The sequence below is a fragment of the Bradyrhizobium sp. CCBAU 051011 genome, assembly GCF_009930815.1.
Taxonomy (GTDB): domain Bacteria; phylum Pseudomonadota; class Alphaproteobacteria; order Rhizobiales; family Xanthobacteraceae; genus Bradyrhizobium.
On the sequence record NZ_CP022222.1, the window covers coordinates 1,659,046 to 1,714,043 of the forward strand.

A 54,998-nucleotide genomic window follows, 5' to 3' on the forward strand; every position below is an offset into this window, starting at 1 on the left:
GCCGCTTTTGACCTCGCCGTCGTCGATGCCGACTTCCATGAAGCAGGAAGCGGTGACCTCCGACCAATGCGTGCCGAACGGAATCTGGTAGTAGCGGTCGCTCCTGCCCGGCACCACGAAGGTCAGATGGTTGAAGATGCCTTCGGAAAATCCCTGGATGAAGGCCAGCCGGTGCGCGGCCGCGAGATCGACCCGCGCCTGCCATTCCTCGGCGCTGTACTCGCTGAGCGACTTCGGCGAAACCCTGAATTGCATGAGCGTTCTCCCTGATTCCGTGTGGTGCCCGCCCCTCGGCGGAGGCTTTGGACGGCTGTTATTCAGGGCATTGTAGCGCAATCCGGCGCGGCCATCGCTGAAATTGCGGCGGACCTGCCATCCCGGTTTGCGGGGCAGGCAGGCTGTCATTGCCGGGCTTGACCCGGCAATCCATCGATCGAGAGCGTCTTGCGAAGCAAGATGGATGCGCGGGTCAAGCCCGCGCATGACGACTTTGGGTGTGGCGCCCTACGCACTCCTTGCCAGCGCACCGTCGATCATGTTGACCGCATTCGTCACGCCATACACCGCGACGAACGAGCCGAAGCGCGGGCCCTTCTCCTGTCCGAGCAACACCTGGTAGAGCATGTTGAACCAGTCGAGCGAGACGCCCGGCCGGCCGTCCTTGCCCTTCTTGACCTGGTCCAGGAACGGCTCGCGGCGGCCGATTTCGTAGACCACGTTCTGGATGTCTTCGGCGCTCGACCCCGCCGGCAATTGCGACAGCGCATCGCGCAGATCCTGCAGCGCGGCGCGCTCGCTGTCGGTCGGCTCGCGGAACTGCTTCGTCGGCGCCACGAAGTCGCGGTAGTAGTTGATGGCGTAGCCGACCATCGCGTCGAGCTTCGGATGCGACTGCGCCGTCACGCCCGGACGATAGCGGCCGATGAAGCCCCATAGCGTTTCAGCGTTTTCCGCATTCGACGACGACACCAGCGTCAGCAACAACTGGAACGTGACGGGCATGTCGGCCTTCGGCGGCTTGCCGGAATGGATGTGCCAGACCGGATTGGCGAGCTGCTGCTTGGCATCCTGCCGCGTGAATCCATCGAGGAATTGCTGGTAGTCGTCGACATTGCGCGGGATCACGTCGAAATACAGCCGCTTCGCCGCCTTCGGCTCGCGGTACATGAACAGCGACAGCGATTCCGGCGAGGCGTAGCGCAGCCATTCGTCGATGGTAAGCCCGTTGCCCTTCGACTTCGAAATCTTCTGGCCCTTCTCGTCAAGGAACAGTTCGTAATTGAACCCCTCGGGCGGCGTGCCGCCGAGCGCTGAACAGATCTTGCCGGACAGCTTGACCGAATCGATCAGGTCCTTGCCGGCCATTTCATAGTCGACGCCGAGCGCGAACCAGCGCATCGCCCAGTCCGGCTTCCATTGCAGCTTGCAATGGCCGCCGGTGACCGGAACGGTGACGCGCTCCTTCGTCTCGGGATCGTCGTAAGAGACGGTTCCGGCCTTCACGTCATGCTCCGTTATCGGCACGTAAAGCACCATGCCGGTACGCGGACAGATCGGGAGGAACGGCGAATAGCTTGCAGCGCGTTCCTCGCGAAGCGACGGCAACATGATCTTCATCACCGCGTCCAGCCGCTCCAGCATGCGCAGCAGCGCGGCATCGAACTTGCCCGAGGCGTAGTAGTCGGTCGAGCTCGCAAATTCGTAGTCGAAGCCGAACTGGTCGAGGAAGGCGCGCAGCCGTGCATTGTTGTGCTGGCCAAAGCTCGGATGGGTGCCGAAGGGATCGGGCACCTTGGTCAGCGGCTTGCCGAGATGCTGCTCCAAGAGCTCCTTGTTCGGCACGTTGTCCGGCACCTTGCGCAGGCCATCCATGTCGTCGGAGAAGGCGAGCAGCCGCGTCTTGATCTTGTCCTCGGTCAGCACGCGGAAGGCGTGGCGCACCATCGTGGTGCGTGCGACCTCGCCGAAGGTACCGATATGCGGCAGGCCCGACGGACCGTAGCCGGTCTCGAACAGCACCTCGTCCTTCGGACTTTTCTTCAGCCGCGCGACAATGGCCTTGGCCTGCTCGAACGGCCAGGCGTTGGATTGTTCGGCGAGCGCGCGCAAATCGCTCGGGCTAAAGGCAAGGTCGATGGTGGACATTTTAAAGAGGCTCTCCAGGGCCATGAAACCGGCCGGTTATAGCCGTCATTGCGAGCGAAGCGAAGCAATCCATTTCACGGTTTGCCGAGGCATGGATTGCTTCGTCGCTCCGCTCCTCGCAATGACGGGGGCGGAGCCGTCAGAACGGACTGATGGAAAAATACCGCAGCCACAAATCCGTAAAGCGGCCTTTTTCCCAGATCCGGAACAGCGCCCAGTTCAGCGACGTCCGCAGGAGATCATTGCCCTTGCGCACGGCGATGCCGATGCCCTCGCCGAAATAGCGGCTTTCGACAAAGGGTCCGCCCGAGAACGCGCAGCAATCGGCGGAATCGGTGCCATTGATCCAGAACGCCAATGAGATCGCGTCGCCGAAGATAAAATCGACTTCGCTTCGTCTGAGTGCGAGGCGCAGCGCATCGTCATTCGGGTAGGATTTGATCTCCGCGTCGGTGAACATCGCCTTCAGATAGGCCTCGTGCGAGGTGCCGCCGATGACGCCGACCTTCTTGCCTTCGAGATATTCGGGCCGGACCTCCGGCATGACGGCGTCGCGCCGCGACACGAAGCGCGCCGGGGCACGGTAATACGGATCGGTGAAATCGAGCCGGGCGCGCAGGGCCGGCGTCACCGCCATGGAGGCGATGATGGCGTCACCGCGGTTGCTGGTGATGGCGTCGACCAGCGTCTCGAACCGGCGCATCTGGATGGTGCAGGAAATCTTGATTTCGTCGCACAGCGCGCGCGCCAGATCGACATTGAAGCCGGCGGGATTGCCATCGGGGCCGGTGAAGTTGAACGGGGGGTAATCGGTCTCGGTCAGGAAGCGGATCACGGTGAGGCGCGACATGTCCGGCCGGTCCGGGCGCCGCCGCGGGTCCCAGAAACCGGGCACCGCTTGCGGGGCTGCCTCCACCGCCGGGCGGGGCTGGGTTTGGGCGTAAGCCGCGCTGCCGCTGACAGCCGTCAGCGCAGCCGCAATAGACAGCCCGACCAGCCAGACGCTGACGGTTCGATGCAGACTTGCATTGGTTAACGGGACAGTAAGACTTGGCATCTTCGGCAATGGCTTCGCGGAATTTCCGGCCTTATAGACCATCCGGCCGGCGATGCGAGGGCCGTTTTGGCCCTTTCGGCCAGGCATGCCGCTCAGAGATAGCGCTTGAGGTCCTTGGCGGCTTCCTCCGGCGTCCGTTTCAGGTTGAAGGGCGCTACGAAATTGCCGTCGCGGTCCATCAGATAGACCAGCGCGGTGTGGTCCATGGTGTAATCGCCGTCCTTGAGCGGGACTTTCCTTGCATAGACCCGGTAGGACGAGATCACCTTGGCCACCGCCTCGGGCGCGCCGGTCAGCCCCTTCAGATGCGGATCGAAGCTGGAGAGATAGTCCTTCATCGCGGTTGCCGTGTCGCGCTCGGGATCGACGGAGACGAACCAGGCGTTGACGCGGTCGGCGTCCTTGCCCATTGCCTTCAGCACTTCCGAAATCTCAAACAGCGAGGTCGGGCAGACATCCGGACAATGGGTGAAGCCGAAGAAGATCAGCGTCGGCTTGCCCTTCAAATTCTGTTCGGTGACGGTCTGGCCGGCCTGGTCGGTCAGTTGGAACGGCCCGCCGATCGCAGCCGGCGCCGTGACGGTGCGCAGGCCGCCGAGCGCCCACAGCATGATCACAAGACCGAGCGCGAGGCTGGCGGCAAAGGCAGCGACGATCACCAGCGGGCGGATGGTCCGGTCCATGGGATGAAATTCCTTGTTGCCCGATCAGAAGCAGGCCGAGATGCCAGCGGCGATCATTTCGAAAAACACCGCGGTGCCGTAATGGAACCACAATGCGGCCGCGCCGAGCACGGCCAGCGTGCCGAGGCCGGCAGCACCCCAGACGATCATGGACGCCACCCGGCCCTGCGGCCGGGCCGCCGCCATCATGCCCTGCTGGGTGGAAATCGGCTGAACCATTGGTTTGAGATAGGGCCAGTTCCCCGGGCAGGCAAGCGGAATGGCCGCCGGGGAAATCACGTCATGCGGAGGGAGAATGGCTGCGCACAAGTGAGGGCAGCGCTTCCAAACGGTCCGTCATGCCCGGGCATAAGCGCGAAGCGCGTCGACGTCCCTGGCATCCACGTCCTAACAGACCATCAGCAGGAAAGACGTGGATGGCCGGGACAAGCCCGGCCATGACGGAGAAGGAGAAAGAGTCTCAATTCAAACGTGGGATGGCGGGAGCAGTTCGCCCGGCTTAGCGCGCTGCGGGCTTGTTGCTGGAGGCCTGGGCGTCGAGGTAGCAGGGCTTGTACATCGCCTGCAATTGCTTGCCGCGCAGGAAGATCATGCGCTGGGTCAGGCCGCCACGGGCCGCAATCCACTTCCGCACTGGTATCGGATACATCGAATACAACATCTGGGTTGCTTCGGCGTTGGTGACGGCGCGGCCATTGGCGCCGAAATCCCAGGCGGCGTGGAAGCCGAGATTGGCGTGCGAGGTGACGCAGATCCGGTCATGGGGAACCGCGCCGAGCACGATAGTGCAGGCCGAGGCGCACAGGCCATCGATGATGACGGTTTCGCCCGAGGTGCGCAGACCCTGGTACTTGTCGACATAGGTGCCGATCCGGCCGCCGCGATCGTCGGCTATCCGCACCACAGCCTGGCTCGCCCCCACTCCCGCCAGCAGCAGCACCGCGGCAAGCAACCCCGTCACCAGCTTCATATCCCAGCCCCAGTCGAAGAAATGTCGAAACCGAATCTGCTTGTCTTAGTGATGCAAGACAGGATGTAGCGTCGTTGGAGATCGTGATTTTGTCTAGGCAACGAAGGTCGCTCAAAACAAATTCAAATTAAGTGTTGCCGGGCCGCTGCACCCTCCGCGCGAAAAGGTCCCAAACTGGAACAAACGACTCGTTGCGTGGATGGCGACGCGGTCACAAGGCAAGAAGGCGTTTGCCGTTGACCGCACGCGACGACGCGGGCTTGAATCATAAATGGCACGGGGGAGGAAACGATGACTGAGGTCACAGACGTAATCGTGGTCGGCGCTGGACTGGCGGGACTGGTCGCGGCAACCGAGATCGCAGACGCCGGCAAGCGCGTCATCGTCGTCGACCAGGAAGGCGAACAAAGCCTTGGCGGACAAGCCTTTTGGTCGTTCGGCGGATTGTTTCTGGTCGATACTCCCGAACAGCGCCGGCTCGGCATCAAGGACTCCTACGATCTCGCACTGCAAGACTGGATGGGGACCGCGGGCTTCGATCGCGACGACGACCATTGGCCGAAGCGATGGGCGGAAGCCTATGTCGCCTTTGCCGCCGGCGACAAGCGCGACTGGCTGCGCGCGATGGGTCACCGTATTTTTCCGGTGGTCGGCTGGGCCGAGCGCGGCGGCTATGACGCGATGGGCCACGGCAATTCGGTGCCGCGCTTTCACGTCACCTGGGGCACCGGTCCGGGCATCGTCGAGCCGTTCGAGCGCCGTGCGCGCGAAGCGCAACAAAAAGGCCGGCTAACGTTCAAGTTTCGCCACCGCGTCGACACACTCATGATGACGAACGGCGCGGTCGAGGGCGTCAGCGGTTCGGTGCTCGAACCTGACAGCGTCGAGCGCGGCAAAAGCTCATCGCGGAAAGTGATCGGCGATTTTACGCTGCGCGCGCAGGCGGTGGTGGTCGCCTCCGGCGGCATCGGGGGCAATCACGAGCTGGTTCGGCAGAACTGGCCGAAGCGTCTCGGCGAGCCGCCGAAATTCATGATCTCCGGCGTGCCCGAACATGTCGACGGCCGCATGATCGGCATTACAGAGGCCGCCGGCGCGCGGCTGATCAATCGCGACCGGATGTGGCATTACGTCGAGGGCATCCGAAACTGGAACCCGATCTGGCCGCGCCACGGCATCCGCATCCTGCCCGGCCCGTCCTCGATGTGGTTCGACGCCACGGGCAAGCGCCTGCCCGCGCCGCTGTTTCCCGGCTCCGACACGCTCGGCCAACTGCAATACATCATGTCGACCGGCCACGATTACTCCTGGTTCATCCTGACCCAGAGCATCATCAAGAAGGAGTTCGCGCTCTCCGGCTCCGAGCAGAATCCCGACCTCACGGGAAAAAGCTGGCGCATGACGATCAAGCGCGCCACCAACAAGGGCGCGCCGGCTCCAGTGGAAGCGTTCAAGCAGAACGGCGCCGACTTCATCGTGCGCGACAATCTCGCCGACCTCGTCAGCGCGATGAACGCGCTCGCAGGCAGCGACCTGCTCAAGCACGATCAGATCAAGGCGCAGATCGAAGCGCGCGACCGCGAGATCACCAACCCCTACGTGAAGGACGCGCAGGTGATGAACCTGCACAATGCGCGCCGCTACATCGGCGACAAACTGATCCGCACCGCAAAACCGCACAAAATTCTCGACCCCGAACACGGCCCGCTGATCGCGGTGAAGCTAAACATCCTGACGCGCAAGACGCTGGGCGGCTTCGAGACCGATCTCGACTCGCGCGTGTTCGGCACGGACCGCCAGATCATCCCAGGACTTTATGCCGCGGGCGAAGCCGCCGGCTTCGGCGGCGGCGGCGTGCACGGTTATCGTTCGCTGGAGGGCACGTTCCTGGGCGGCTGCCTGTTCTCGGGACGGAATGCGGGACGCGCCGCGGCGACGGCTGCGGGCTAGGCGACTTATCAATGCAAATAACGCAGTAGCCGTGGGGACGCGAGCGCGCTAAGAAGCCGCCGCCCCCTATCAGGAGAACAATATGACCATCCAGCGCTTCGAAACCGGACCTCGCATGAGCCAGGTCGTCGTCCACGGCAACACCGTCTATCTCGCCGGCGTCGTCGCCGGCACCGCGGCTGGCAAGAGCGTGACCGAGCAGACGCAGGACATTCTGTCCATCATCGACGGCCATCTCGCCAAGGCCGGCACCGACAAGTCGAAGCTGTTGTCAGCCACGATCTACATCACCGACATGAAGACGTTCCCTGAGATGAACGCGGTGTGGGACGGCTGGGTCTCGGCCGGCAACACGCCGGCGCGCGCCACCGTCGAGGCCAAGCTGGCGGCGCCGCAGTACAATGTCGAGATCATGGTGGTCGCGGCGAAGTAAGATCAACTCACCGCCAACCGTCTTGCTGCCCCGGATTGCAGACGCGATCCGGGGCATTTTCATCTGCATCTCATGCGCTAATCCGTGCGCCCGCGACATCGCCGATGTCGGCCTGAAGCCAGCGGGCGATCCGGCGCCAGGAATGGCTCAGGGTCTTGCTTCCCATGAACAGGCCGAGGTGACCACACGGCTCGCAGGCCTGTTTCAGCAATGCGGGTCGCGTGCCGAGCAGCCGAGCGGTCGCGAGCGCCTGATCGCGCGGGACCACGATGTCGCTCTCTCCCGCCAGCAGGAAGACCGGCAGGCGCACCTCGGCGAGATCGATCCTGCGGCCGAGCGCGACGAAGCGCCCGCGCGCGATCTGGTTTTGGCGAAACACCCGCTCTGTCACCTCGAGGTAGTACGCCCCTGGCAGATCCAGCGTCGCGCGATCCCAGCGCTCGAAGCGATCCAGCAGCACCCGTGCCTCATCCGATTCGTCACCGACATCCCTTTGCAACGCTGCTTCTACCTCGTGCTGACTGAACGGAATGTTCCAGAACCGGAGCATGTGCTCGCCGCTGACGACGCCGTCGCCCCGCTGCACCATCTGCTCGAACGCCGGCTGTGGAAGCGCGGCCACCATCTTCGAAAGTTCTGACGGCGTAGAAACATCGACCGGGGCGCCGGCGAGCACCAGCCGCCGCACCTTGCCGGGAAAACGGGCAGCATAGACCAGCGACAGCCATCCGCCCTGGCAGAGGCCGACAAGATCGACGGGCACCCCGATTTCGTCGATCGCCACATTGAGCTCGGCAATATAACTGTCGATCGACAGATGGCGCATTTCCGGCGTCGCCGAGCACCAGTCGGCGACATAGACGCGGCTGATGCCGCCCTTGTGCAACGCCTCGACCAGGCTATGGCCCGGCGCAAAGTCAGCGATCTGCGCGCCATGCAGCGCATAAGGCGCGCAGACGAGAACCGGCCGTTGTGGCGCATTCCCATTCAAAAACTGCCGCAACCGCAGCGATGGAAGTTGCAGCGTCACCGTATTTGGCGTGGTCCACGCGAGCGGCGCTTGCTCGGGCGCACGGGAAGACGCGGGCCTGGGATCGGCGAACCATTGCGCGTAGCTGTCGAGCGCCAGCCTCGTTGCTTGCAGCGGCCACAGCCATACCTGTTGCGCCCAATCGGCGCCCTGCTGCTCCGGCGACATTGTCTTTTTTGTCACGCCCAAGCTTTGCTCCTGATCAGGAACCAACGAGGTCAAGGTTGTGCTTTTACGCCAGATCCGGCGCCGGCCCTAGCCCAATTGATCATCACCTCGAAATCCTTGACCTCCGAGGTAATCGATTAGCGCGCGCGAATTTCCAATAGTCGGTCAGCCGGCCCATTCGGCAAATGCGAAGGAGAGCACGATGACCGACATCAACAAGATTGCCCGCGACTACATCGATCTGTGGAACGAACGGACGCCCGGCCGCCGCCGCGAAATGCTGGCCGCGAATTGGACCAGCGACGCCCGATATGTTGACCCCCTAATGTCGGGCGACGGCCATGACGGCGTGGACGCGCTGATATCGGGCGTGCAGCAGCGGTTTCCGGATTTCAGGTTCAGGCTGATCGGCGAGCCCAATGGCTTTGGCGATCACCTCCGCTTTTCCTGGGGGCTGGGTCCGGATGGCGGCGACAGCCCGATCAAGGGAACCGATTTCGCCGTGCTCAGCAACGGCCGCATCCGCAGCATCACCGGGTTCCTGGATCAGGTGCCGGCGGCGTAGGGTGGGTTAGCCGAAGGCGTAACCCACCGATTTCTTTGCCGCGATGGTGGGTTACGGCTTCGCCTAACCCACCCCACGGCCACGCGGCTCCGAAAATATCTCAGGAACCTCTTCAACCCTGCCGCATCCAACCCCAATACCCTGTTATTGGTGAACATCATGCGTCAGGTCCCGATACCGAAGATCGCGCCGCTCGACACCGGCGACACCGAGTTGGTGCGGCGGGCGCTGGCCCGCGACGAGACGGCGGTGCGCACAATCATGCAGGCGAACAACCGCCGGCTTTACCGGCTCGCCCGCGGCATCCTGCGCAACGACGGCGAGGCCGAAGACGTCGTGCAGGAGGCTTACGTCCGCGCCTTCACCCATCTGGAAAGCTTTCGCGGCGAGTCCAGCCTGTCGACCTGGCTGTCGCGGATCACCATGAACGAGGCGCTCGGCCGGCTGCGCCGCCAGCGGCCCGCCGTCGAGATCGATTCATTGCCGCAGGGCAAGCTCGAAGCGGAGATCATCCAGTTTCCTCTTGCCGCGTCCGACGATCCGGAAAAATCCATGGCCCAGCGTGAAATCCAGCATGTCGTCGAGCACGCCATCGATGAATTGCCGGAAGCGTTCCGCCTCGTCTTCATCACCCGTGTCATCGAGGGAATGAATGTGGAGGAGACCGCCGAAATTCTTTCGCTAAAGCCGGAGACGGTGAAGACCCGTCTGCACCGAGCCCGCGCCATGCTGCGCGACAATGTCGAGCGAAAGATCGGCCCCGTGGTGATGGAAGCGTTTCCCTTTGCCGGCCGGCGCTGCGAGCGCCTGACGGACGCCGTGCTGAAGCGGCTTGGTTTGGCGGAATAATTTCCGGGAACCTCCGCGCGTTCCGACCATCCAACGCCTGTGCAACAACGCGCGGTTCGCCGCGCCACAGGAGTGTCAAACATGTTCATTCGATTGAGCGCGGCGATTGCCGCGTTGAGCCTTCTTGGCAGCGCCGCGCTGGCGCAGGGCGCAAAGCCCACCGATCCCCAGATCGCGCATATCGCCTACACCGCCGGCGTCCTCGACATCAACGCCGCCAAGCAGGCGATCGCGAAAACTGGCAACAAGGACGTCAAGGCGTTCGCGGAAGACATGGTGCGCGACCATGAGGCCGTGAACAAGCAGGCGCTCGACCTCGTCAACAAGCTGAAGGTAACGCCGGAAGACAACGACACCAGCAAGGCGCTGTCGAAGCAGGCGACTGAGAAGCTCGCCGAACTCGACAAGCTGAAAGGCGCCGAATACGACAAGGCTTATGTCGCCAACGAGGTCGCCTACCACAAGGCCGTCAACGGCGCGCTGGAGAGGCAGTTGATTCCGTCAGCCAGCAATGCCGAACTGAAGAGCCTGCTGCAAACCGGCCTCAAGATATTTCAGGGCCACCAGCAGCACGCCGAGGAAGTCGCCGCCAAGCTGAAGTGAGGCGCCCGCCATGCGTCCGGGCCGCTGTCTGCCTTTCGTCGCTGCCCTGCTCCTTGGCGCGACGGTCGTCCCGGCGCATGCGGCGACGATTCAAATCACGATCGACGATCTGGTGTTTGCGCCGGCCGAGATCTCCGCCCGCGTCGGCGACACCATCGAATGGATCAACAAGGACGTGTTCGTACATACCGCGACCGCACGCAACGGCGATTTCGATGTGACCACGCCGCCGAAGAAGACGGTGACGTCGGTGCTGACGAAGGCCGGCAGCGTGGAGTATTACTGCCGGTACCATCCGAACATGAAGGCGGTGCTGACGATTGCGCCGTAAAGCGGGATGACGATTCTTCGAATCGTCATCCCGCTTTAGCTTTTTGTTTGAGCATGATCTTTCGGAAAACCGCTACACACTTTTCCCGATCATGCTCTGGCGCGGTTCAGGCCGCGCGCACCGAAGAGAGGAATTTTCCAACTTCGCGCTTCAACCGGTCGCTTTCACCGGACAGGGATTTGGCGGCCGTAAGCACCTGCGCCGAGGCGGAGCCGGTCTCGCTGGCGCCGCGCTGCACGTCGGTGATGTTGGCGGAAACCTGCTGCGTGCCGTGCGCGGCCTGCTGCACGTTGCGGGAAATTTCCTGGGTCGCCGCGCCCTGCTCTTCGACGGCGGCGGCGATGGTGGAAGCAATCTCGGACATCCGTCCGATGGTGTCGCTGATCTCCTTGATGGCACCGACCGATTCCTGGGTCGCGGCCTGGATGCCCGATATCTGCTGGCTGATCTCGCCGGTCGCTTTCGCGGTCTGTTCGGCCAGCGCCTTCACTTCGGACGCGACCACCGCGAAGCCGCGGCCGGCCTCGCCGGCGCGCGCCGCCTCGATGGTAGCGTTCAGCGCCAGAAGGTTGGTCTGGCCGGCAATGGTGTTGATCAGTTCGACGACGTCGCCGATGCGGGCGGCCGCCTTGGCGAGCTCGGCGACGCGGTCGTTGGTCTTCTGCGCCTGCTCCACCGCCTCATTGGCGATACGCGCCGAGCCCTGCACCTGACGGCTGATCTCGTTGACGGACGATGCCATTTCTTCGGTGGCGGATGCGACCGATTGCACATTGGTGGAGGCTTCCTCGGACGCCGCCGCCACCATGGTGGTTAGCTCTTCGGAACGCTCCGCAGTTGCCGTCAGCGTGCCGGCGGAGGCTTCCAGTTCGGTCGAGGCCGACGCCACGACCTCGACGATCTCGCCGATCATTGCCTCGAAATCGCTGGTGATCCGGTCGACGCGCTGGCCGCGCTGGATTTTGGCATCGGCTTCCACCGCGGCCGCCGCGTCGGCTGCCTTCTTGGCGATCAGGGCGTCTTTGAACACCTGCAGCGAGCCCGCCATGGCACCGATCTCGTCGGCCCGCGCGATGGTCGGGATCGTGACGTCATGCCGGCCGGCGGCGAGATCGCCGACCACGCCGGTCAGGTTTGCCAGCGGAGTGATCACGCGCCGCCGCAGCATCACGGTGACGCCGGCAAGCACGGCGAGCAGCGCCACGACGGCAAGGCCCGCCAGCGCCAGCATCGTCAAGGCAGCGTCGCGTGCGGCGCCCGCGCGTTCGGCGGCCTCCATGAGCGCTGCATCGCGCACCGCGAAGAAGGCCTGCACCGCCGGGACGATCGCGCCGGCGAGTTGCTCGGCGTTGATCGCGTATTTGCCCTCGGCGCGCCCGATCGCCATTTCCTTTTCAAGCCATGGCGCGGCCTTGCCGAAATAGCCCTCGACGGCATCGTTCATCGCTTTGGCAAGGCGCGGCGGACTGCCGATCTGATCGACGCCAGCCTCGATCCGCTCGCGGTCGAGATCGACGCGGCCCTGGGCGCGGTCGGTGATCGATATTTCAGCCGCCGTCAGCGGCCGCCGCGTGCTGATCGCAAGTGACATGGTGGCGGCCCGGCCGCCGGCCGAGATCCGCAGGTCCTGCGCGGTGCGAGCGACATTCAACAGCGCTGTCAGCGACGCATCCGCCATCGCCACCTGGTTTTCCAGCCGGTTCAACAGCGGCTCGAGAATCCCGACAACGGCGGCAATGCCCGGCAGAAATCCCTTGATCGCCGCCGGGTCGCGCCCGCTCATCGGCAACGCCAGCGCGCGGTCGCTCACGGCGCGAACCTCGGCGAGCTTGGCGGCAGCCTGGTTCAGGCCCTGGACGATCGCCGCGCCATCGTTGAGCGCGCCGACCACCATTTTCGCTTTGGCGAACGCGGCATCCGCGGCTTGCACCGCTTTCGCAGCCGTCTCCATCTGCGCGGGCGTTGCGGCGGCTTCCTGGAACAGCGGGCCGACATAAGGCGCCCGGAAGCCGGCGACCTGCTGGCCAACCGCCAGCACCGCGCCATAGGCCTCTACGGTCTTAATCGCCTCACTCTTGCTGGCAAAGGTTCGATATTGCGGGACGAGAACGCCGGCGCCAAGGACGACCGCCAGGATCGTCACCGAAAGCATCGATAGTGCAAAGAGCCGACCGATCCGCATGTTGTGTTTCCGCTGAGTGAAGGAGCGGTCAACGTAGGCGGAACCCAGCTAAGGCAGCCTTAATGCAGGCTTTAATGCAGGCCGGTAGAACTACGGGGCTGCACGCGGCTCCGGCACGTCAGTACCGCCGCAAGATCATCGTCAGCCGCACCGCCACCGCCGCCTGCCAGAGCGGATAGAGCAGCGAGACCTTGTCGTCGAACCCGAGCGCGTCATCGAGCGCGAGCAGCGTGCCGGCCAGCGCGCCCGTGATCAGCATCGGCCACCACGCCGCGGGCTGCCGCGGCCCCGCCGGCAACAGCGCCATCCCGAGCGCCATGATGGCCGCGCCGACCAGACCACCGGTCAGGCCGGCGAGGAGATAGCGCATGACCCGGGGAGCATCGCCGGTATTCCCCTCGACGAGGACCGCAGCATCCACCGCGCAGACGAAAGCGATCATGGTGACGATGGTGGCGATCAGCGCCGCCCACCATCGATTGGCACTGAAGCGCCGCACGAGGACGAAGACGAGCACGGCGAACGGCACCGCGACCAATGATATGCGAAACTGGCCGTTGGGGCCGGTGATCCTGTCGATCAGCAGCGGCGACAGCGGCGTGAGGATGCCGGTGACGATGCCGCCGGCGGCGACCATCAGGAGATTGTTGCGCGAAGTGTCAGCGGAGGTGGCCGCTTCGGTCAACGCTCACCTCCATGTCCTGTAATTAAACTTGGCACCATTTCCGGCTCCCCTTTGAAAGGTTGACGCCGCACTATACACATCCATGGGTTGCTGGTGTTATCCAGCTCATCCCCTGCAGAATGTCGTCCCTCCCACCTTATCGCCCTTGACCAGCAAATGAGAGTAGTCCGTCGCCTGTTTCTCGGCCTTGCCACGGTCATGGCCGCGCTTGCCATGGCGCTTCTCTCCCTCGCAATCGTCGCGACCATCAAATTCTACAGCGACCGCGATCCGGCATTATCCGCGCGCCCTCTTGCGACAAGCTCCGATGCGCCTTTGAGGCTTTCACGTATTGAACGCCAGAGCATCGCAACAGAGTATCCAACCTATTTCAGCCGCGGGAAGGAGCAGACATATCTGACGCTGGCCGAGTGGTACCAGGTATATAGTTACAATGAATTTGGCGACTTCCTTGCAAGCGGTGGACGACAGACAGACTTTCCGTTTGCGACGGCCATCAGCAATTTCTGGAACTGCTACTTCCTGTCGCTCGAGCAAAGCAAGGGCCACGAATTCAACTGGCAGTACAATTTTGGTTCGTGGGTAATCGGCATCAATTTGACGGTTGAGTACGGCGTCAAGTTCGCCTACGAGAATACGATTGGCCGCATCACCCAGGCGATTGCGGGGAGCGAGACCGAAGCCGATCGTTTCATTGCAAAATCCTGGAACAGCTACGCCAAGACGCTGTATCAGACGACGTGGTACCACTACCCCTACTTCGCCGATCTCTCGGGCATCTGGCACGAAACCACACTCTTCAGCAGAACGTTCATCAGGAATGCCGAGCGGCAAGCCGCGTTCTCGGTCTCATACCTGCTCAAGGGATCATACGCGCAATTGTGGCTCCTCAGTGCAGAGCAAAAGGACAATCAGACGTTCAGCGTCGTCCACGCCGCCAATCGCGCGCATCTGGACGATGACGGCATCAAGGTCCTGAAGGAATTGAGCGGGAATCGCTTTCTCATCGAAACCGAACGATACGCCGGCTTCAAAGCCGCGCTTGTGAAGCTGATCGAAAGAAACGTGTCGTTCGTCGAGATCATGGGACACGAAACGATCGCGCTCGCGTATCTTTCGAAGAACACCAAGGAACCGATTTCCGATTCGGCATCGGTCAAGATGATCGATCGGCGAGAACTGTTTTACCATCCGGAAGGCTACAGATACCGGGTTACCCTCGAGGCACGTGTCGACGCGTTGAAGGATACGCTTCGCCTGCTCGCTGAAAACGGTTCGAAATTCGAGATGATCTACGATTTCTGAACCCGGTGTGAGTAAAGGCCAAGGGCGACCGATGCCGGGAGGTTGGAGCGGGCGAAGGGAATCGAACCCTCGTATGCAGCTTGGGAAGCTGCCGTTCTACCATTGAACTACGCCCGCGGATCGTACCCCATGATTAGCCGACCGCGCGCCATTCGCCAAGCTGTTCCATTGTTCGTCTGGCCTTACTGTTAACTTCCCCAAAATTCCAGATGCGATTCAACGCGCCGATGCTATCATCCCAGGCTAGGGCTGGGCGGCTTATGGCGGGGCGTGGGTACACCATATTTGACACGGCGATCGGCCGCTGCGGGATTTCGTGGAGCCCGGCGGGCATTATCGGCGTGCAGCTCCCCGAAGTTCGCGAGATCGATACGCGGCGACGGCTCTATCAGCTTTATCCCGACGCCCGCGAGCTTCGCCCGCCGGCGAATATCCAGATCGCGATCGAAGGCATCGCAGCCCTGCTGCGCGGGGCGACGTGCGATCTTGCCGACATCACGCTGGATATGACCGGCATTCCTGCCTTCAGCCAGCGCGTCTACGCCTATGCGCGCCAGATCCCGCGCGGCGAGACCCGGACCTATGCGGAAGTAGCTAGCAGCCTTCGCGCCTCCGGCGCGATCTATTCGGTGGCGCAAGCGATCGGCCGCAACCCCTTCATGATCATCGTGCCCTGCCATCGCGTGCTCGAAGCGGGCAATTACGCCGACAAGATCTCAGCCTTTGGCGGGGCGATCTCCAAGCGGCGGCTGCTCTCGATCGAGGGCGCCAGCCCGACCGTCAGCAAGACGCTGTTCGATGTGCTGCTGCCGGTTGCACCGCCCCGCGCGCATCCCTAAATCTGCGGGATGATCGCGACCACGCTCATCGAGCGCAAATCCATCTCCGTGTCGGACTTTCGCTGCAGTGCGGGGCCCGGCGACACGCCATTTGCGGAGCAGCACCGCTGCCACTCGATCTCCTATGTGCGCAAGGGCAGCTTTGGCCTGCACTGCCGCGGCAAGTTCAATGAGCTGGTGGCGGGATCGGTGCTGATCGGCCATCCCGGCGACGAGTATACCTGCACCCATGAGCACGTTTGCGGCGACGAATGCCTGTCATTCTTCCTCAGCCCTGAAGTTGTGGACGCGCTCGGCGACAGCCAGACGCTGTGGCAGATCGGAGCCGCGCCGCCGCTGCCGGAGCTCGTGGTGCTCGGCGAGCTGGCTCAATCGGCAGCAGATGGCAGCAGCGACATCGGCCTCGACGAAATCGGCCAGGTGCTCGCAAGCCGCTTCGTCGAGGTGGTGTCAGGCAAGGCGCGTAAATCTGGTCCCGATGCGGCGCGTAACCGCCGCCGCGCGGTGGAAACCGCGCTGTGGATCGACGCCAATTCGCACCGTCAGATCAATCTGGAGGACGCGGCCGCGCAGGCCGGGATCAGCCCGTTCCATTTCCTGCGGCTGTTTTCCGAAGTGCTCGGCGTCACCCCGCACCAATATCTGGTGCGCTCGCGGCTGCGCCATGCCGCGCGGCGTCTCGCCGACGACGACAGCCCGGTCACTGACATTGCCTATGACGTCGGCTTTGCCGATCTCTCCAATTTCGTGCGCACCTTCCATCGCGCCGCCGGCGCCTCGCCGCTGAAGTTCCGCCAGGCCTCCCGCGGCCAGCGCAAGATTTTCCAAGAACGGCTGGCCCTCAACTAGCTAGGCTTTCTCCAGGCCGCGCGAACTCGCGGCACTTTTGACTGGAGAATATCATGTACGACCACATCGGATTACGCGTCGGCGACCTCGACGCCAGCGTGCGCTTCTATACGGCGGCGCTGGCGCCGCTCGGCTTCGTGCTGTGCTCGCGCGACGATTCCGGCGCGGGCTTCGGACCGAAGGACGCGCCTGCGCTCTGGCTGCATCTACACAAGGGCCAAGCCGCAACCGGCGCGCATGTCGCGTTCCGCGCCAAGGATCATGCCGCGATCAAAAAATTCCACGCCGAGGGCCTGAAGGCCGGCGGCCGCGACAATGGCGGCGCCGGACTGCGCGCGGATTACAGTCCGACCCATTACGCCGCGTTCCTGATCGATCCGGACGGCAACAATGTCGAGGCGGTTTGTACGTAAGCCCCTGCGCTTTCTACGTCATTGCGAGGAGCGAAGCGACGAAGCAATCCATGCCTCGGCAAGCGGAGAGATGGATTGCTTCGCTCCGCTCGCAATGACGACTGAACGTCTATCCTCTTTCAACAAGGACTCGCTCATGGCCTCCATCCACAAGGAAATCCTCATCGACGCCAACCCTGACGACGTCTGGGACGCATTGCGCGATTTCGGCGCGCTGCATACGCGGCTCGTTCCGGGCTTCGTGACCGACACCAAACTCGACGGTGACGCGCGCATTGTCACCTTCGCAAACGGTACGGTGGCACGCGAAATCCTGGTCGACTGCGACGAGGCGCGGCGGCGGCTGGTCTATGCCATTGTCAGCGAACGTATCAGGCAGCACAGCGCTTCCGCACAGGTCTTTGCCGAAAGCGACGGCCGCACCCGCTTCGTGTGGATCGCCGACGTGCTTCCGAACGAGATCGCGCCCTACATGGACGCGCAGATGGATCTGGGCCTCAACGCCATGCAGAAGGCATTGGGACGCAGCGCGGCATGATATCCGCATTTCTCGACGCGCTCGGCGCGGACGGCCCCTCGGCCGACCGCGCCGGCAAAATGGATCTCTACGGCCGCTTCGTCGGCTCCTGGGATCTCGATGTCAGGCAATTTTCCGAAGACGGCACGGAGCGCCGCCGCGCCGGCGAATGGCATTTTGGCTGGGCGCTGGAGGGGCGCGCGATCCAGGATGTCTGGATCGTGCCGCCACGCGGCGAACTGCGGCACGGCGATGCTTCGGCCAATTTCAACTCGTACGGCACCACGCTGCGGGTTTACGATCCCGATATCGACGCCTGGCGGATTCAGTGGACCGACCCGGTGACGCGGAATTTCCTGCAGATGATCGGCCGCGCGGAAGGCCGCGACATCGTGCAGCTGGGCACACGGCCGGACGGCCAACTGGCCCGCTGGAGTTTTGCAGACATCACCGCCGATTCATTCCTCTGGCGCGGCGAAGTCTCGGCGGATGCGGGCACAACATGGCGTGTCATCACCGAGTTCACCGCCCGCCGCAGGGGGGCGTGATCTTTCTCACAGATCGGCTCACGACCCGCTCCTAGCCTCGGCGTGTGCGTCCGAATGGCGCCGCGCCCGCGGCCGCCCGCGCATGAGGAGTCGAGCCATGACTGGAGCTGACAAGGTCGTCTGCCACGCAGCCACGCTGCTGTTGCTGTTCACCCTGACATCGATGCCGGCCAAGGCCCAATTCGCCGGCTTCGGCGGCGGTGGTGGCAACGGCCAGGACATGATGACGCAGATGGCGCCGATGCTGGAAATGATGAAGGCGAAGATGGGCAAGCGCCGCTTCGCCGCGATGATGCAGACCATGGGCCCGATGATGAGCCGCATGATGGAGGGCGGCGGCGGAGGTCTTGGTGGCATGATGGGCGGCGGCATCCCCGGCGGTTTTGGCGGAGGAATTCCGGCCGGCGGCGGTTTCGTGTCCGACAGTTACGGCATTGGCACCGGCGGCATGAATTTCGGCGGCATGGGCGGCGGCGATTTCATGGGCATGCTCGGCGGTGCCGGAGGCGGCGAATTGATGACCATGGTCCCGCAACTGATGCGCATGGCCAATGTCGGCGGCGGCCGTCATGGCCGGCGGCGCGCGCGGCGGTAGTTTCATCCGTCATTGCGAGCCAACGGGCCGCGCGAATGCGCGCCCGATGACAGGCTCCGCGAAGCAATCCATCTTCCACGCACGCGGAAGATGGATTGCTTCGTCGCTTCGCTCGCGATGACGGGTATTACGGCAACGCCGGTCTAACCGCGGGCGCAGGCTGCGGCTTCGGCCCCCAGCGCGTCAGCATGACGCTGACGCAGGAGAGCACGCCGAGCAGCACCATCGAGGCTGCCGCCAGCACGAAGAAGTTCTGCGCAGTGCCGTCATGCGCCAACAACCACCAGCCACCGGCGCTGATAAACAACAGCCGCGCGGTCTGCGCCAGCACCGGGCCGATCACCTTGGCCGCGCCTTGCGATGAAAAATAGCACGTCGTGGCAAGGCCGAGGAAGGCATACATCGGCGCCGCCGTAGACAAATACTGCCGGCTGGCAGCACGCACGCTCGAATCATCGGTGAACAGATTTACCCAGATGTCGGGGAATGCAGCGATGAAGGTTGCGACCGCGCCGACCGAGACGAAGGCCACGAGCCCCGCGATCCAACAAATCCTGCGGGCCCGCGCAATGCGCTCTGCCCCGATCGCCATGCCGACCATCGGCACCGTGGCAATGCCGACGGCGAATGCGATCGAGGTCAGCATGAATTCGAGCCGCGCGCCGATGCCGTAGCCGGCGAGGATCTCGGTGCCGAAACTCGCCAGCATGTGGGTGAAGATGCTGATGGTGAGCACCGACTGGAGCGGCGAGAAGCAGGCAATGGCGCCGACCTTCAAAATGTCGATGAACATCGGCCAGCGAATGCGAAGGCCCCGGATCTTCGGAACGACGCGCGCGCGGCCCGAGAACAGATACCATGTCATCACGGAAATGCTGATGAGATAGGCGATCAGCGAGCCGGCCGCGACGCCGCGCATGCCGAATTGCGGAATCGGGCCGAGGCCCAAGCCCAGCGTGCCGCCGAGAATGATCTGGCAAACCGCCGATGAGAGCATCAAGGCCGACGGCAGCTTCATGTTGCCGGTGCCGCGCAAGATGCCCGACATCGTGTTCATCAGCCACGGCACCACGGCGCCGCCGAAGAAGATTTGCGTATAGGCGACCGCCTGCGTCAGCACGTTGCCGCGGCCGCCGAGCAGTTCGAGCAGTGCGGGCCCGAAAATCAGCATGCCCAGCATGAAGACGAGACCGAAGCACAAGCCGATCAATAGCGCGTGCGAAGCAAGGGCGGAGGCACGATCGCGGTCGCCGGCACCGAGCGCACGCGCGATCGCCGATGCCACGCCGCCGCCCATCGCACCGCCGGACATCGTCATCGTCAGGATCACGGTCGGAAACACCAGCGCCATCGCCGCCAGCGATTCCACGCCCAGGCGCCCGATATAGGAGGTCTCGGCGATGACGACGCAGGTGCCTGCGGTGAGCGCGATCACGTTCGGCCAGGCAAGCCACAACAATGTGCGCAGGATCGGCCCGTCGAGCAGCGCGTTCTTCGCCCGCGGCTCCGGCGGCGGCAGCGGACGCTCCTTTTCGTCCACGGGAATTTCGGCGACGCCGAGGTCGGACATTTCTGCTCCCCGCGCGCGGTCTCTGGTGGCCGCGGCGCGCTGTTTCCTAGCATGGCAGGGGACGATTCCGCGTGCACGGGGCGCAATGGGGGCCTGCGGGATTGCAGGCGGCGCCATACGCCCACCACCTGCGCGGGCCACGCCGCCGGCCAGCCACTTCACAGGGAATTCATGCCGGCTCGACGAACGTTCGAGCCGGCACCGCATTGTCAAGGCAATAATCCCGGGAACCTCGCCATGCGCAAGCAAATCCCTTTGGCCATCTGCGTCGGCGCGTTGGCGCTGCCGCTGGCCGCCTGCAACGATCCCAAGGAGACCGCGACGGTGGCGCAGACCTATGGTCCTTCGCCGACGCTGCCGCCGCCGGAACATTCATGGATCCCGACCGTCGAGATCGCCTCGGTCAACCGCTGGCCGGACGGCGCCAAGCCGACCGCCGCCAATGGCATGACGGTCACCGCCTTTGCCACCGGGCTCGATCACCCGCGCACCGTCTACACGCTGCCGAATGGCGACGTGCTGGTCGCCGAGAGCAACGCGCCGCCGAAGCAGAGCGGCTTCAGCATCAAGGGCTTCATCTACGGGTTGGCACAGAGCTGGGCGGGCGCGGGCGTGCCGAGCGCCAACCGCATCACGCTGTTGCGCGACGCGGATGGCGACGGCGTGGCCGAGACCCGCAGCGTGTTTCTGAGCAACCTGAATTCGCCGTTCGGCATGGCGCTGGTCGGCGAAGATTTCTATGTCGCCAATGCCGACGCGATCGTGAAATTCTCGTACCGCGAGGGGGACACCAAGATCAGTGCGCCCGGCGTCAAGCTGGCGGACCTGCCGGCCGGCCCCCTCAATCATCACTGGACCAAGGACCTGACGGCGAGCGCCGACGGCAGCAAGCTGTATGCAACTGTCGGCTCCAATAGCAATATCGGCGAGAACGGCATGGAGGCCGAGAAGGATCGCGCCGCGGTGCTGGAGGTCGACCGTGCCAGCGGCCAATGGCGTGTGTTCGCGTCGGGCCTGCGCAATCCCAATGGTCCGGCATGGAATCCGACGACGGGCGAGCTCTGGGTCGTCGTCAACGAGCGCGACGAGCTCGGCAACGATCTGGTGCCCGATTACATGACTTCGGTGAAGGACGGCGCGTTCTACGGCTGGCCGTACAGCTATTTTGGCGATCGCGTCGATACCCGCGTCGAACCGCGGCGGCCCGACCTGGTGCAGAAGGCGATGGCGCCCGATTATGCGCTCGGCGCGCATACGGCGTCGCTCGGGCTTGCGTTCAACACCGGCAATCTGTTTCCGCCGGATATGGAGGGCGGCGCCTTCATCGGCCAGCACGGCTCGTGGAATCGCAAGCCGCGCTCAGGCTACAAGGTGATCTTTGTGCCCTTCAAGGACGGCAAGCCATCGGGTCCGCCGCAGGACGTGCTGACCGGCTTCCTCAACGACAACGGCGAAGAGCAGGGCCGTCCCGTCGGCGTGCGGCTCGACAAGCAGGGCGCGCTGCTGGTGGCTGACGATGTCGGCAACACGGTGTGGCGCGTGACGCCGGCGGCGAAATCGGCGGCGCGGTAGCGCTTCGCCGTCATTGCTAGCGAAGCGACGTGTCCGCCCCTGCTTTAGCCAAGGCGGAAGCAATCCATCGTACGGCATAACGGATAGATGGATTGTTTCCTCGCAATGACGGCGAACGGTGAGCTACACCCTGAAATGCTTGCTCAGCTTCAGCCCCTGCGCCTGATAGTTCGAGCCGATGCGCTGGCCGTACATGGCGTCGGGGCGCGACAGCATCTTCTCATAGACCAGGCGGCCGACGATCTGGCCGTGCTCGAGGATGAACGGCACCTCGCGCGAGCGCACTTCGAGCACGGCGCGCGCGCCCTGCCCGCCGGCGCCGGCATAGCCGAAGCCGGGATCGAAGAATCCCGCATAGTGCACGCGGAATTCGCCGACCAGCGGATCGAACGGCACCATTTCGGCGGCGTAATCCGGCGGCACCTGCACGGCCTCCTTGGAGGCCAGGATGTAGAACTCGCCGGGATCGAGGATGAGGCTGCCGTCGGATCGCGCCGGGATCGGCTCCCAGAATTCGTCGACGCCATAGCCGCCGCGACGGTCGACATCGACGACACCGGTGTGGCGCTTGGCGCGGTAGCCGACGAAGCCGCCGGAATTCTTGCCGGACAGATCAACCGAGAGTGCGACGCCATTGGCCAGATCGGCGTCGTCGATGTCGACCAGCCGTTCGGCGTCATGCAGCGCATCGAGTTCGTCGGCATTAAGGATGGCGTCACCGGTGCGGAAGCGCACCTGGCTGAGCCGCGAGCCTTCGCGCAGCAGCACCGGAAACGTCTTCGGGCTGATCTCGGCATAGAGCGGGCCGTGATAGCCGGCGCCGATCATGTCGAAGCGGCGGGTGCCGTCGGCAATCACGCGCGTGAACACGTCGAGCCGCCCCGTCGAGCTCTTCGGATTGGCGGCGGCCACGATCTCGGGCGGCAAGGCGAGACTTTCCAGCAGCGGGACGATGTAGACGCAATTGGTCTCCAATACCGCGCCGTCGGAGAGATTTATTTCATGCAACTTCAATTCGTCGATGCGCTCGGCAACGGTCGCGCCGGGACCGGGCAGGAAGCTCGCCCGCACCCGGTAGGCGATGTCGCCAAGGCGCAGGTCGAGGCTCGCCGGCTGGATCTGGCTTTCGACAAAGGGATAGGCCGGCAGGATCAGGCCCGCATCCGCCATCGCCGCGATCATGCGGTCGGGCAGAATCCCGTTGGCGTCGGGCGGTAGCGTGAACGACACGGCGCGGTCCTCTGAGGTGGCCCTTTCGGATGCCCAAATGTCATCCAAACCTCGCAAATATGGGCTTTTAGGGGTTATCTGATGGCCGCCTTGACTGAAAGGGCGCAAGCGAATATCAGCATGACTTATCCCGTGGTGATTTGAGCCGGCCGGCTTGCAGCCACGTTAAATAAATCGCTAAACAGGCCGGGGACACGTGTGATCCCGGCCTGTGGAAATTTTTCCAGGCCGGTTTTTTGTGACCATTTTCCAGTGGTCACGGCGGAGGTCACATGTCTGAAGTTGGTTCTACCAAGCGCTATCGTCCCGAAACCCGCCTCGTCCATGGCGGCACCCTGCGCTCGCAATTCGGCGAGACGTCGGAAGCGCTGTTTCTCACCCAGGGTTACGTCTACGAGAGCGCCGAGCAATGCGAGGCGCGCTTCAAGGGCGAGGATCCCGGTTTTATCTATTCGCGCTATTCCAATCCCACGATCTCGATGTTCGAGCGCCGCATGATCGAGCTCGAGGGCGCGGAAGCCGCCCGCTCCACCGCCACCGGCATGGCCGCGGTGACGACCGCGATCCTGGCGCCGCTCAGGGCCGGCGATCACGTGGTCGCCTCGAAGGCCCTGTTCGGCTCGTGCCTTTACGTTGTGCAGGACCTCCTGCCGCGCTACGGCATCGAAACGACGCTGGTCGACGGTCTCGATCTCGACCAATGGCAGCGCGCATTGCGGCCCAACACCAAGACCTTCTTCCTGGAGAGTCCGACCAATCCGACGCTCGATGTGCTCGATATTCCCTCGATTGCCGAGATCGCGCACAAGGGAGGCGCCCGGCTGGTCGTCGACAACGTCTTCGCCACCCCGATCTGGCAGAGCCCGCTGTCGCTCGGCGCCGACGTCGTGGTCTACTCCGCGACCAAGCACATCGACGGCCAGGGCCGCTGCCTCGGCGGCATCATTCTCTCGTCCGAAGCCTTCATCGCCGAGCACCTGCACAACTTCATGCGCCAGACCGGGCCGTCGCTGTCGCCGTTCAACGCCTGGGTCCTGCTCAAGGGCCTGGAGACGCTTGGCGTGCGGGTGCGCGCGCAGACCGACAACGCGGCGAAGCTCGCCGAGACGCTGGCAAGCCATCCGAAGATCTCGCGATTGATCTATCCCGGCCGCGCCGATCATCCGCAGGCGGAGCTGGTGAAGAAGCAGATGCGCGGCGGTTCGACGCTGGTCGGCTTCGAGGTGAAGGGCGGCAAGGCGGCCGCCTTCCGCGTCCTCAATGCCTTGAGGCTTGCGAAGATCTCCAACAATCTCGGCGACGCCAAGAGCCTCGTCACCCATCCCGCGACGACGACGCATCAGCGCCTCACGCCCGAGGCGCGCGCCGAGCTCGGCATCAGCGAGGGCTTCATTCGCTTCTCGGCAGGCCTCGAGCATGCGGACGATCTGATCGAGGATGTTGCGCAGGCGCTGGAGAAGGCGTAGCGGGCGGATGGCGAATAGCATCTTCACCATTCGCTATTCGCTACTTCCTATTCGCCAACATCACATCGGCCGATAGGCCCGCACATCCGCCGGCACGGCGACGCCGAGCTTGATCTGGCCGACCGACTTGATGATGTCGTCGCCGAGCAGTTGGGCGAAGCAGGCGTAGCCCCAGTCGCTCATGTGCAGGCCGTCGGCGATCACGAAATTCTCGATCGGGATCGCCTGCTTTTCGTGCCAGTCCTTCATCACCGCAAAGCGCGGGAAGACGCCGACCTTGCGCAGCTCGGCGACCTTGTTGAGCAGTGACATCATCTTGCCGGCGCTTTCGGCGTGCTCGTTGACGCGCGGCGAATATTGCGGATCGATCAGCACGACGTCGGCGCCCGCGGCCTGAATGCGCCCGATGCCTTCCTCGACGAGCTTTGCGGTCTCGGCGGGATCGAGATTACGCAGCACCGCGTTGGTGCCGACCTGCCAGATCACCAGATCCGGATGCATATCGAGAACGGAGGTCTCCAGCCGCTTCATCATTTCCGGCGCGTCCTCGCCACCCTTGCCGGCATTGACGACGGCGATGTTCGCGGTCGGATATTGCCGGCGCAATTGCGCGGCGAGCCGGTTGGGATAGTTGAATTCCGGCGAGGTCGCGCCGTAGCCCGCAGTCGACGACGATCCGAACGCCACGATCACCACCGGCTGGCCGGCGACGAGCTTGCTCGCGACGCGCGGCAGCGACCCCATCGATTTGGAGCCGCCCTTGGGCGGCAGGCACGGAACGCGGTTAAATATGTCGCTGGCCGATTTCGCGACCTCCTTCACCTTGTCGATCGCCATGCCGGTAACGCCCCTCTGCGCCGCAGGATTGGCGGCCGCCGACGGCGCGGCCTTTGGCGCGGTGGTTTCGGCCGGCTTCCTCTCAGCCTTGTTTTCAGTTTGGGCGCTATCGGACAGCGCCGCTTGCTGGGCGGTCTGTTGCGGGGCCGTCTGGGCATGCATCGGCAAGACCGAGGCAGGCGTCAGCAGCGCCAGGCCCGCGGCGGAGACAGTCAGCAATATCGACAAACGAAAAGGGCAGTGACGACTCATCAACGCTAGTTCCCTAGTTCTGCTGCGCCTGGTCGAGGCGGGCCGCATCGAGCACAAACTTCGACAATGCGCGGCCAAGGCAGGCATGAACCCGTTTGGCCATGTCGGTCCCGTGAAAAGTACTGAACAGGTCGAAATCTCCGGCGTCGTTCCAGTGACGCATGATGGCAAAGCGGTCGAACAGGGGAACCCCGTGCTGCTGCGCCACCACGCGCATATTATCTAGGTACGGCGGCGCGGAAATCATGGTTTCCGTCCGCGGGCTGTATTGCAGATTGACCAAAATCACATCAGTTCCCGCATTTTGCAGCGCAACAACGCCGTCATCGACAGCACCGCGAAAGTCGTCGGGATCGACGGATCGCATAGCATCGACGGTTCCGGTCTGCCAGATGACCAAAGTAGGCCTTTTTGCTTCCACCAGCTTAACAAGCGTGGTGTCCACCTCCTCGGCGGTCTTCCCGCTCTGTAGTTCTACGGAGAGGTTGACCGGGATCGAGGGTAGCTTCTCCTTCAGGGCGGCCTGCAGCTTGGCCGGATAGGCACTGGCCTCGGAGGACAGGATGGTGGACGACCGGCTCCCGACCACCAGGACGGTCAGCGGCCGGGCGTTCTTGACGGCCTCGGCGACCTTCGGAAGCGTACTCTCGGTGGAGAGAAGATAGCCGGGAACTTCACAGCTCTGCGGGGCAGCATCCTGGGCACGCGCGGAAGCCGTGGCTGCCAGACCCGCCAGCAGCGTCAGGGCCAGCACAGCTCCGGAGCGGGGCCTCATACGCTTCCCCCCGCCATATCGGCATTGATGACCGGCTTTTTCGTTTTCGACGCTCCCTTGTCGGCCGAATGCTTGTACCACGAAATCACCCACGCCACGCCCCACATGATGAGGATGCCGGCAAGGCTGATCAGGGCGTGCATGAGGGCACCCCCGCCAACTTCGGCCAGCACGAAATGCCCTGCAAAGGCCAGGAAGACGCCAAGGCAGAATATCTCAAGCGAATGCTGGCCGCAGAGGATCAATGGTCGCAGCCAGCGCGATTTGAGGCCCGACCAACTCCGGGGCAGGAAACGCACGGTGAGCGCCGCCAGCGCCAGGAAATGGGCGAACCGCAGCACGTCCAGGTCGGTCTTGGTGATCGGATACATCCACTGTTCGATCCGCTTCGGCATCAGGAAGCTGAGCTGCGGAATGTGCCAGGTCAGCGTGACGAAGAACGCAAACAGCAGATAGGTGATGCAGATCCACATCGTCACCGGCGACGACAGGATCCGCGACATCCGCGCGGCGCCGCCGAGCGCGCACCAGGCGCCGAACACGAACATCAACTGCCAGCAGAACGGATTGAATATCCAGAAGCCGCTTGGATAGGCCGTCAGGTACCAGTCGAACTGCCAGGTCAGCGCGTACAAGAGCACCGACATCCCCAACGCGACGTCGGCCCGCCACTTCATCAGCCACAGGATAATCGGCAGGAACAGCATCAGCACGATGTAGAGCGGCAGCACGTCCATGTTGACGGGACGGAATCGCAGCAGCAGCGCCTGGATGATGGTCACATCCGGCTGCTTGAGGAAATCCATGATGCCCATTTCCTCGCTGTAGAGCGGGTTCTCGAAACGGGTGGCGACGTAGGATATTTCGGCGAGGAAGATCGTGAACAGGAAGACATGGGCGACGTAGATCTGCCAGACGCGCCGCATGATGCGCGCGGTCGCCACCACGAAACCGGCCTCGAGCATCGCGCGGCCGTAGACGAAGGCGGCGGTGTAGCCGGAGATGAAAATGAAGATTTCGGTGGCGTCGGAAAATCCGTAATTGCGGATCGTGAACCAGGTCAGGATATTGGCCGGCAGATGGTCGATGAAGATCAGCCACAGCGCCATGCCGCGAAACAGATCCAGCCGCAATTCGCGCTCGCCGGCCACCGGCAGCGCAATCGCCGGCGCGGCGGCCTTTACCTCGCTAGCCTTTACCTCGCTAGCCTTGGCATCGCTGAGCGGCGTTCCGGCAACAGGATCGGCAATGGACGACATCGGGCACCGTTTGGGCAGTTGAGCTTCTACGCGTGCACTGTCCCGGAAAGATAATATCGGCCAGCAACTTGCACACAAGATACGCAAGCAGGAGATACGGAGCCGGGCAGCGCGCGGTTGCGCTCTAGAATGGAACTATGTTGAAACCGCGATGAGGCAAGCGGCAACCCGGCGGCGCGGAGATTGGTTCCCCCGGCATTCCCGGCTATGATGCGAGACAGGATTTCCGAAAGCTTGTCCGCATGTATCGCGCCGTCACCCGCCAGATCGAAGTTACTGTCGAACCGAACTTCCTTCCCGAACGCTCGTCGGTCGATAAGGGCCAGTATTTCTGGTCCTACACCATCGTCATCACCAACACCGGCGCCGAGACCGTCCAGCTTCGTACCCGGCACTGGATCATCACCGACGCCACCGGCCGCAAGCAGGAAGTCCGCGGCGAAGGCGTGGTCGGCGAGCAGCCTGTTTTGGCGCCGGGCGAACGCTTCGAATACACCTCCGGCGTGCCGCTGCCGACCGCCTCGGGCTTTATGACCGGGCGCTATCAGATGGTCAGCGAAAGCGGCGAGCGGTTCGAGATCGACGTGCCGACGTTCTCGCTTGATAGCCCGGATAACCGGCGGGTTTTGAATTAGAGGCACGGATTTCGTCGCCATCTCGTAGCCCGGCGCTCCATCCACGTCATTGCGAGCGAAGCAAAGCAATCCATCCTTCCGCGTATGAGGTGATAATGGATTGCTTCGCTGCACTCGCAATGACGTGGATATGGTTTCGCGATCTCGCGACAAGCTTGCCCGAGGTTTGCAATTCGTTTGCCCTCATCGAGGGCGCAGGGAAGACCGGGTGCTTGCTGCACCCGAGGTCTCGTGTGCAATTGCGCATAGCAAAAAGCGCACACGAGCATACAGGTACAGCGGAAACACTCCGGCCTTCCCTGCGCAATGGCTTTACGGCTTATAACGTGCTCTCCCCGGCGAACGGCTCTTTTGCCACCGTCGCTACGCGGAAAACTCCACGCAACTTCATGCCAGCACCGCGACATCAGGACCACACGACTTCGCCGTACGCGTACCGCGCGCAACGTCCAGCGCGCCATCTGCGTCCATCGCATCTCACCGCGCGTTCGTGACGATCGCGAAGCGCCCCTCATCTTGCGGTGAGACGAGCGGAGTTATGCGACTGATTTGGGCGAGAACGGAAGCGGAATATTTTGATTTCGGGGACTTGACACGATTTCTGAAAATCAGAAATGATTTGCCCGTCGTGCCAGTTTGCCCAAGCAGCCAGATGAAATTGCGCTTGCGCGCGGGGCAAATCAGTTCGCTGCCCGTCGGGTTGGTAAAGCAAGCCGCTGCCGGTGCGGCCCGGTCCTTCGGTGCAAAGCCTTTCAGCATCGACGAGATCTTATCTCGTGCGATCGGTGACATTTAGTCTCCGGCTGCAGGAACCATTGCCCTACCAACCAATTGGCTTCATGACACAGCTACTTTTGGAAAGAGAACAACATGAAAAATCTCGCGATCTATCTGGCGGCCGGAGCAAGTGCGCTTCTCGCGACAGCTGCTTCCGCTGCTCCGCTTGCCGCCGATCTATCAATCGTACCGGAAAGCAATATTCAAAACGTCCGCATGGTGTGCAACGAGGCGGGCCAATGCCGGCGCGAGCGAGGTCAGCGTCGCGTCATCATCCGTGAGCACAGCGACTCATACGGATATGCTCCGCGCCGCGAGCGCTATATCGAGCGTCGTGGCTACGGGGAAGGTGGCGGAGTCGGCATCCGCGCGCCCGGCGTCAGCGTCGGAATCGGCACCGATCGCTACTGAGAAAGCCGACAACAGTCTGAATATGAGCAAAGCCGCGGATTTATCCGCGGCTTTTTTCGGGTGCAAACTCGAATAGCTCGGAGCGGATGGTCAGCCGGCACCGAGCCGGTGCTCCGACATGCGACGCGCAGCTCGGGCCGGTTTTCACACGTGAGGGGCGTTTGCTCCCCGCAGCCGTTCCGCCAACCAAAAAGCCCCGATCGTAACGAACGCGAGAACGAAAAATGCTCCGCAGGCAAGGAAGGTCGGCACTGAACTGATATCCATGGCATCCTCCAGGAGGTTGAGCGCTTGCAGTTTTTTTGTTCGCGACTAATGGAGCGCCCGCCCGGTCGGCCACGTCGCCTCGACTGATCAGATCAATCGTTCACTTTCAAAAATCTGCGGCGACCAGATCGTAAGATCCCCGGCTTCCACGGACGTAAACCTTCGCAGCCGCGGCGCATATCACATCACGGTTGCAATCGAACGCTTTCAGGAAACCGGCCTCGTCGAGGTGAGCATCTGGTTGAATGCGCCTCAACGCGCCCTCTTCTATGAAGAATGTCGTTTCCAGCGCGCTATCGTGTCCCCAAAAACGCACGGCTCGCCGCGTTTGATCATATGAACGACTATGATTTGGAAACTCAATCATGGATGGGCACCGCCAGATTCTCCGCAAACGCGTCACGGACCCAGCCGGCTCTCGCGCGACCAGGGTCGAGAACACTCGATAGCCACGGGTTGATCTTACCGATGAACCGAACACCAAAGCGGCGCGCAATGGGTCAAGGTTGTTGACAAGAGTCGCCGTGGTTAAGCTTCGCACTGCCAGGCGATGCTGAAGTAATATGACGGCGCTGGCATTGAAGTGGCTACTCAATGCCGCATTACAAGCCTCGTCAGAGCCTACGCGCTAAACAAACTGCAATTCTTCTCGCTAATCCGTAGATAGTCACTATATGTAAGATATCACCGCGCGCCTCGGGCTGTTATCGGTGACTGAGAGCGTTGCGCTCCCGCCCTCAACCCAAAGGGCGATCATATGCCAAAACTCCCCGCATTCAATTTTCGTGAGTGGCTGGTACCCCCGGTATTGATGCCGATCTTTCTTGTGATGCTGGTCGCCGCTGCGATGGTCATTCAATGGTGATCGAGCGTAGTGCGGCTTCACTGCAGGGCGGCCTATCTCCGATCAAACAAACCCAATCGTCGCTAGAACACGATCTGGACGCCAGGGCGGTAATCGCCCTGGACGAGGCTCGCGAGATGCCAGCGGGGGATGAGCGCACCGAGGCGATCCACAAAGCGATCGTCCTTCGAAATGCAGCGGATCTTCACAAACTTCTCTCCGGCAAGCGCGGCGCGCCCGGCATATGACTGTGCGGCTTATCCCCGCAGGGTTGTCCCGGATCGAACGCCTGTCCCGATCGACAGCCGTTGCCCGCGAGCGCCTTCATGATGGTACTTGACCATTCATGCATTCCCGCTGTCGTTCTCATTGTCGAGGACGAGATGGTGCTCCGCATGCGCGTGGTCGACATGGTGGAAGACGCCGGATACACGCCACTCGAGGCGCTGAACGCCGCCGAAGCCGTCGCCATCCTGGAATCCCGATCCGACGTCGTGCTGATGTGCACCGATATCCAGATGCCAGGCCAAATGGATGGCGTCGGACTTGCGCATGCCGTGCATGATCGTTGGCCGACCATCAGGATCATCGTGGTATCGGGGCAATTGGACCTGCCGCACCTTGATCTTCCTCCCCGAAGCAGGTTTCTCGGCAAGCCGCTCAATGCCGGGGAAGTAATAGCCGAAATGCGCGACATGATCGGCTACGCCTGAGACGCCAGCAATTTGACGCCGAATACGGCCCAGATCGCGTGATTGCACACAAACCGAGTCACTGAAGATCAGCGCGGTACCCAGCTCATGATGATACGATCAACGATATCTGAAGGTGATCTCCGGACGGAACCGCGTCCCGCAGCCCAACATCAAGACGAACTGGCAGCAGAAAATGTCAGCCTGCGGCTTCTGCTCGCGCAGGCTGAGATCAATGCGCAGAATTTGCTTGCCACGGCCGGCATCGACGCCAGAGAGCGCGAGGCGGCCGACAAGCTGCAGAAGCTAATCCTCGAGGAGTTGCACCACCGCATCAAGAATACGCTCGCAACCGTCGGCGCCATCGTTTCGCAGAGCCTGCGCGACCTGCCCGAAGCCAGGCACGCGCAGCACGCCATTGAGGGCCGGCTGCTCGCGCTCGGGCGTGCGCACGACCTGCTTTTGCAGGCAAGATGGACCAGCGCGAACCTTGGCACGATCGTCCGCAGCGCTACCGAAGCCTTCGATAATCCCGACGAGCCGAAGTTCTCGAGTTCGGGGCCCGATATCCGGATGACGTCTGGTGCCCTCATCGCCGTCGCGATGACACTGAACGAGCTTTGCACCAACACCACGAAATTTGGCGCCTTGTCGGTCCCGCAAGGGCGAGTCGACATTAACTGGACGCTGGATGAACAGGCGCAGCGCCTCCACCTCACATGGACCGAGAAGAACGGTGCGGCAGTGCACCCGCCCAAACAGCGTAGCTTTGGGACACGGCTGATCGAGACGCTCGGCAGGCAGCTCCGCGGCGAGGTGCGACTGACCTATGCGCCGACCGGTTTCGTCTACGCACTCGACGTGCCGATGGCTTCTCTGACTTCAGCGGCCGCATAAGCTTGGATTCGGGTATTGCGGAAGCCAAATCGTATTTGGGAAGAACGGCCCCAGCACGGGTGCGCACTGAGGCCGTCATTCATCGGATGCCAGGGGCATAGCATCCGGTCGCCCCCAATCAATCGATCTCGGCGACAACAGTTCCAAACTGTATTCGTGTCAGGAACAGTTGCCAGCGATGAAGCCCGTCACGCGGCGCCACACCCACGGGCGCTAATGGGATCGTGTCCGTGACATATGATGTGGTGATTTGTCACCGGTGCTCGTTATTCGACCCTCCGATCCCCATATAAAGCCTATCCTCGTCAACCATCGAGCTTGGTCAGAATGCGCGGAGACTCCAACGAAAGGACCCGGCATGTTCAGATCTCAGCAGCATCGTGAAAAGGCAGCCGTATACGGCGAATTGATCAAGCGTTCGAGTGATCAGCGCGAAAACGACGAACTTCACAAACTAAGGGATCGCCACTCAGCGCTCGCGGATAACGAGCAGGGACTCGCCGATGACTACGACAGCGCCGTAAACGCAACCGGACAGAATCGCGTTCGCGGCCTGGCCCTTGCGGCCGAAGAGGAGCACATCTTGCGATGTCTCGGCGCAGCCATCATCATGCAATGGAACGCGCTGCCAAAGTCCATGCAACGGGAGATCTTTGACACCGCCGCATCGGTCGGCGAGGTATTGGAGACGGCGGCGCTTCGCGGGCAGATCGCCCGTTTTCTGCACAAGCATAAGGATTGTGCCGATCGCAAGAAGGCTTCGACGGAGGATGCGCATGGCGACGCGAAATCGCGCGCCGCGGCGCTGTCGCGATGGGACGATGAGGGAGGCGCAGTCCCCGACGGACTGCCGAGGTGACCCCATTTCGGCAACGGAAGGATAGCCATGTCACTTACAGAAAAGCAGAGAACGTGTGTCGGTCCGATGAGCACTCAGACGAGTCAGCACCTCACGATTTGTGCGGCGCTTCCTCTAATGCCCACAGCAGGAGAGCATTGCGACACTTCAACAATCCGAAAACAAACAAATAGAAATGACGCCGTGCGCGCTGCGAAAGCAGAGATAAGTCGGCGCCGATCACTCAAGAAACAGCGCGAGGAGCAAACGGCTCATCTCTATTTTCGAGAATCCAGTTCACGATAAAGGGTTCGCAAATATGATAGGCCTTCCACGGTCAGACGATGCTCGTCTCGTTCTCCTTCGATATACCTTTTCATAAGATGCTTGGACAGCTGCTCCCGCACACCTTGCAGCTCGGCGCGATCGGCGAGGGCCCCATAAATATTCAGCGCGCGGTCAACTGGCAGTATGTTCATCGGATTCCTCTAGGATATTTGGGCATTCAAGTAACGGGATGCTCAATCGTTCCCAAAATAGACGCTTAACGCCGCAACTTCTGTTGTCCTGATGTGACCTTAACGCGGCATGGATCGCCTTCCCGCCCAAGGCATCCTTCAATAGTGGTCAATATTGACCAGCCCCGCATTGGTGTTTGGGGTAAGACAGGCTCCGCCCGAATGGGCAATCGGCGACAGAGAGATCGATAATGCTCCCGCCCAAATACGAGGGAAGCATGATGTCATCTATCCAACCAAACCCATTATACAGCCGCGCGGAAATCGGAATTCTTCCGTGTTCCAAGTGCGGCAAGCCTATGCGGTTGGCTTGCATCGAGCCTGCTCGACCCGGTCATGAAGTCCGCACCTTCGAGTGCCCGGAATGCAAGACGACTGGGAGTTTTGCGGTCGCGATCTAGCCGCGACTAGTCCAGTTTTGCGACCTGTTGGGTCCGGATCTGGCTTCGCTTTTTGTTGACCGCTCCATTGGTTATCCGCACCGAATGCTCTTCGGCCGCTTGATCTCACATGCCATTTCCATGAAGCGCGAGATTGCTCAGGGCGGGGCTCCCTGTTCCATGCTGCTGCGAAAAGCCCCGGCGTGCGGCACTTTTACTTCAAACGCCGCCGGCGTGAATGGTAAGGTAGACATCCCACTGCGGGACGAAACGGGACATGCCAAACAATACCAACCAAGCAATATTTGATCCCAAGGAATTTCTCGCCAAGGTCGGCGAAGGGAAGACCATCCTTGAATTTCGCAAGGACGAGATCGTCTTTGCGCAGGGCGACGTGGCAGATACGGTCTTCTACATTCAAAAAGGCCGGGTCAAGGTTGTCGTCATATCCGAGCAGGGCAAGGAAGCCGTGGTCGGCATTTTGGAGCCGGGCCAGTTCTTTGGCGAAGGCTGCATGAACGGCCATTCGCTGCGTATCGCCACGGCGACGGCGCTGGAGGAGTGCCTGGTCACCGCGATAACGAAGACGGCCATGCTTGCGGCACTACACGATCAACCAAAGTTTTCCGAGTTGTTCATGACTTATCTGCTGACCCGCAATAGCCGGATTGAAGAGGATCTGATCGACCAGCTCTTCAACTCCAGTGAGAAACGGCTGGCGCGCCTGCTGCTCCTGCTGGCGAATTTCGGCAAGGAGGGCAGCCCTCAGCCGATCAGTCCGGGTATTAGCCAGGAAACATTGGCCGAAATGATTGGAACGACGCGATCCCGCGTCAGCTTCTTCATGAACAAATTCCGCAAGCTTGGCTTCATCAGCTACAACGGGAAAATCGAGGTCAACAGTTCATTGCTGAACGCGGTCTTGTACGACAAGCCCGAGATCAAGCGCGAGCCCTGAGCTGATATCTCGTCGCGTCATCGATCGCCACTTCTGTTGCGGAACCAGACCTCGCCCGGCGCGAGCGGCGTCGTATCTATCGACGCCACCAGCTCCTTTGCCACCCCCATCCGCCGCCTCGAACGAGGCGCACGATGAACAGGAGCAGTACGGCACCGATTGTGGCGTTGACGATTGCGCTGATCAATCCGGTCCCGACATGGATCCCGAGTTGTGGCAGCAACCAGCTTCCAATAAAGGCACCCAGGATTCCGACGACAAGGTCGCCGATGAGTCCGAAGCCGGTCCCTTGCACGATCTGGCCGGCGAGCCAGCCGGCAACGAGGCCAACAAACAATATGACCAACAGGCTTTCGCTCGACATGTGCATTTGGTGACCTCGCGGTTTGCCCGAGAGGAAGCATCACCAACTGGCTTGCTGCTGTCTGTATCGAATTGACCAGTCGGCTGCACGGCGCCTAAATTTTTTGGGAATGAGCAAAATTGAACAGTGGGGTCAGTCCGACTTGCGCCATGCTGGTTCAATCACCCTGTCAACGGCGTCCACCGGAAATCGCAAGGGAATGCACCATGCCAGAACTACATACGCGCCCCGAGCCTTGCCTGCTTCCGATCCGCCGGCCCGGATGTCCGAAATGCGAAAGCCGCATGATGCTGGCGGCGATTATGCCTGGCCTGGAAGGCTTTGAGCTGCGCACCTTTGAATGCAGGAAATGCGACCACAGCTTCACCGACGCGGTCGCCAAGGACCCGATGAGGTCTCAGCCCGCTGCATTGCCGGCGGGTTGAAGCCGCCGACCTAGACGCCGTCCACTGGGGGCGCGCCTTGCAGCGCCCACTCATCTCACGGCCGCGCTGACATGCGCTCCGGTTCATTAATTTTTCGAAAGTGAGCAGAATTGACCAGCGGCGGGAGAGCAGGAGGCCGATGGTGTTCCTCGTGACGTGGCAGAGAACCTTGCCGAAACGGCTGTGGCCGAGGAGTTATAATTCGAAACCATTTGGCTTCGTGCCTGCACGGTCATCCTAAACGGCACACCCGGCAAAGCCGATCCAGTTAGCTTTGGGGCGGGCCAACCGCTTGTGGCAGATGTCCAAGTCCTCGAATTAAATTCAGACTGTATGCACTAGTGCTCTTATATTCGATGGACAGGATACCCATCTTCATATCATCGCCGCCCCTTACGTGGTATCTATCGGCGACTGAGAGACAGTTGCGCTCCCGCCTTACGCGAAAGAGGGCGCAGAGCGATGCAGAACCGACGACACCGGTCCACACAGTACCGATACCGTTTCGCAAAGACGCAGCCTCTTGAAGAGCGGCTAATTGAACACGCAACGCGGCTGCGTGATGAAGCCAAATCGCTTCCGCCTGGTGTCGTGCGCGAGGCGATTCTAAGGCGGGCTGGGCAGGCGGAAGCTGGCGCGCACATGAGCCAGTGGCTACGCTCGCCTGATTCAAAGAGTAACGCGTAATCTGCAAAGCATTAAGAACCATGCCGGCCCACAAGACGGCTTCGAGTGAGGATGCGCATGGCGACGCCAAATCGCGCGCCGCGGCTCTGTCGCGATGGCACGACGAGGGAGGCGCAGACCCCGGCGGACTGCCGCGGTGAACCAACGCCTGCAACAGGAGGATTCCCGATGTCACGTAAAAATATGTCACTGACAAAATTCGCCATCGATGACGGCCCGCACAACATGGACGGGCTGCGGCTTCTCGCGCGGGACGGAGCTGAGCGGATCGAGGCTTTCATAGGCCGGAAGGTGATGGACGTCTGGGTCGAATCCATCGAGCACCGGGGAAGCCGGCAGAGTCTGTTCCGCGATCAGTACAACGCGTTGGGCAAGCGCAATCTTACGGCTATCGAGCGGATCGTGACCGCGAAATACCAGCGCGGCGCCGCTCACAACCGTCAGCATCCCTATGTCGAGGTGCTGTTCTCGGATATCACTGAAAGCGGCGAGGAACTGGATCTCGGCGGCCTTATACGCCTGCCCTTGCCGCCGGAATTTGTCAGGCTGGGTTAAGCCCAGTCGAACGTACGACACTCCGACGATGTCTGGAAGTATCCGCCGGATTTTCCGCGATGCCGCGCCTCAGCACGGCCGACGCCCTCTCGCCGTCCGGACCGACCAAACATCACAACCAGCAAAAGGACCGCAGATGAAAAAGCCCATTCTCTCGATTGAAGAACCCGAGCCGAAAAAGGCAGCGCGAGCCGACCGGCCTCCTACCGAAGGTTTCGTGACGGTTGTCGACGGCCATTTCAAGTCAGAATTCAATACAGCGGAGGCTGCCGAAGCAGCGGGCAGAAAACTGAAGACGGCTTATCCGATGCTCCAGATTGAAATCTACGATGCCGCCACCCAGGTCCGCACGTTGTTGAGTTAGCCTCCGGCCGCGTGCGGCAATCCGTTCACGCCTGCAGTCGAGCCACCCTATTCCACGCCCGCCTCATGCGGAGTGAACTGGTAGACCGAGGAGCAGAACTCGCAGGTCACCACCACCTTGTCGTCCTTGACCATCTCGGCGCGATCCTTGGGCGCGAAGCTTTTCAGCATCGCCGACACCGCCTCCCGCGAGCAGGAGCATTGCGCGCGCAGGGGCAGCGGCGTGAACACGCGCACGCCGCGCTCGTGAAACAAGCGATATAGCAGCCGCTCGCCCGACAGATCGGGATCGATCAGTTCGACGTCCTCGACGGTGCCGATCAGCGACTGGCCCTCGACCCAGGCATCGTCCTCGGCAACGGTGTGCGTCACCGTACCGTCAGGCGCATCACCCGGATGCAGATCGGCCTGCCGCGCCCGCTCGGGCGACTTCGGCAGGAATTGCAGCAGCATGCCGCCAGCGCGCCAGCGATGCTTGCCGCCGCCGCGCAATTCCTCGCCGACCGCGAGCCGCACGCGGGTCGGGATCTGTTCGGAGCGCAGGAAATATTCATGCGCCGCGTCTTCCAGGCTGCCGCCGTCGAGCGCGACGAGACCCTGATAGCGGCTCATGTCCGCGCCCTGGTCGATGGTCATGGCGAGATGGCCCTTGCCGAGCAGCGCGCCCGAACTCTGGCCGTCCTTCAGCCGCCGCGTGTCATAGCGCGCATAGGCGCGCAGCCGATCCGGCGACTGGAAATCCACGATCAGGAACGACACCGGGCCGTCGGTCTGCGTCTGCAGGATGAAGCGGCCTTCGAATTTCAACGCCGTGCCGAGCAGCGTCGCCAGCACGATCGCCTCGCCGAGCAGTTTGCCGACCGGCGCCGGATAATCGTGCTTGGTCAGGATGTCGTCGAGCGCCGGGCCGAGCCGGGTCAGCCGTCCGCGCAGATCGAGCGAGGCGACCTCGAACGGCAGCACCGCGTCATCGACGGGAACGGACGAGGGCGCGCGAACGGGCGCCTCGGGTGTGATTTTGATGTCGGGGGAATCTGAAACCATGGCGCTCTATCTGGGGTCGGCAAGAGAAAAGTGAAGGGGGTGAAGAGCGGCGAAACTTTCTCCACGCGTCGTCCCTGCGAAAGCAGGGACCCATAACCACAGGCGTTTATCGTCACGAACGATGTCTGCCATACCGCGCAAAGAACGCGAGATCACGCGGTATGGGTCCCTGCTCCCGTGCGCAATCGCGCACTAGGCAGGGACGACATCAAGGCCTACGCCACTTCGTTGAAACACCAGGCCAGAATGCCCTTTTGCGCGTGCAGGCGATTTTCGGCCTCGTCGAACACCACCGATTGCGGGCCGTCGATCACCTCATCGGTGACCTCCTCGCCGCGATGGGCGGGCAGGCAGTGCATGAAGATCGCGTCCTTGCTGGCCAGCGACATCAGCTTCTCATTGACCTGATAGGGCTTCAGCACGTTGTGGCGGTGCTCGCCCTCCTTGTCGCCCATCGAGACCCAGGTGTCGGTGACGACGCAATCGGCGCCGCGCACGGCGGCTTCCGGATCGGTACCAAGCACGATCGGCGCGCCGGTCGCCTTGATCCAGTCGCGCATCACCTTTTTCGGCGCAAGCTCCGGCGGGGTCGCGACATTGAGCTGGAACTTGAAACGCTCGGCCGCGTGCGCCCAGGACGCCAGCACGTTGTTGTCGTCGCCGGTCCAGGCCACGGTCTTGCCCTCGATCGGCCCGCGATGCTCTTCGAAGGTCATCAGGTCGGCCATCACCTGGCAGGGGTGCGAGCGCCGCGTCAGGCCGTTGATCACGGGCACGGTGGCGTGCGCGGCAAGCTCGAGCAGCGCATCGTGGTTGAGGATGCGGATCATGATCGCATCGACATAGCGCGACAGCACGCGCGCGGTGTCGGCGATGGTCTCGCCGCGGCCGAGCTGCATCTCCGCGCCCGTCAGCATGATCGACTCGCCGCCGAGCTGGCGCATGCCGACGTCGAACGAGACGCGCGTGCGGGTCGAGGGACGTTCGAAGATCATCGCCAGCGTCTTGCCTTCGAGCGGCTTCTTGCCCTTTTCATGAGCCTTGAGCTTCGCCTTCATGTCGGCGCCCAGCGCCAGCATGTTGCGCAGCTCCTTTGGCGGCAACTCGTTGATGTCGAGGAAATGGCGGACGGACTTGCTCATCATCCCGCCGCCTTCTTCAACTGCGTAGCCGACAGCGCGCCGCAGGCGCGTTCCAGCATCTGGATGGATTGATCGATCTCGGCCTCGGTCACGATCAAGGGCGCGAGGAATCGCACCACATTGTCGCCGGCGCCGACGGTGAGCAATTTCTGGTCACGCAACGCATTGACGAGATCGCCCGAGGGCACCACGGCCTTGACGCCGACCAGAAGTCCCTCGCCGCGCACTTCCGAGAGCACGGCAGGATAGCGATCGACCACCGAGGCGAGTTTCTGTTTCAACAGCAGCGACATTTTCTGCACATGATCGAAGAAGCCGGGCTTCAGCATCACGTCGAGCACGGCGTTGGCGGCTGAAATCGCCAGCGGATTGCCGCCGAAGGTCGAGCCGTGCGAGCCGGGCGTCATGCCGCTCGCGGCCTCCGCCGTCGCCAGCACCGCACCGATCGGAAAACCGCCGCCGAGCGCTTTCGCCAGCGACATCACATCCGGCGTGACGCCGACGCGCTTGTAGGCAAACAGATCGCCGGTGCGGCCCATGCCGGTCTGCACCTCGTCGAACGCGAGCAACAGGCCCTTCTCGTCGCAGAGCTGGCGCAGCGCCTTGAAGAAGGATTGCGGCGCCGAGCGCACGCCGCCTTCGCCCTGCACCGGCTCGATCAGGATGCCCGCGGTGTTGGGACCGATCGCCTTCTTCACGGCTTCCAAATCGCCATGCGGCACCTGGTCAAAACCGTCCATGGGCGGGCCAAAGCCTTCGAGATATTTGGCGGAGCCGGTGGCCGCGAGCGTGCCCAGCGTGCGGCCGTGGAAGGCGCCCTCGAAGGTGACGAGGCGATAGCGCTCGGGATGGCCCTTGGAGAATTGATAGCGGCGCACGACCTTGATCACGCCTTCCATCGCCTCGGCGCCCGAATTGCAGAAAAACACCAGGTCGGCAAAGCTCTGCTCGCACAGCCGCGCGGCCAGCTTCTCGCCATCGGGCGACTTGAACAGGTTCGACATGTGCCAGAGTTTCGTCGCCTGTTCCTGCAGCGCCTTGATCAGATGCGGATGGCAGTGACCCAGCGCATTCACCGCGACGCCCGAGGTGAAATCGAGATAGCGCTCGCCATTGGTTGCGGTCAGCCAGCAGCCCTCGCCGCTTTCGAAGCCGAGATCGACCCTGGCGAAGACGGGAAGCAGATGCGACGTGGCGCTATTGGTCATGGCAATCACAAAAGGTTTGCACTGAAGGTTGACCGGCCGGGGACACGCAGGCAGTGGCGCGAACGCGGCAGCAGCCGGTCTGGCGAAAACGAAACGTGCCGCCTCTTAAGGGCGGCACGTGAGAGGTATTCTATGTCGGCCGGGAGCGCTGTCAACACGCCACGGAACGGCCTTTCCTGCAGTGCAAGATGCCAAAATCCGTAGGATTGCGGTGTGGTGGAAAACACGCAGTGAAACGCCTAGATGTCAGAAGATGTGGACGTTGGGGCGCGGACTCTTGCGCCCGAGTCACGCCATATTGTAGCGTTTGGGCTGTCGGGTACGACATCTCGTGCGGCAGTTCTGATCCCTAAGAGTCCATTTGTGCAGGCGTAAACGTTCGGGCGCGGTTAACGCGCCCGGCGAGGGCTAAGGGATTCTGACCGCAGGGATTTTTGAGACGAATGACATCGCCCGCGCTGCCCTCGATTGGCCGGCGCGATGCGAAGGGAAGATTACGATGACGGTTTTGACCTGGTCCGACGATCGCGTCGAGCAGCTGAAGAAGCTCTGGGAAGCCGGATTGTCCGCGAGCCAGATTGCCGCGGAACTCGGAAATGTGACGCGAAACGCCGTAATCGGCAAAGTGCACCGGCTGGGCCTGTCCGGCCGAGCCAAGAGTCCCTCCTCGGCCGCTCCGCGGCAGCGCAAGGCACGCCCCGCCGCCCAGCAGATGATGCGGGTGTCGCGCCCGGTCTCGCGCGGCAACACCGCGCTGGCGCACGCTTTCGAGGTGGAGATCGAGGCCGATCCGGTCGCCTTCGACAATGTAGTGCCGATGAGCCAGCGGCTGTCGCTGCTCGAACTGAACGAGGCGACCTGCCACTGGCCGGTCGGCGATCCTTCGAGCCCGGAATTCTTCTTCTGCGGCGGCAAGGCGCTCAGCGGCCTGCCCTACTGCGCGCATCACTCGCGCGTGGCGTATCAACCGGCCGCCGATCGGCGGCGGCAGCAGCCGAAGCAGACGAGGTAAGGCGCGCTCATTTGCGCGAGACGTAAGCGCTCCGCGCAAGGTGCGCTCCCTCGCCCCGCTCTTGCGGGGCCACGACGAGCGAAGCTCGCGCTGAGAGGGTTGGGGTGAGGGACTCTGTCCGCGATTGTGGTCTATCGATAGACCTGTGCCCCCTCACCCGGATCGCCGATGCGGCAACCACCGTCATTGCCAGCGACAAACGCCGAAGCTTTTGCGCAAGGGAACGAAAGCGACGAAGCAATCCATACTTGCCGCGTGGCACTATGGATTGCTTCGCTTCGCTTCGCTCGCAATGACGATGAGAGAGCTGCCGCTTTGCCGGGGACGACGGTGGAGTTTGCGCGGATGATAGCGAAGCCTTACGGCTCCACCTTGGCAAACCGGTCATCCAGCGCATAACCGGCGCCGCGCACGGTACGGATCGGGTCCTGCTCGCGGCCGGGGTTGAGCAGCTTGCGCAGGCGGCCGATGTGGACGTCGACGGTGCGTTCGTCGATATAGATGTCGCGGCCCCAGACGCTGTCGAGCAATTGCTCGCGGCTGAACACGCGGCCGGGATGTTCGAGGAAAAATTCCAGCAGGCGATATTCGGTCGGGCCGAGGTCGATCTGGCGGCCGGAGCGCGCGACGCGGCGTTTCTCGCGGTCGAGTTCGATGTCGCCATAGGTCAGCACGGTAGCGAGCCGCTCCGGGCTTGCCCGACGCAACAGGCCTTTCACCCGCGCCAGGAGTTCCGGCACCGAGAACGGCTTGACGATGTAGTCGTCGGCACCGGTCGCAAGCCCCCGCACCCGCTCGCTCTCCTCGCCGCGCGCGGTCAGCATGATGATCGGTAGTTGCTTGGTTTCGGGGCGAGCGCGCAGGCGGCGGCACAGCTCGATGCCGGAGAGGCCCGGCAGCATCCAGTCGAGCACGACGAGGTCGGGCACGCGCTCCTTCAGCCGCGTATCGGCGTCGTCGCCGCGGCCTACGGTCTCGACCTCATAGCCTTCAGCGTCGAGGTTGTAGCGCAACAGCGTGGTCAGCGCTTCCTCGTCCTCGACCACCATAATGCGTGCGCTCATCCTTTTCTTGCCTCTTCTGTCTGACGCGTTTTCTTCACGCGAACCGGCCTCCACTTCGCTCGAAAACGCTACGTCAACTATTCGGCACGGTCGTAGCAAACGTCGTCATGTCGCCCTTCGGGCGCTTGTCGAGCATCTGCTGTCCCTCGATCATGTAGAACACGGTTTCGGCGATGTTGGTCGCGTGGTCGCCGATCCGCTCAATATTCTTGGCGCAGAACATCAAATGAATGCAGAACGAGATGTTGCGCGGGTCTTCCATCATGTAGGTGAGAAGTTCGCGGAACAGCGAGGTGCAGATGGCGTCGACTTCCTCGTCGCCTTTCCAGACCGCCATTGCCGCCGGCAGGTCGTGCGCGGCATAGGCGTCCAGCACCGACTTGACCTGCGTTTGCACCAGATCGGTCATGTGTTCGAGGCCGCGCATCAGCTTCAGCGGCTGGAAATCGTTCTCCAGGGCCGCGACCCGCTTGCCCATGTTCTTGGCGAGATCGCCGATCCGCTCCAGATCGGTGGCGACGCGCATGGCGCCGACGATTTCGCGCAAGTCGATCGCCATCGGCTGGCGGCGGGCGATGGTCAATACCGCTCGCTCCTCGATCAAATGCTGCAGGCGGTCGATCTCGACATCGGTTGCGACGACGCGCTTGCCGAGTGCGACGTCGCGGCGGACCAGCGCGTCGACAGATTCGGTGATCATGCGTTCGGCCAGGCCGCCCATCTCCGCGACCAGGCGGGTGAGTTCCTGAAGGTCGCTGTCGAACGCCTTGGCGGTGTGCTCGGAAGCCATGTCTTGTCTCCTCAGCCGAACCGGCCGGTGATGTAATCCTGGGTGCGTCGGTCGCTCGGCGAAGTGAAGATCTTGTTGGTGTCGTCGAATTCGATCAGCTCGCCGAGATACATGAAGGCGGTCTTGTCGGAGACGCGCGCCGCCTGCTGCATATTATGGGTGACGATGGCGATGGTGTAGTCCTCCGCCAGTTCCTGAATCAGTTCCTCGATCTTGGCGGTCGAGATCGGGTCGAGCGCCGAACAGGGTTCGTCAAACAGGATTACCTCGGGCCTGACAGCGACCGTGCGGGCGATGCAGAGCCGCTGCTGCTGGCCGCCGGACAGCGAGAGGCCGGAGGCGTTCAGCTTGTCCTTGACCTCGTTCCACAGCGCGCCGCCGCGCAGCGCCTTCTCGACCCGGCCGTCCATTTCCGACTTCGAGATCTTCTCATAGAGGCGGATGCCGAAGGCGATGTTTTCGTAGATCGTCATCGGGAACGGCGTCGGCTTCTGGAACACCATGCCGACGCGGGCCCGCAGCAAATTGAGGTCGAGCTTGGGGTCAAGGATGTTGGTCTGGTCGAGCATCAGCTGACCGGTCGCCTTCTGGCCGGGATAAAGGTCGTACATCCGGTTGAAGATCCGCAGCAGCGTGGACTTGCCGCAGCCGGATGGGCCGATGAAGGCGGTGACGCGGTGGGTGCCGAGCGTCAGGTTGATGTTCTTCAGCGCGTGATGTTCGCCATAGTAGAAGTTCAGGCCGCGGGCGGTCACCTTCGGCGCGGCCTCGGGCAGCGCTACCTGCGGAACGGGCCCGCTCGCGGAACTCACGGATACGGAGAGATCGGTCATTTGGATGTCCTCTCGGCGCCAAGAATGCGCGCGCCAATATTCAGGGCAAGTACGGTGAGCGTGATCAGCAGGGCCCCGGCCCAGGCGAGCTGCTTCCAGTAGGCATAGGGGCTCTGGACGAAGTTGTTGATGGTGACCGGCAGGTTCGCCATCGTCTTGGTCATATCCAGGCTGAAGAACTGGTTGGACAGCGCGGTGAACAGCAGCGGCGCGGTTTCGCCGGCGACGCGGGCGGTGGCCAGCAGGACGCCGGTGATCAGGCCGGCGCGCGCGGCGCGGTAGGCGATCCGCCGGATCACCAGCGAGCGCGGCATGCCGAGCGCGGACGCCGCCTCGCGCAAGGGATTGGGCACCAGGCCGAGCATGTCCTCGGTGGTGCGGACCACCACCGGGATCACGATCACGGCGAGCGCCAGACAGCCGGCGAAGGCCGAGAAGCCGCCCATCGGCACCACGATGGCGCCGTAGATGAACAGGCCGATGATGATCGACGGCGCGCTCAGCAGGATGTCGTTGATGAAGCGGATCACCGAGGTGAGCTTGTCGTGCTTGCCGTATTCGGCGAGATACGTACCTGCGAACAGGCCGAGCGGCGCGCCGATGCCGACCCCGATCACGGTCATCATGATCGAGCCGATGATGGCGTTGCGCAAGCCGCCATCGGTCGAACCCGGCGGCGGCGTATCCTGGGTGAAGACGGCGAGATTGAGCCCGGTGACGCCGTTGTAGAACAGCGTGAACAGGATCAGCGCCAGCCAGGTCACGCCGAACAACGCGGCGCCCAGGCAAAGGAACTTGACGATGATGTTGTTGCGGCGGCGGGATACGTAAATCGGATTCATGATCTCAGTTCCCCGCTTTCTTTTCCAGCCGCATCAGCATCAGCCTTGCGGCAGCAAGAACGAAGAACGTCAGCACGAACAGCAGCAAGCCAAGCAGGATCAGGCCGGATTGATGTAGCCCGTCGCTCTCGGCGAATTCGGAAGCGATGGCGGCGGATATCGTGGTGCCCGGCGCGAAGATCGAGGACTGGATCTTGAACGAATTGCCGATGATGAAGGTCACCGCCATGGTCTCGCCGAGCGCGCGGCCGAGCGCCAGCATGATGCCACCGATCACTCCGACTCGGGTGTAGGGGATCACCACGTTGCGAACGACTTCCCAGTTGGTACACCCCACCCCGTAGGCGGCCTCTTTGAGCACCGGCGGGACCGTCTTGAAGACGTCGACCGAGATCGCGGTGATGAAGGGCAATACCATGATCGCCAGAATCAATGACGCGTTGAACAAGCTGAGATAGGACGGCGGACCAGCGAAGATCGTCCCCAGCACGGGAACGCCGTCGAACACGCTGATCATCAACGGCTGGAAGGTGTTGGCCAGGAACGGGCCCAGCACGAAGAAACCCCACATGCCGTAGATGATGGAGGGAATGCCGGCCAGCAGTTCGATGGCAAGTCCGATCGGACGGCGCAGCCAGATCGGACAGATCTCGGTGAGGAAAATCGCGATGCCGAGGCCGACGGGAATGGCGATCATCATCGCGATCACGGAGGTGATCAGCGTGCCATAGATCGGGCCGAGCGCGCCCAACACCGGCGGATCGGCCGAGGGCGCCCAGCGTTGCGTCCACAGGAAGGCTGCGCCATATTCACGGATGGCGGGCCAGGCGCCAACAATGAGCGAAATGATGATGCCGCCGAGGATGAGCAGAACCGAGATCGCGCAGGCGCGCGTGATCCAGTAGAAGGTGACGTCGCCGAGCTTGAACGCGCTGAGAGCCCTCGCGCGATCATAGGGCCCAGCAGCATCCATTACGTCGCTATCAACCGTCATTTCTGCCACGCCAATCCCCTGTACTTATAGCCCAATGACCCGGACTTCGGTGCACGGCTTTTTCGGCTCGCGCTTTGTTCTTGCCTCTCCTGTCCCGAGAGGGGTGCTCAACCCGGGGCATCCCGGGTTGAGCGATCGTGTAGCGAAGTGCTGGACCGATCAGCTCTTGATCTCGGACGACCAGGTCTTTTCGATCTGCTTGACCACCGAGTCCGGCATCGGGATGTAGTCGAGCTCTTCGGCCATCTTGTCGCCCTTCTCAAACGCCCATTTGAAGAACTTGATGGCCTCCTGGGACGCCGCCTTGTCGGTCGCATCCTTGTGCATCAGGATGAAGGTCGCGCCGGTGATCGGCCACGACGCATCGCCGGGCTGGTCGGTCAGGATGACGAAGTAGTTCTTGGCGCCGGCCCAATCGGCATTGGCGGCCGCGGCCTGGAATGCGCCAATCGTCGGCTGCACGGTCTTGCCGGCCTTGTTGATGACAGCACCGTAGGTCAGCTTGTTCTGCTTGGCATAGGCGTACTCGACATAGCCAATCGAGTTCTTGGTCTGACTGACATTGCCGGCGACGCCTTCGTTACCCTTGGCGCCAACGCCCGTCGGCCACTCAACCGCGGTACCGGCACCGGCCTTCGCCTTCCACTCGGCATTGGTCTTCGAGAGATAGTCGGTCCAGATGAACGTGGTGCCGGAGCCGTCCGAACGGCGCACCACCGTGATCGCGTCGGAGGGCAGCTTGACCTTAGGATTGAGCTTAGCGATCGCGGGATCGTCCCACTTCTTGATCTTGCCGAGATAGATGTCGCCGAGGAGCTCGCCGGAGAACACCAACTCACCCGGCTTGATGCCCTCGAGGTTCACGACCGGCACCAGCGCGCCCATCGCCTGCGGCCACTGAATCATGCCGTCCTTTTCAAGCTGCTCCGGCTTCAGCGGCATATCGCTGGCGCCGAAGGTCACGGTCTTGGCCTGGATCTGCTTAATGCCGGCGCCAGAGCCGATCGACTGATAGTTCAGACCGTTGCCGGTCTCCTTCTTGTAGGCATCAGCCCACTTCGAATAGAGCGGGAAGGGGAAGGTCGCGCCCGCGCCGGTGATATCGGCAGCGAAGGCCGACGTCGAAGCGGCGACCAGGCCGGCAGCGACGATAGCTTTCATGAAATTCATGGTTGGTCTCCATCTGGTGAGCGAAGCGCCAATGCGCCCGATCGCGCTCACGCACCGTCCATCTAGGGGCGGTCGATAGAGCTTTTACGAAGGTTCGATGACAGTTGGATGACAGTTCTAAGCGATTGAAATCGCTTAGATTCAATGCGCTACAGGGGTTTTCGCCTGGGGAAAACAGGCGGTAAAGGTGGCCCCGTTCTTGGGCACGCTTTCGATCAAAAGCCGGCCGCGATGGCGGTTAAGAATATGTTTCACCAGGGATAAACCGAGCCCGGTTCCACCCTGGGCGCGGCTGTCGCCGACATCGACCCGGTAGAACCGTTCAGTGAGCCGCGGCAGATGCTCCGGGGCGATGCCGGGGCCGAAATCGCGGACCATGACGCGGAGTTCCGGCGCACCCTCAGCAGATGTCGCCTGCCTCAGCGAGACGACCACCCGCTCGCCGGACGCGCCATATTTGAGCGCGTTCTCGATCAGGTTCTCGAACAGCCGCAGCAGTTCCTCGCGGTCGCCCGCGATCGTCGCCGATGCGGGCAGATCGATTTCGATCGCAACCTGCCGCTCGCGCGCCAGCGGCTCCAGCCCGTCGGCGACCTGGCGGATGATCGGCACGATATCGACGCAGGCGTCGGGCCGGACATGGGCCGACAATTCGACCCGCGACAGCGACAGGAGATCGTCGATCAGCCGCGCCATCCGCGTCGCCTGCGTATGCATGATCGACAGAAAGCGCTCGCGGGCCTTGGCGTCGTCCTTGGCGGGACCCTGCAGCGTATCGATGAAACCCGACAACGCCGCGAGCGGCGTGCGCAATTCATGGCTGGCATTGGCGACGAAGTCGGCGCGCATCTCCTCGACCCGCCGCAGCGGCGTCTGGTCGTGGAAGGTCAGCAGCATGCATTTCTCGGTGCCGCCGAACAGGGTGGGGACCGGCACCGGCGTGATGATCAGTTCCATCCAACGGTCGACCGGCACCTGGTCCAGATAGGTCGCCCGGCGCGGCTCGGTGGTCGCGATCGCCTCGCGCAGCGCGGTGATGATTTCCGGCGAGCGCAGCGCGAACTGCGCGAGTTCGTTCTTGCGCAGCGCGGGCGCAAGCTGGGCGGCCGCCGCATTGAGATGAATGACGCGCCCGGCGCGGTCGAGCAGCACGGCCGGATCCGGCATGCCGGCAACGACCGCGCTGACGGCAGCGGACTCGACCGGGCTGACGGCCCGGACATCGTCTCGCGAGGCCGCCACATGATGCAGCCGCCACGGCACCAGCGCTGCGGCCGAGATGCAGATGAAAACGGCGACGGCGCGGGCCAGCGAGAGATCGGCCAATACCACGAGCGCGCAAAGCGCGAGGCCGGCGGCCAGCAGGATGATGGCCGAGTGCCGCAACCGGTCAGGCCACGGTGCGAAGAAGGAGGAAGAGTGGGAATCGTCGATCGCCATGGCGCAGGCTTTCCTCTAATCGCGAAGCCCCCGCCGCGTCATCAGGTGCCCGTGTCTCCACGCTCGCGCACATAGACGGGGGCTTCATGCCTCGGCTCGGGATCGGCGGCAGACGCCAGTTGGCGCAGGCGCTTCGATCGCGCGCCGATGATAATCTCCCGAAGCGTCAGCAAGATTACAGATATGACAAAGGGCCCGATATAATAGAGGACGCGGAACAGCAGCATGCCGGCCAGCAGTTCCTCCCGGTCCATCTGCCAGAGGCCGACCAGCATGGCGGCATCGAACACGCCGAGCCCGCCCGGGGAATGACTGGCAAAGCCCAGCAGGGTCGCGGAGACGAAGATCACGGCGACGACGACGAAGCCGATCTGGGGCTCGTCCGGCACCAGCATGTACATCGCCAGCGCGCAGAAGCCGAGATCAACGATGCCGATGGCGATCTGCAGCAGCGTCAGTGGGCCGCCCGGCAGCGTGACCGTCCACGGCCCGCGGCCGACGCTGCGGGGCTGGGCCCAGACCCAGACGACATATCCGACCAGTCCGATGATGATGGCGAACGCCGCGATGCGGTTGAGCCAGGCGGGCAGTTGATCGATCGAGGCGGCGGCTTCCGGGTGGTAGGCGATGCCCAGTCCCAGGACCGCGGCATTGCCGAGCCAGAAGGTGAGCCCGGCGAGAAAGCAGATCTTGGCGACGTCGATCGCGTTCAGCCCCCAGGCCGAATAGATCCGGTAGCGCACCGCGCCGCCGGTGAAGACACTGGCGCCGACATTGTGTCCGATCGAATAGGAGGTGAAGGCGGCCAGCGCGTTGACGCGATAGGGCACATGGTGCTGGCCGATCGCGCGGACCGCGAACCAATCATAGAAGGTGAGCGTAAAATAGCCCGCCGCCACGAACAGGGCCGCCAGCGCGATCTGGCTCGGTTCGGTGCCCTTGATGGCGTCGATCACCTCGTTGGTGTCGATGCCACGGAGCATGTGATAGAGCACGTAGCACGCAACGGCGATGACCGTGATGCTGATGACGACCCCGAGCTTATGCAGGACCTGTTTCTGGCGCAGAAACGAAGTTGCCCTGCGTATTGCTTCCAGCATCTACACCTCGAATTGCGCTTCTGCGACGACGGCAATGGCGCGAACCCCGCCGACGCTACGCTGCTCCCTCGCCCCTCTGGTAGCGCGTTTTGAGCCGGAGTGGAATTCGCCTGACGACAATAAAACGCGCCTCTTCAACATATTAGGCGAGGTCCATGACAGCACTGGCACGGTTTTACTGAAATCCCGCCGCCCTATAGGGGTTCCGGACCATAGAAGGGACTGGTCAACAACCCGTGACAATGACAGCGGTAAAGTTGACCGGCGCATGAGGCAATCAGGCCGGCGGCGCGGTGCGCGAGACCACCCAGTCGCGCAACCACGATCCGACCGCACAACCGCAGAGATAAAGGCCGAACATGATCAGGCCGAGATCGAGCCAGTAGCCGAAACGGCCCGGCACGACACGCGCGACCGCGGCTGCGACCAGTGCCGCGACCAGCGCCGAGAGCCACCACTGCCATTTCCGCGGGACACCGTCGCCGTGCTGGACCACGGATATCCAGCCCATGGCGAAGCCGAGCAGCACCGATCCCAACAGCCAGCCCCAGTAAAATGTGGTCAAATAGCCCATGCTCACTTCACCACGAAATCGATGCGACGATTTTGCGCCTTGCCCTGGTCGGTATCGTTACCGGCAATCGGCTGCGTCGAACCATAGCCGACCGCGCTGAACCGGCTGGCCGGCAATCCCGCCCTGACCAGATAGTCGGCAACCGCCTGCGCCCGCTTCTCGGACAGCGCCTGGTTGGCCCCCTCGTCGCCGTCGGCATCGGTATGGCCTGATATCTCGATATTGGCGGTCGGGCAGCGCAGCGCGGTTTCGATCAGGCGGTCGAGCAGGCCGGCGGAATCAGCGACAATCTCGGCCTTGCCGGGTTCGAAGCGGATCCGGGCCTTGCCGAGCAGATCAGTGAATAGCTGCTGGCACACCGTCGCATCGACCGGCGCGGCGGGCGGCTTTACCGAGATTTCCGGCTTGAACTGCCAGCCCTGCGGAAAGTCCTTGCCGAGGCCGGCGCGGATCTGGCTGGCGGCCGTCTCATACAGCGCATCGCCCGACAGCTTCACCTCGCGGTCGGAGACGACGAGCGTGCCAGTCGACAGCCGCGAAAGCGCGCCGAGCGCCGGCACCACCGCGCTGGCAAAGCCCGACGGCGCGCCGATGCTCGCCTTCAGATTGTCGACGACTTTTTCGCTGAAGAACTTGCGTCCCGCCGCCGCCACCAGCGCGGCGTGGACATTGCTGTCGGGCACATTGCCGGTCAGCGTCAGCGTCACCGCGACCGGATCCTTGTAGGCCTGGAAGACATAAGGCGGCGCCTTGACCTCATTGGCTGCGACCGAAAAACCTTCGGGCAGATTTTTCAGCGCGGCGGCGATGGCTTCCCGGCCGCCGAGCTCGCGCGCCATGCCGGACAGGCTGACCTGGTTATCCGACAGCGTGATCTTGCCTTCCTTCAGCTTGCCGATCTGATCGAGCAGCAACAGCGCCGCATTGTCGAAACGCGGCGGCGCGCCGCGCGACAGATCCATCCGGTCGACCACTTCGACGCCGCCGAGATTGGCGCGCGCCGCCTCCATCAACCTGCTCTTGCTTGCCGGCAGCGGCGAACTTCCCGACAGCGTCACCCGAACGACATCGCGTTCGGCCGACCAGACGAACGGCTTGGCCTCGGGAACGAGCCGGGTTTCATCGTTAACCAGCCGCACCCCCAGCACCGTCTCCACCGACGCCACAGCGCTCTGCCGGCCGTCTTCCGAAAACGCATCTGCGGCCAGGGTCACGTCGCGGCCGGCGACCGAAATTCGCGTTTTATTGAGGACGGTGTCCTTGAGCGCGGCGGCCGAACGCTGCGCCAGATCGGCTTCCAGCGGTTCTGTGCTCGTCCAGGCCGCGATCGCCCAAAAGATGACCAGAGGAATAACGCCCGGCCACCATTTGCTACTCCACTTGAAAAGTCCGCGCATTCGAGTTCCTGCCGGGTCCGGAAGGCAGAGAAAACAAACCCTTGCGAGGCTGTCAAACCCGAAATGTCGCAGGCGCGAAAGGGGTGCGGAATCGGTCCGGCTAACTGTTTGTTCAGCGGTCTGTCGCTAATTTCAGCCCCTGTAATACAACCGGGCATCCCCCCAACCACAAAATGAAACTGCTTCGCAACACCGTTATTCGCGCCGGGCTGGAAGCGCTGTACTTCTCCGGAGCGCATTACCTGCTGCGACCAATCTTCGCAGGTGTCGGCGTCATTTTCATGCTGCACCATGTCCGTCCTCGCCGCGACGGCGCATTTCAGCCCAATCACCATCTCGAGGTCGAGCCGGAATTCTTGCGGGCGATGCTGGCGCATCTTCGTAACCTCGACGTCGACATCGTCACCATGGATGAAGCGTATCAGCGTCTCCAGCAGCGCAATTTTGCGCGGCGCTTCGCCTGCTTCACCCTGGATGACGGCTATCGCGACAACCGCGATTACGCTTTGCCGGTGATGCGTGAATTTGACGCGCCGATGACCGTCTACGTCACGAGCGATTTCGCCGAAGGCACCGGAAGGTTGTGGTGGGTCGCGCTCGAGAGGGCAATCGCCAAAGCGTCCTCGATCGAAGTACCGATCGGTGGCACAGCGACCCGCCTCGATACCTCGACGCCAGCGGCCAAACAGGCCGCCTTCGACGGGCTGCACGACTGGCTGCGTACGCTGCCGGGTGAGCACGACCTGCTGCGCGAAATCTCCGCGCTATGCACGCGCCACGAGGTGGACGAAATTCCGATCGCGCGCGAGTTCTGCATGTCCTGGGAAGAATTGAAGGCGTTCGCGGACGATCCCCTGGTGACGATCGGCGCGCATACGATCACGCATTGCAATCTGGCACGGCAGAGCGAAGATACCGCCTCGTTCGAACTGGCGGAGAGCCGCGCGCGGATCGAAGCGGCATTGCAGCGGCCCGCGCTGCATCTCGCCTATCCCTATGGCGACCGCATCGCGGCCGGGCAGCGCGAATTCGCCCTGGCGAAGGCTGCAGGGTTCAAGACCGCGGTCACGACGCGGCCGGGCATGCTCTTCCCGGAAAGCGCCGACCACATGACCGCGCTGCAGCGGGTCTCGCTCAACGGCAACTACCAGGACGCGCGCATCCTCCCAGTCCTGACATCAGGCGCGGCCACGGCGATGTGGAACGGTTTTCGACGCGTTGATGCGGCGTAGGGACTATCCGTAGTTCGTAGCCCGGATGAAGCGGAGCGTAATCCGGGGCCTCTCACAAGCCGGCAGATTTTCCCCGGATTGCGCTTCGCTCCATCCGGGCTACGGGTCCATTCCCTTCCTTGACTCGCACTCCTCCTCCCCCCAAAACCAAGACAAAGTTAATGGAGGATCGCATGTTCAAGGATCTGTTTTCACTCAATGGCCGCGTCGCGCTGGTGACGGGCGGCTCGCGCGGCATCGGCAAGATGATCGCGGCGGGTTTTCTCGCGCAGGGCGCGGCGAAGGTTTACATCACCGCGCGCAAGGCGGGTCCCTGCGAAGCCACCGCGAAAGAACTCACCGCCGCCTACGGCGGCGAATGCATCGCGCTGCCGATCGATATCTCCACCGTCGCGGGCTGCGAAAAACTCGCTTCGGAAATCATCAAGCTGGAGCCGAAGCTCGACATTCTCGTCAACAATGCAGGCGCGGCCTGGGGCGCGGAGTTCGACGAATTTCCGGAAAGCGGCTGGGACAAGGTCATGGACCTCAACGTCAAGTCGCTGTTCTTCCTGACCAAGGCGCTGGCAAAACCGCTGCGCGCGGCGGCAAGCGCCGAGCGGCCGGCCAAGGTCATCAATATCGCGTCCATCGACGGAATCTTCGTCAATCCGACGGAGACCTATTCCTATGCCGCGAGCAAGGCCGCGGTGATCCATCTGACGCGGCGCATGGCGACCAAGCTGATCAAGGAGAACATCAACGTCACCGCGATTGCGCCGGGCGCCTTCAAGTCGGACATGAACCGCGCCGCGCGCGACCATGGCGACGAGGTCGCAAAGCGCGTCCCGGCGCGCCGCATCGGCAGCGATGAAGATATGGCGGGAGTTGCGATCTATCTCGCCTCGCGGGCGGGCGACTATGTGGTCGGCAACACCATCGCGGTCGACGGCGGCGTGGTGTATGCGAGCGCGGGGAGCGAGATTGCGGGGTAGGCGAGCGGCAACGGCGGTGCACTCCCTCGCCCCGTCCTTCACGGGGTCGAGACGAGCGAAGCTCGCTCTTAGAGGGTCGGAGTGAGGGGCTCTCTCCGCGAGCCGTGATCTATCGATAGACCTGTACCCCCTCACCCGCCGCGCAAGCGCGCAGCGACCTCTCCCCGTTAGCGGGGAGAGGTTAGATCCCCTCACCTTCATCGTATTCGAAATCAGCCTTCGGCGCGTCGGGCAGTTCGCGCTCCAACGCTTCGCGATACCGCAGACAGCCGCGCAAGAATTTCGGCCATGGAGGGACGGCCACTTCGGGCGTGATCCGTTCGGGCAACAGGCCCCAGAGATCGGGGTGGTGCCAGCACAAGTCGTGACCGGTGCTGTCGCGATGCGCGCGGATTCCCGCCCTCAGACGCTTCACCTCCGCGACCAGTTGGTCGCGGTTCAGTTTTTCGAGGTCGCGATCGGGGTCCATGTTTACGGCTCCCCGATTTGCGGGGTGGTTCAGGTTTCGATCTTCACGTACTCGAAATCGCCGGGCTTGTTGTCGATGCCGACCTTCGGCGGCGAGATCCAGGAGGCGTACTGCCCGGCTTCGGTCACCGGCTTCATCAGCGAGGCGATGAAGTCGCCGTCCTGCGACGAAGGCAACCATTCGCCCTTGCGTTGGTTCCAGGTGGCGTCGTCGATCAGCACGCCGTCGGGCGTGGCGTTGATATCCTTGAACTCGCCGATCTGGCGGTGGAACGCGACGTTGGGCAGCGTCAGCTTGTACTGATAGCCGGCGGTCGAAATCACCTTGTTCCAGCGCAGCATGCCCTTGACGCAATCCTGCGTGTAGTCGTCGCGCAGGCGCATGTTGAGCGCGGTCAACGCCGGCTCGTCGACCCGCTTGATCA

At 62.7% G+C, this 54,998-nt stretch carries 61 protein-coding genes, 1 tRNA gene and 1 riboswitch (2 of these 63 only partly in view); of the genes, 28 read left to right on the forward strand and 34 right to left on the reverse strand.

The genetic code is table 11. The annotated features are described in order from the left end of the window. From ACH79_RS07930 to ACH79_RS07955, 6 genes are all read right to left on the reverse strand, one after another. A protein-coding gene (locus ACH79_RS07930) for a class II aldolase/adducin family protein (protein ID WP_161850517.1) crosses the window boundary here: on the reverse strand, positions 1–255 show its 5' end (the start). 528 nt of this gene lie to the left of the window's left edge; only the first 255 of its 783 coding nucleotides appear in the window; it begins with the start codon at positions 253–255; its stop codon lies beyond the left edge, outside the window. A gap of 249 nt (positions 256–504) precedes the next feature. After that, complete coding sequence (locus ACH79_RS07935) at positions 505–2,145, reverse strand: lysine--tRNA ligase (RefSeq protein WP_161850518.1); 1,641 nt, start codon at positions 2,143–2,145, stop codon at positions 505–507. A gap of 139 nt (positions 2,146–2,284) precedes the next feature. Further along, positions 2,285–3,202 carry a transporter substrate-binding domain-containing protein gene (locus tag ACH79_RS07940; protein WP_246738465.1) on the reverse strand — a complete coding sequence of 306 codons (918 nt, stop codon included), beginning with the start codon at positions 3,200–3,202 and terminating at the stop codon, positions 2,285–2,287. A 92-nt stretch (positions 3,203–3,294) separates the two neighbouring features. Next, the gene (locus ACH79_RS07945) at positions 3,295–3,885 is read right to left on the reverse strand and encodes an SCO family protein (protein WP_161850519.1); all 591 of its coding nucleotides are present in this window, start codon (positions 3,883–3,885) and stop codon (positions 3,295–3,297) included. A 24-nt stretch (positions 3,886–3,909) separates the two neighbouring features. Further along, positions 3,910–4,194, reverse strand: a complete 285-nt coding sequence (locus tag ACH79_RS07950) for a hypothetical protein (RefSeq protein ID WP_246738466.1) — start codon at positions 4,192–4,194, stop codon at positions 3,910–3,912. 190 nt (positions 4,195–4,384) lie between these two features. Next, entirely contained in the window at positions 4,385–4,855 is a 471-nt protein-coding gene (locus ACH79_RS07955) for a hypothetical protein (protein WP_161850520.1), read from the reverse strand. Positions 4,856–5,146: 291 nt separating this feature from the next. On the opposite strand from ACH79_RS07955, the gene ACH79_RS07960 reads away from it, so the two are divergent. Both ACH79_RS07960 and ACH79_RS07965 read left to right on the forward strand, forming a co-directional pair. Further along, the gene (locus tag ACH79_RS07960; protein ID WP_161850521.1) at positions 5,147–6,805 is read left to right on the forward strand and encodes an FAD-binding dehydrogenase; all 1,659 of its coding nucleotides are present in this window, start codon (positions 5,147–5,149) and stop codon (positions 6,803–6,805) included. Positions 6,806–6,887: 82 nt separating this feature from the next. Next, positions 6,888–7,238: a RidA family protein gene (locus ACH79_RS07965; protein WP_161850522.1), complete on the forward strand. Its 351-nt coding sequence runs from the start codon at positions 6,888–6,890 to the stop codon at positions 7,236–7,238. Between the two features lie 70 nt (positions 7,239–7,308). Here ACH79_RS07965 and ACH79_RS07970 read toward each other — a convergent pair whose 3' ends face one another. Beyond that, positions 7,309–8,451: an alpha/beta fold hydrolase gene (locus tag ACH79_RS07970; protein ID WP_371419374.1), complete on the reverse strand. Its 1,143-nt coding sequence runs from the start codon at positions 8,449–8,451 to the stop codon at positions 7,309–7,311. A 187-nt stretch (positions 8,452–8,638) separates the two neighbouring features. Between ACH79_RS07970 and ACH79_RS07975 the strand changes: the two genes are divergently transcribed. From ACH79_RS07975 to ACH79_RS07990, 4 genes are all read left to right on the forward strand, one after another. Then, positions 8,639–9,001, forward strand: a complete 363-nt coding sequence (locus ACH79_RS07975) for a nuclear transport factor 2 family protein (RefSeq protein WP_161850523.1) — start codon at positions 8,639–8,641, stop codon at positions 8,999–9,001. Positions 9,002–9,160: 159 nt separating this feature from the next. Next, a complete protein-coding gene (locus ACH79_RS07980) occupies positions 9,161–9,850 on the forward strand; it encodes an RNA polymerase sigma factor (protein WP_161850524.1) in 690 nt (229 codons plus the stop codon). Positions 9,851–9,931: 81 nt separating this feature from the next. Then, positions 9,932–10,453, forward strand: coding sequence for a DUF4142 domain-containing protein (locus ACH79_RS07985; protein ID WP_161850525.1), 522 nt, complete (start codon positions 9,932–9,934; stop codon positions 10,451–10,453). Positions 10,454–10,463: 10 nt separating this feature from the next. Beyond that, entirely contained in the window at positions 10,464–10,784 is a 321-nt protein-coding gene (locus ACH79_RS07990) for a cupredoxin domain-containing protein (protein ID WP_161850526.1), read from the forward strand. A gap of 106 nt (positions 10,785–10,890) precedes the next feature. Here ACH79_RS07990 and ACH79_RS07995 read toward each other — a convergent pair whose 3' ends face one another. Further along, positions 10,891–12,966 carry a methyl-accepting chemotaxis protein gene (locus ACH79_RS07995; protein ID WP_161850527.1) on the reverse strand — a complete coding sequence of 692 codons (2,076 nt, stop codon included), beginning with the start codon at positions 12,964–12,966 and terminating at the stop codon, positions 10,891–10,893. Between the two features lie 118 nt (positions 12,967–13,084). Beyond that, positions 13,085–13,651, reverse strand: coding sequence for a hypothetical protein (locus ACH79_RS08000; RefSeq protein ID WP_161850528.1), 567 nt, complete (start codon positions 13,649–13,651; stop codon positions 13,085–13,087). A gap of 87 nt (positions 13,652–13,738) precedes the next feature. Here ACH79_RS08000 and ACH79_RS08005 point away from each other — a divergent pair, with 87 nt between their 5' ends. Further along, on the forward strand, positions 13,739–14,956 hold the full coding sequence (locus ACH79_RS08005; protein ID WP_161850529.1) for a hypothetical protein: 1,218 nt from the start codon (positions 13,739–13,741) through the stop codon (positions 14,954–14,956). Between the two features lie 43 nt (positions 14,957–14,999). Here ACH79_RS08005 and ACH79_RS08010 read toward each other — a convergent pair. Beyond that, a tRNA-Gly gene (locus ACH79_RS08010) sits at positions 15,000–15,073 on the reverse strand. Between the two features lie 143 nt (positions 15,074–15,216). Here ACH79_RS08010 and ACH79_RS08015 point away from each other — a divergent pair. The 6 genes from ACH79_RS08015 to ACH79_RS08040 all read left to right on the forward strand — a co-directional run bounded on the left by ACH79_RS08015 (position 15,217) and on the right by ACH79_RS08040 (position 18,717). After that, a complete protein-coding gene (locus ACH79_RS08015) occupies positions 15,217–15,795 on the forward strand; it encodes a methylated-DNA--[protein]-cysteine S-methyltransferase (protein ID WP_161850530.1) in 579 nt (192 codons plus the stop codon). A 9-nt stretch (positions 15,796–15,804) separates the two neighbouring features. Then, positions 15,805–16,644, forward strand: coding sequence for a helix-turn-helix transcriptional regulator (locus tag ACH79_RS08020; RefSeq protein ID WP_161850531.1), 840 nt, complete (start codon positions 15,805–15,807; stop codon positions 16,642–16,644). Positions 16,645–16,697: 53 nt separating this feature from the next. Next, positions 16,698–17,057, forward strand: coding sequence for a VOC family protein (locus ACH79_RS08025; protein WP_161850532.1), 360 nt, complete (start codon positions 16,698–16,700; stop codon positions 17,055–17,057). A 136-nt stretch (positions 17,058–17,193) separates the two neighbouring features. Further along, positions 17,194–17,595: an SRPBCC family protein gene (locus ACH79_RS08030; RefSeq protein WP_161850533.1), complete on the forward strand. Its 402-nt coding sequence runs from the start codon at positions 17,194–17,196 to the stop codon at positions 17,593–17,595. Next, on the forward strand, positions 17,592–18,122 hold the full coding sequence (locus ACH79_RS08035; RefSeq protein WP_161850534.1) for a hypothetical protein: 531 nt from the start codon (positions 17,592–17,594) through the stop codon (positions 18,120–18,122). Before ACH79_RS08030 ends, ACH79_RS08035 begins: the two co-directional genes overlap by 4 nt. Positions 18,123–18,219: 97 nt before the next feature. Next, positions 18,220–18,717 carry a hypothetical protein gene (locus ACH79_RS08040; RefSeq protein ID WP_161850535.1) on the forward strand — a complete coding sequence of 166 codons (498 nt, stop codon included), beginning with the start codon at positions 18,220–18,222 and terminating at the stop codon, positions 18,715–18,717. Between the two features lie 127 nt (positions 18,718–18,844). Here the strand turns inward: ACH79_RS08040 and ACH79_RS08045 are convergent, their stop codons facing one another. Then, on the reverse strand, positions 18,845–20,287 hold the full coding sequence (locus ACH79_RS08045) for an MATE family efflux transporter (protein WP_161850536.1): 1,443 nt from the start codon (positions 20,285–20,287) through the stop codon (positions 18,845–18,847). A 237-nt stretch (positions 20,288–20,524) separates the two neighbouring features. On the opposite strand from ACH79_RS08045, the gene ACH79_RS08050 reads away from it, so the two are divergent. After that, complete coding sequence (locus tag ACH79_RS08050) at positions 20,525–21,859, forward strand: sorbosone dehydrogenase family protein (protein WP_161850537.1); 1,335 nt, start codon at positions 20,525–20,527, stop codon at positions 21,857–21,859. 123 nt (positions 21,860–21,982) lie between these two features. On the opposite strand, the gene ACH79_RS08055 is transcribed toward ACH79_RS08050, so the two are convergent. Next, positions 21,983–23,089: a 2'-deoxycytidine 5'-triphosphate deaminase gene (locus ACH79_RS08055; protein ID WP_161850538.1), complete on the reverse strand. Its 1,107-nt coding sequence runs from the start codon at positions 23,087–23,089 to the stop codon at positions 21,983–21,985. A 122-nt stretch (positions 23,090–23,211) separates the two neighbouring features. After that, positions 23,212–23,291: riboswitch (SAM riboswitch) on the forward strand. A 70-nt stretch (positions 23,292–23,361) separates the two neighbouring features. Here ACH79_RS08055 and ACH79_RS08060 point away from each other — a divergent pair. After that, positions 23,362–24,555, forward strand: a complete 1,194-nt coding sequence (locus ACH79_RS08060) for an O-succinylhomoserine sulfhydrylase (RefSeq protein ID WP_161850539.1) — start codon at positions 23,362–23,364, stop codon at positions 24,553–24,555. A 60-nt stretch (positions 24,556–24,615) separates the two neighbouring features. On the opposite strand, the gene ACH79_RS08065 is transcribed toward ACH79_RS08060, so the two are convergent. Genes ACH79_RS08065 through ACH79_RS08075 form a run of 3 tightly spaced genes read right to left on the reverse strand, consistent with a single transcriptional unit; the run spans position 24,616 to position 27,678 of the window. Then, positions 24,616–25,644 (reverse strand): SGNH/GDSL hydrolase family protein, encoded by a 1,029-nt coding sequence (locus ACH79_RS08065; RefSeq protein WP_161850540.1) that lies wholly within the window; start codon positions 25,642–25,644, stop codon positions 24,616–24,618. A gap of 13 nt (positions 25,645–25,657) precedes the next feature. After that, positions 25,658–26,419 carry an SGNH/GDSL hydrolase family protein gene (locus ACH79_RS08070; RefSeq protein WP_161850541.1) on the reverse strand — a complete coding sequence of 254 codons (762 nt, stop codon included), beginning with the start codon at positions 26,417–26,419 and terminating at the stop codon, positions 25,658–25,660. Then, positions 26,416–27,678 carry an OpgC domain-containing protein gene (locus ACH79_RS08075; protein ID WP_161850542.1) on the reverse strand — a complete coding sequence of 421 codons (1,263 nt, stop codon included), beginning with the start codon at positions 27,676–27,678 and terminating at the stop codon, positions 26,416–26,418. Before ACH79_RS08075 ends, ACH79_RS08070 begins: the two co-directional genes overlap by 4 nt. Positions 27,679–27,920: 242 nt before the next feature. Between ACH79_RS08075 and apaG the strand changes: the two genes are divergently transcribed. Continuing rightward, a complete protein-coding gene (gene apaG / locus ACH79_RS08080; RefSeq protein WP_161850543.1) occupies positions 27,921–28,313 on the forward strand; it encodes a Co2+/Mg2+ efflux protein ApaG in 393 nt (130 codons plus the stop codon). 477 nt (positions 28,314–28,790) lie between these two features. On the opposite strand, the gene ACH79_RS08085 is transcribed toward apaG, so the two are convergent. Then, positions 28,791–29,105: a hypothetical protein gene (locus ACH79_RS08085; protein WP_161850544.1), complete on the reverse strand. Its 315-nt coding sequence runs from the start codon at positions 29,103–29,105 to the stop codon at positions 28,791–28,793. A 78-nt stretch (positions 29,106–29,183) separates the two neighbouring features. Between ACH79_RS08085 and ACH79_RS08090 the strand changes: the two genes are divergently transcribed. Further along, the gene (locus ACH79_RS08090) at positions 29,184–29,501 is read left to right on the forward strand and encodes a hypothetical protein (protein WP_161850545.1); all 318 of its coding nucleotides are present in this window, start codon (positions 29,184–29,186) and stop codon (positions 29,499–29,501) included. A gap of 373 nt (positions 29,502–29,874) precedes the next feature. Here ACH79_RS08090 and ACH79_RS08095 read toward each other — a convergent pair whose 3' ends face one another. Next, positions 29,875–30,135, reverse strand: a complete 261-nt coding sequence (locus ACH79_RS08095) for a DUF1488 domain-containing protein (RefSeq protein WP_161850546.1) — start codon at positions 30,133–30,135, stop codon at positions 29,875–29,877. Between the two features lie 491 nt (positions 30,136–30,626). Between ACH79_RS08095 and ACH79_RS08100 the strand changes: the two genes are divergently transcribed. The 4 genes from ACH79_RS08100 (at position 30,627) to ACH79_RS08115 (ending at position 33,060) form a co-directional block, all read left to right on the forward strand. Then, positions 30,627–30,860, forward strand: a complete 234-nt coding sequence (locus ACH79_RS08100) for a hypothetical protein (RefSeq protein WP_161850547.1) — start codon at positions 30,627–30,629, stop codon at positions 30,858–30,860. Between the two features lie 78 nt (positions 30,861–30,938). Beyond that, complete coding sequence (locus ACH79_RS08105; protein ID WP_371419375.1) at positions 30,939–31,325, forward strand: response regulator; 387 nt, start codon at positions 30,939–30,941, stop codon at positions 31,323–31,325. Between the two features lie 87 nt (positions 31,326–31,412). Continuing rightward, positions 31,413–32,201, forward strand: a complete 789-nt coding sequence (locus ACH79_RS08110; protein WP_202639200.1) for a sensor histidine kinase — start codon at positions 31,413–31,415, stop codon at positions 32,199–32,201. Between the two features lie 259 nt (positions 32,202–32,460). Beyond that, positions 32,461–33,060, forward strand: coding sequence for a hypothetical protein (locus ACH79_RS08115; protein ID WP_246738650.1), 600 nt, complete (start codon positions 32,461–32,463; stop codon positions 33,058–33,060). Between the two features lie 257 nt (positions 33,061–33,317). Here the strand turns inward: ACH79_RS08115 and ACH79_RS08120 are convergent, their stop codons facing one another. Next, complete coding sequence (locus ACH79_RS08120) at positions 33,318–33,518, reverse strand: hypothetical protein (RefSeq protein WP_161850548.1); 201 nt, start codon at positions 33,516–33,518, stop codon at positions 33,318–33,320. 696 nt (positions 33,519–34,214) lie between these two features. Between ACH79_RS08120 and ACH79_RS08125 the strand changes: the two genes are divergently transcribed. Further along, positions 34,215–34,895 carry a Crp/Fnr family transcriptional regulator gene (locus ACH79_RS08125; RefSeq protein ID WP_161850549.1) on the forward strand — a complete coding sequence of 227 codons (681 nt, stop codon included), beginning with the start codon at positions 34,215–34,217 and terminating at the stop codon, positions 34,893–34,895. A 76-nt stretch (positions 34,896–34,971) separates the two neighbouring features. Here the strand turns inward: ACH79_RS08125 and ACH79_RS08130 are convergent, their stop codons facing one another. Next, positions 34,972–35,265: a GlsB/YeaQ/YmgE family stress response membrane protein gene (locus ACH79_RS08130; protein ID WP_161850550.1), complete on the reverse strand. Its 294-nt coding sequence runs from the start codon at positions 35,263–35,265 to the stop codon at positions 34,972–34,974. 278 nt (positions 35,266–35,543) lie between these two features. Between ACH79_RS08130 and ACH79_RS43755 the strand changes: the two genes are divergently transcribed. The 3 genes from ACH79_RS43755 (at position 35,544) to ACH79_RS08145 (ending at position 37,290) form a co-directional block, all read left to right on the forward strand. Continuing rightward, positions 35,544–35,684: a hypothetical protein gene (locus ACH79_RS43755; protein WP_246738468.1), complete on the forward strand. Its 141-nt coding sequence runs from the start codon at positions 35,544–35,546 to the stop codon at positions 35,682–35,684. Positions 35,685–36,554: 870 nt separating this feature from the next. Next, positions 36,555–36,926 (forward strand): signal transduction histidine kinase, encoded by a 372-nt coding sequence (locus tag ACH79_RS08140; RefSeq protein WP_161856270.1) that lies wholly within the window; start codon positions 36,555–36,557, stop codon positions 36,924–36,926. Positions 36,927–37,062: 136 nt separating this feature from the next. Next, a complete protein-coding gene (locus tag ACH79_RS08145; protein ID WP_161850552.1) occupies positions 37,063–37,290 on the forward strand; it encodes a hypothetical protein in 228 nt (75 codons plus the stop codon). Between the two features lie 47 nt (positions 37,291–37,337). Here ACH79_RS08145 and ACH79_RS08150 read toward each other — a convergent pair whose 3' ends face one another. From ACH79_RS08150 to ACH79_RS08160, 3 genes are all read right to left on the reverse strand, one after another. Further along, positions 37,338–38,333: an Hsp33 family molecular chaperone gene (locus tag ACH79_RS08150; RefSeq protein ID WP_161850553.1), complete on the reverse strand. Its 996-nt coding sequence runs from the start codon at positions 38,331–38,333 to the stop codon at positions 37,338–37,340. A 215-nt stretch (positions 38,334–38,548) separates the two neighbouring features. Next, entirely contained in the window at positions 38,549–39,475 is a 927-nt protein-coding gene (gene argF, locus ACH79_RS08155; protein WP_161850554.1) for an ornithine carbamoyltransferase, read from the reverse strand. Next, the gene (locus tag ACH79_RS08160; RefSeq protein ID WP_161850555.1) at positions 39,475–40,683 is read right to left on the reverse strand and encodes an aspartate aminotransferase family protein; all 1,209 of its coding nucleotides are present in this window, start codon (positions 40,681–40,683) and stop codon (positions 39,475–39,477) included. Before ACH79_RS08160 ends, argF begins: the two co-directional genes overlap by 1 nt. Before the next feature lie 499 nt (positions 40,684–41,182). Here ACH79_RS08160 and ACH79_RS08165 point away from each other — a divergent pair, with 499 nt between their 5' ends. After that, positions 41,183–41,695 (forward strand): GcrA family cell cycle regulator, encoded by a 513-nt coding sequence (locus ACH79_RS08165; RefSeq protein WP_161850556.1) that lies wholly within the window; start codon positions 41,183–41,185, stop codon positions 41,693–41,695. Between the two features lie 359 nt (positions 41,696–42,054). On the opposite strand, the gene phoB is transcribed toward ACH79_RS08165, so the two are convergent. The 10 genes from phoB to ACH79_RS08215 form a co-directional block, all read right to left on the reverse strand. Beyond that, on the reverse strand, positions 42,055–42,759 hold the full coding sequence (phoB, locus tag ACH79_RS08170; RefSeq protein ID WP_028351834.1) for a phosphate regulon transcriptional regulator PhoB: 705 nt from the start codon (positions 42,757–42,759) through the stop codon (positions 42,055–42,057). A gap of 73 nt (positions 42,760–42,832) precedes the next feature. Next, positions 42,833–43,549 (reverse strand): phosphate signaling complex protein PhoU, encoded by a 717-nt coding sequence (gene phoU / locus ACH79_RS08175; protein ID WP_161850557.1) that lies wholly within the window; start codon positions 43,547–43,549, stop codon positions 42,833–42,835. An 11-nt stretch (positions 43,550–43,560) separates the two neighbouring features. Beyond that, positions 43,561–44,382: a phosphate ABC transporter ATP-binding protein PstB gene (gene pstB / locus ACH79_RS08180; RefSeq protein ID WP_161850558.1), complete on the reverse strand. Its 822-nt coding sequence runs from the start codon at positions 44,380–44,382 to the stop codon at positions 43,561–43,563. After that, positions 44,379–45,224 carry a phosphate ABC transporter permease PstA gene (gene pstA / locus ACH79_RS08185; RefSeq protein ID WP_161850559.1) on the reverse strand — a complete coding sequence of 282 codons (846 nt, stop codon included), beginning with the start codon at positions 45,222–45,224 and terminating at the stop codon, positions 44,379–44,381. The genes pstB and pstA overlap by 4 nt, the downstream gene beginning before the upstream one ends. 4 nt (positions 45,225–45,228) lie before the next feature. Further along, the gene (gene pstC / locus ACH79_RS08190) at positions 45,229–46,218 is read right to left on the reverse strand and encodes a phosphate ABC transporter permease subunit PstC (protein WP_371419376.1); all 990 of its coding nucleotides are present in this window, start codon (positions 46,216–46,218) and stop codon (positions 45,229–45,231) included. A gap of 159 nt (positions 46,219–46,377) precedes the next feature. Then, positions 46,378–47,388, reverse strand: coding sequence for a phosphate ABC transporter substrate-binding protein PstS (gene pstS / locus ACH79_RS08195; RefSeq protein WP_161850561.1), 1,011 nt, complete (start codon positions 47,386–47,388; stop codon positions 46,378–46,380). Positions 47,389–47,529: 141 nt separating this feature from the next. Next, entirely contained in the window at positions 47,530–48,828 is a 1,299-nt protein-coding gene (locus tag ACH79_RS08200) for an ATP-binding protein (protein WP_161850562.1), read from the reverse strand. A 41-nt stretch (positions 48,829–48,869) separates the two neighbouring features. Further along, the gene (locus ACH79_RS08205; RefSeq protein WP_161850563.1) at positions 48,870–49,928 is read right to left on the reverse strand and encodes a lysylphosphatidylglycerol synthase domain-containing protein; all 1,059 of its coding nucleotides are present in this window, start codon (positions 49,926–49,928) and stop codon (positions 48,870–48,872) included. A gap of 277 nt (positions 49,929–50,205) precedes the next feature. Beyond that, positions 50,206–50,502, reverse strand: coding sequence for a hypothetical protein (locus tag ACH79_RS08210; RefSeq protein WP_161850564.1), 297 nt, complete (start codon positions 50,500–50,502; stop codon positions 50,206–50,208). Between the two features lie 2 nt (positions 50,503–50,504). After that, positions 50,505–51,899: an OmpA family protein gene (locus ACH79_RS08215; RefSeq protein ID WP_161850565.1), complete on the reverse strand. Its 1,395-nt coding sequence runs from the start codon at positions 51,897–51,899 to the stop codon at positions 50,505–50,507. A gap of 173 nt (positions 51,900–52,072) precedes the next feature. On the opposite strand from ACH79_RS08215, the gene ACH79_RS08220 reads away from it, so the two are divergent. Then, positions 52,073–53,131, forward strand: coding sequence for a polysaccharide deacetylase family protein (locus ACH79_RS08220; protein ID WP_161850566.1), 1,059 nt, complete (start codon positions 52,073–52,075; stop codon positions 53,129–53,131). A gap of 173 nt (positions 53,132–53,304) precedes the next feature. Continuing rightward, entirely contained in the window at positions 53,305–54,105 is an 801-nt protein-coding gene (locus ACH79_RS08225) for an SDR family NAD(P)-dependent oxidoreductase (protein ID WP_161850567.1), read from the forward strand. Between the two features lie 181 nt (positions 54,106–54,286). On the opposite strand, the gene ACH79_RS08230 is transcribed toward ACH79_RS08225, so the two are convergent. Then, positions 54,287–54,574, reverse strand: coding sequence for a hypothetical protein (locus tag ACH79_RS08230; protein ID WP_161850568.1), 288 nt, complete (start codon positions 54,572–54,574; stop codon positions 54,287–54,289). 29 nt (positions 54,575–54,603) lie between these two features. After that, positions 54,604–54,998, reverse strand: partial view of a benzoyl-CoA 2,3-epoxidase subunit BoxB gene (gene boxB / locus ACH79_RS08235; RefSeq protein WP_161856271.1) — the end only. Its footprint extends 1,042 nt past the window's final position; 395 of the gene's 1,437 nt are visible here — the last part of the coding sequence; its start codon lies beyond the right edge, outside the window; its stop codon occupies positions 54,604–54,606.

Coding starts and splice junctions, on each gene's coding strand:
- ACH79_RS08025 (WP_161850532.1), top strand. CDS start 16,698: ATGTACGACCACATCGGATTACGCGTCGGCGACCTCGACGCCAGCGTG.
- ACH79_RS08015 (WP_161850530.1), top strand. CDS start 15,217: ATGGCGGGGCGTGGGTACACCATATTTGACACGGCGATCGGCCGCTGC.
- ACH79_RS08205 (WP_161850563.1), bottom strand. CDS start 49,928: ATGCTGGAAGCAATACGCAGGGCAACTTCGTTTCTGCGCCAGAAACAG.
- ACH79_RS08060 (WP_161850539.1), top strand. CDS start 23,362: ATGTCTGAAGTTGGTTCTACCAAGCGCTATCGTCCCGAAACCCGCCTC.
- ACH79_RS08160 (WP_161850555.1), bottom strand. CDS start 40,683: ATGACCAATAGCGCCACGTCGCATCTGCTTCCCGTCTTCGCCAGGGTC.
- ACH79_RS07935 (WP_161850518.1), bottom strand. CDS start 2,145: ATGTCCACCATCGACCTTGCCTTTAGCCCGAGCGATTTGCGCGCGCTC.
- ACH79_RS08095 (WP_161850546.1), bottom strand. CDS start 30,135: ATGATTGAGTTTCCAAATCATAGTCGTTCATATGATCAAACGCGGCGA.
- ACH79_RS08215 (WP_161850565.1), bottom strand. CDS start 51,899: ATGCGCGGACTTTTCAAGTGGAGTAGCAAATGGTGGCCGGGCGTTATT.
- ACH79_RS08130 (WP_161850550.1), bottom strand. CDS start 35,265: ATGCACATGTCGAGCGAAAGCCTGTTGGTCATATTGTTTGTTGGCCTC.
- ACH79_RS08070 (WP_161850541.1), bottom strand. CDS start 26,419: ATGAGGCCCCGCTCCGGAGCTGTGCTGGCCCTGACGCTGCTGGCGGGT.
- ACH79_RS08110 (WP_202639200.1), top strand. CDS start 31,413: ATGATGATACGATCAACGATATCTGAAGGTGATCTCCGGACGGAACCG.
- ACH79_RS08085 (WP_161850544.1), bottom strand. CDS start 29,105: ATGTCACCGATCGCACGAGATAAGATCTCGTCGATGCTGAAAGGCTTT.
- ACH79_RS08090 (WP_161850545.1), top strand. CDS start 29,184: ATGAAAAATCTCGCGATCTATCTGGCGGCCGGAGCAAGTGCGCTTCTC.
- ACH79_RS43755 (WP_246738468.1), top strand. CDS start 35,544: ATGATGCTGGCGGCGATTATGCCTGGCCTGGAAGGCTTTGAGCTGCGC.
- ACH79_RS08200 (WP_161850562.1), bottom strand. CDS start 48,828: ATGGCGATCGACGATTCCCACTCTTCCTCCTTCTTCGCACCGTGGCCT.
- ACH79_RS08040 (WP_161850535.1), top strand. CDS start 18,220: ATGACTGGAGCTGACAAGGTCGTCTGCCACGCAGCCACGCTGCTGTTG.
- ACH79_RS08065 (WP_161850540.1), bottom strand. CDS start 25,644: ATGAGTCGTCACTGCCCTTTTCGTTTGTCGATATTGCTGACTGTCTCC.
- pstS (WP_161850561.1), bottom strand. CDS start 47,388: ATGAATTTCATGAAAGCTATCGTCGCTGCCGGCCTGGTCGCCGCTTCG.
- ACH79_RS07980 (WP_161850524.1), top strand. CDS start 9,161: ATGCGTCAGGTCCCGATACCGAAGATCGCGCCGCTCGACACCGGCGAC.
- ACH79_RS08220 (WP_161850566.1), top strand. CDS start 52,073: ATGAAACTGCTTCGCAACACCGTTATTCGCGCCGGGCTGGAAGCGCTG.
- ACH79_RS08020 (WP_161850531.1), top strand. CDS start 15,805: ATGATCGCGACCACGCTCATCGAGCGCAAATCCATCTCCGTGTCGGAC.
- ACH79_RS08100 (WP_161850547.1), top strand. CDS start 30,627: ATGGTGATCGAGCGTAGTGCGGCTTCACTGCAGGGCGGCCTATCTCCG.
- ACH79_RS07960 (WP_161850521.1), top strand. CDS start 5,147: ATGACTGAGGTCACAGACGTAATCGTGGTCGGCGCTGGACTGGCGGGA.
- ACH79_RS07975 (WP_161850523.1), top strand. CDS start 8,639: ATGACCGACATCAACAAGATTGCCCGCGACTACATCGATCTGTGGAAC.
- ACH79_RS08140 (WP_161856270.1), top strand. CDS start 36,555: ATGTCACTGACAAAATTCGCCATCGATGACGGCCCGCACAACATGGAC.
- ACH79_RS08210 (WP_161850564.1), bottom strand. CDS start 50,502: ATGGGCTATTTGACCACATTTTACTGGGGCTGGCTGTTGGGATCGGTG.
- ACH79_RS07955 (WP_161850520.1), bottom strand. CDS start 4,855: ATGAAGCTGGTGACGGGGTTGCTTGCCGCGGTGCTGCTGCTGGCGGGA.
- ACH79_RS08050 (WP_161850537.1), top strand. CDS start 20,525: ATGCGCAAGCAAATCCCTTTGGCCATCTGCGTCGGCGCGTTGGCGCTG.
- ACH79_RS07965 (WP_161850522.1), top strand. CDS start 6,888: ATGACCATCCAGCGCTTCGAAACCGGACCTCGCATGAGCCAGGTCGTC.
- ACH79_RS07985 (WP_161850525.1), top strand. CDS start 9,932: ATGTTCATTCGATTGAGCGCGGCGATTGCCGCGTTGAGCCTTCTTGGC.
- pstB (WP_161850558.1), bottom strand. CDS start 44,382: ATGACCGATCTCTCCGTATCCGTGAGTTCCGCGAGCGGGCCCGTTCCG.
- ACH79_RS08125 (WP_161850549.1), top strand. CDS start 34,215: ATGCCAAACAATACCAACCAAGCAATATTTGATCCCAAGGAATTTCTC.
- ACH79_RS08150 (WP_161850553.1), bottom strand. CDS start 38,333: ATGGTTTCAGATTCCCCCGACATCAAAATCACACCCGAGGCGCCCGTT.
- pstC (WP_371419376.1), bottom strand. CDS start 46,218: ATGACGGTTGATAGCGACGTAATGGATGCTGCTGGGCCCTATGATCGC.
- ACH79_RS08225 (WP_161850567.1), top strand. CDS start 53,305: ATGTTCAAGGATCTGTTTTCACTCAATGGCCGCGTCGCGCTGGTGACG.
- ACH79_RS08165 (WP_161850556.1), top strand. CDS start 41,183: ATGACGGTTTTGACCTGGTCCGACGATCGCGTCGAGCAGCTGAAGAAG.
- phoU (WP_161850557.1), bottom strand. CDS start 43,549: ATGGCTTCCGAGCACACCGCCAAGGCGTTCGACAGCGACCTTCAGGAA.
- ACH79_RS07995 (WP_161850527.1), bottom strand. CDS start 12,966: ATGCGGATCGGTCGGCTCTTTGCACTATCGATGCTTTCGGTGACGATC.
- ACH79_RS08105 (WP_371419375.1), top strand. CDS start 30,939: ATGATGGTACTTGACCATTCATGCATTCCCGCTGTCGTTCTCATTGTC.
- argF (WP_161850554.1), bottom strand. CDS start 39,475: ATGAGCAAGTCCGTCCGCCATTTCCTCGACATCAACGAGTTGCCGCCA.
- pstA (WP_161850559.1), bottom strand. CDS start 45,224: ATGAATCCGATTTACGTATCCCGCCGCCGCAACAACATCATCGTCAAG.
- phoB (WP_028351834.1), bottom strand. CDS start 42,759: ATGAGCGCACGCATTATGGTGGTCGAGGACGAGGAAGCGCTGACCACG.
- ACH79_RS08035 (WP_161850534.1), top strand. CDS start 17,592: ATGATATCCGCATTTCTCGACGCGCTCGGCGCGGACGGCCCCTCGGCC.
- ACH79_RS08030 (WP_161850533.1), top strand. CDS start 17,194: ATGGCCTCCATCCACAAGGAAATCCTCATCGACGCCAACCCTGACGAC.
- ACH79_RS08120 (WP_161850548.1), bottom strand. CDS start 33,518: ATGAACATACTGCCAGTTGACCGCGCGCTGAATATTTATGGGGCCCTC.
- ACH79_RS07940 (WP_246738465.1), bottom strand. CDS start 3,202: ATGCCAAGTCTTACTGTCCCGTTAACCAATGCAAGTCTGCATCGAACC.
- ACH79_RS07990 (WP_161850526.1), top strand. CDS start 10,464: ATGCGTCCGGGCCGCTGTCTGCCTTTCGTCGCTGCCCTGCTCCTTGGC.
- ACH79_RS08075 (WP_161850542.1), bottom strand. CDS start 27,678: ATGTCGTCCATTGCCGATCCTGTTGCCGGAACGCCGCTCAGCGATGCC.
- ACH79_RS08145 (WP_161850552.1), top strand. CDS start 37,063: ATGAAAAAGCCCATTCTCTCGATTGAAGAACCCGAGCCGAAAAAGGCA.
- ACH79_RS08045 (WP_161850536.1), bottom strand. CDS start 20,287: ATGTCCGACCTCGGCGTCGCCGAAATTCCCGTGGACGAAAAGGAGCGT.
- ACH79_RS08230 (WP_161850568.1), bottom strand. CDS start 54,574: ATGGACCCCGATCGCGACCTCGAAAAACTGAACCGCGACCAACTGGTC.
- apaG (WP_161850543.1), top strand. CDS start 27,921: ATGTATCGCGCCGTCACCCGCCAGATCGAAGTTACTGTCGAACCGAAC.
- ACH79_RS07945 (WP_161850519.1), bottom strand. CDS start 3,885: ATGGACCGGACCATCCGCCCGCTGGTGATCGTCGCTGCCTTTGCCGCC.